A 57,671-nucleotide genomic window follows, 5' to 3' on the forward strand; every position below is an offset into this window, starting at 1 on the left:
CAGCCAGTAAGTTTTATTATGCATCGACTCGAATTCACTCTTTGAAAAGTTCGATATTTCATACTGAGGATAGCCGAGTGCATCAAGACCTCCGATGACTTTATCGTACTTCTCACCTTCTTCAAGACTTCCTGAAATACTCATCTTTCCCTGATTAATCTTGTTGTAGAAAACAGTATGGGGCTCGATAATCAGCGAGTACCATGAAATATGTTTCGGCTTCAGCTCGCTGATATATTTCAGACTCATATCTATATCATCAAACGTTTCCCCCGGGAGATTATACATCAGATCGAGCGAGTAATTTGTCAGACCGATTTTCTCCAAGTGATTAATACTGTTAAAGATATCATCGAAATTATGAGTCCTGCCGAGAACTTTTAAGAGATCGTTATTAAATGTCTGCACGCCTAAGCTTACCCGGTTCACGCCGTAGTTATACAGGACATCGAGTTTTTCTGATGTCAGTTCGTCGGGATTCGCCTCAAAAGTAAATTCATCCGTTACAGTAAAATGTTCAGTCATAAATTTTAAGAGACGGTCAAGCTGTCTGACAGTCAGCGCAGTCGGTGTCCCGCCGCCGACGTATATCGTTTTAAGCGTCTGTTCCTTGTAAGAACCGAGCTCACTGATGAGTGCCGTAATATATTCATCTACCGGCTGGTTTTTAATCAGCACCTTATTGAAGTCGCAATAAGTGCAGATTCGGTTGCAGAATGGGATATGGACATACATGCTATCCATTAAATTCCTCCTAAAATTAGAGGAGAAATCAAATGATTTCTCCTCTTGGTGTTGTTAATCTTCATCCATTTTTAAGACGGCGAGGAAAGCTTCCTGCGGTATTTCAACGTTCCCTACCGCTTTCATCTTCTTCTTACCTTCTTTTTGTTTCTCTAATAATTTCTTCTTACGCGATATATCTCCGCCGTAACATTTAGAAAGTACGTTTTTACCCATCGATTTAATGTTTGTTCTCGACACAATTTTTTGTCCGATTGCTGCCTGAATAGGTACTTCGAACTGCTGTCTCGGGATGATGTTTTTCAGTTTTTCAACGATTGCTTTGCCGCGCTCATAAGCAAAATCCCTGTGCACGATAAAACTCAGTGCATCCACTTTTTCTGCGTTCAAGAGAATATCCATCTTCACCAGTTTCGATTCCTTGTAGCCGATTAAGTCGTAATCTAAGGATGCGTAACCTTTTGTGTGAGATTTAAGCTGATCGAAGAAATCGAAGACAATTTCCGATAAAGGAATTTCATAGATGATATTCACACGCACATCATCGAGGTAATCCATCGTTAAAAAGTTGCCGCGTTTTTTCTGGCACAATTCCATAACAGCACCGACGTAATCGTTCGGCACCATAATCTGCGCTTTAACGTAAGGTTCCTGGATGCGTTCAGTCTTTTGCGGATCCGGCATCTGCGCCGGGTTGTCAACACTGACCGTTGTGCCGTCGGTTAACTCGACGCTGTATATAACAGAAGGTGCTGTCGCAATTAGATCAATACCGAATTCTCTTTCGATACGCTCCTGGACAATTTCCATATGAAGCAGTCCGAGGAAACCTGTACGGAAACCGAAGCCTAATGCCTGGGATGTCTCCGGTTCATACTGCAGCGAAGAGTCATTCAGTTCAAGCTTTTCAAGTGCTTCGCGCAAATCGTTATATTTTGAAGAGTCGATCGGATACATTCCGCAGAAAACCATCGGATTCATTTTCTTATAACCTTGCAGCGGTTCTGACGCCGGATTTTCCGCTCCGGTAATCGTATCTCCGACCATAGAATCGCCGACTTTCTTAATCGATGCTGATATATAACCTACATCTCCTACTGTCAGTTCATCTACAGCGAGCTGTTTCGGCGTGTTGATGCCGACTTCATTCACTTCAAAATCCTTGCCGGAAGACATCATGCGGATTTTATCGCCAGCCTTAACAGTTCCATCTACAATTCTAATCGACGAAATAACACCGCGGTACGGATCAAAGACAGAGTCAAAAATCAGAGCTTTCAGGGGTGCTTCCGGATTGCCGTCAGGTGCAGGAACATCTTTTACTATACGTTCAAGAATTTCTTCGATACCGATATTTGCTTTTGCAGAAGCATAAATCGAATCTTCCGCGGGAAGTCCTATTACATCTTCTATCTCTGCTGCGACTCTGTCAGGATCTGCAGCAGGCAAATCGATTTTATTAACGACCGGAATCAATTCCAAATCATTGTCTAGGGCAAGGTAAACGTTTGCCAGCGTCTGAGCTTCAATACCCTGGGCTGCATCGACAACTAGAATTGCCCCTTCACAGGCTGCAAGCGAGCGCGATACTTCATAAGTGAAGTCGACGTGCCCCGGTGTGTCAATCAGGTGGAAGGTATACTCTTCCCCGTCTTCAGCTGTGTACTTTAAACGGACAGCATTCAGCTTTATCGTAATACCGCGTTCTCTTTCAAGATCCATCGAATCTAAAAGCTGCGCTTTCATATCGCGGCCTTCTACCGAGCGCGTATTTTCCAGTAACCTATCAGCCAAAGATGACTTGCCGTGATCTATATGAGCAATGATAGAGAAGTTCCTTATATTTTCCTGCCTTTTCAAACGTTCCATATTGTTCATTTAAAATCCAACTCTCTTCATGTTTACAATGTTATAATTATATCAATGCAGAGAACTAACTTCAATTCATTTCGGATTGATTATTGCATAATAAGCTTATATTTGATAAAATATCTGTTGTTGCAATAAAAGTTGTACAACTTTATGTCGGAGGTGACATTATGCCTAATATTAAATCATCGATTAAACGTGTTAGAACTAACGAATCTGCTCAGAATCTTAATATTGCTCAGAAAAACGCTATGCGTACAGCAGTTAAACAAGCTGAAGCTGCTAAGAGTGAAAATGCTGAGAATCAAGCTGAGTTAGTTTCTAAAGCTGTCAAACTTGTTGACAAAGCTTCTAAACGCAATCAAATTCATGCTAACAAAGCAAGCCGTCTTAAATCAAAATTAATGGCTAACTAATAAAAAAACCTTCTTTATGAAGGTTTTTTTATTTTTGTCTTTTTAGCTTTATATTTCCAGTATAAATAATTCAAACAGTGCATTCCGGTCTAAATAACTGGATTTAAACTTATAGTCTATATCGCGGCAGACAATCATTTTTTTTAAGAGTGAATCTAGCGGATATTTTCTAGTATGTCTGAGTGCAAGTTTAACACGGTACGGATGGACTTTCAGCGCTCTTGCTATATTATCTTCCTGATACCCTTCCCCGTTTAAAATTTTCACCTGATACAGCAGCCTGAACTGTCCGATGACAAGATGGAGCAGTTTCATAGGTTCTTCTTTTTGCAGAATCAATTCTCTTGCGAGTCTGACAGCTTTTTGTTTTTCATTTTTTAAAATAAAATCCGTGAGCAGAAAAACGTTCTGTTCCAGTGAAACACTGACAACTTCTTCAATATCCTCAGTCGTAATATTCCCTTCTGCATACAGCACCAGTTTCGTCACTTCATTATGTACAGCTTCATATTTATAACTTGTTTTTTCAAGCAGCATATTCAAGGCTTCCGTGGGTATCTCGAGACCGTTCTGGTCGAAAACCGAGCGGACATAGTTCGTAAGCTCACTCTCATTCATTTCGTTAATTTCAATCAGTGTGCCACGCTCAGTGATTAATTTCGTTACCTTTTTTCTTTTATCCAGCTTTTCTGAAAGCACTGTAAATATGATGAGCGTGTCATCACTTTTATTTTTAAGGTAATCAATCAAAAGATCGATATTGTGGGTTACTGAGGTGCCTGATTTCTGAGCGGTAAAAAGAATCGCCTCTTCGACGACAATCACTTTTCTGTCAGCGAGAAAAGGAAGAGTCTGGGCCTCCTCTATAATTTGTTCAACTGGTGTTTCTTTAAAATTAAGTGTTGTATAGTTAAAATCGTCGAGAGCTCCGACATACTCTTTAGCAATACTTTTGATTTTATCTTCTATGCGGATAATATTAGTGCCATACAGAAGTTGCAGCAATTCCATAAATAATGCTCCTTAAAGTTTATAAATCTATTATAGCTTTTTAATTAAATTTAGCCTATACTGTAAGTAAGTGTTTAGGGGGTAATTACATGAATAAGTTTGAGAAAAATGTTCAGTCAAAAAATAATGACGTTATCGATGCTGGTCTTGCTTTTATAGTTGGATTTGTGGCATTTACTGTAATTTATGTTATTCCACAAGTATTCGCTATCGTTGCAGGATAAGCAGTCAGTTTACTCGGGCCGGGTTTCCGGCTCTTTTTTTGTGTCTTTTTTCAGGCATTGTTCACTGTCCCCAAATTTTGAACGGATACATATTGTATCATGATTTATACTAAACTCCACCATTCCCTTATCTTTCGTACTGATAATTCTGCTCCCGGCTAAATTTTCTATGACACTCACATGCGGATGTCCGTAACGGTTATTTACTCCCGCTGAAATCAAAGCAATTTCCGGTTCTACAGCATTGATAAATTCCTCTCCGCTCGATGTATCACTGCCGTGGTGACCCACTTTTAAAATATCACTTTCCAGATTATAGAGAGCTGTAAGTTCTGCTTCAGTTACAAGACCGATGTCACCTGTAAACATAATGCTGAAGCTGTTCAAGTGCGCTTTTAAGACGACGGACTGTTCATTGGAGTCAGGGGCGGCACCTGGCACAATCAGATGGTCAAAATGAATATTTCCGACAGAAAAATCCTCCATATCCCCGCTGTTTCTAATTAGCCCCCTGTGTTCGTAACTTACTGTTTTCAGCCAGTCATCGAATTTAACATCTCCTGTATTCATTATTATATTCCCCACATTCTTTTTACTGAGTATATTCAGAACTTCTCCGCTGTGGTCGAGATCCAGATGGCTGATGATAATTACATCGATAAAATCGACACCCTGTTCTTTTAAATAAGGCAGGAGTGTTTTATCGCTTAAATTAATCCGGTTCTCATCATGCTGGTATGTTCCGCCCGTATCGAGCAGCACTGTTTTCTTATTTTTGTGGTCCTGAATCACAAAGGCATCTCCCTGGCCGACATCGACCATTGTCAGCGTAAAATCCTTGTTTAAATGCTGCTGGCTCAAAAAGAGAACGAGCAGAAATACCAAAATACAGCTGATAATTTTTTTGATTTTGAATGCAAGAACATGTACAGACAGACGATATGTCAGAAACATCATTATAATAATACTCACATCCGGCAGATTTTTTACCGGAAACCGGTGTTTAAACGCCCCGGCAAGATAATATATACTGTCTTTCATCAAGGTGTAAAGAAAGTGGTACAGCATATCGATTGCAGGAGGTACATGGAAAAACAAAAGAATATTATAAACTATCACACTCGGAAAAATTATAAATGAAAACAAGGGTACGAAAAATATGTTCAATATAAGGCCGCTGATGCTGATTTCATTAAAATTTATAAGAACGATAACTAAAGTCGACAGCTCGCTGATTACTGTAATAAGAATAAGCTGAACCAGATTGGCACAGTTCATAAATAAGGGGCGGGCCAGCAGAATAAAATAAGTAGTGACATACGACAGCTGAAAACCGGCATGGTAAATGACATAGGGATTAATTATAAGCTGAATCAGAGCACTTAATGAAATGATGGCAAGATAAGGTTTTTGTTTGAAAAATGAACAGATAAGAAGCAACACTCCCATAAATACAGCACGGAGTACGCTCGGCGAGAAGAAATTCAAAAATAGAAAGAAGATAAGAGATATTATAATAATGACTTTAATCATATTTACAGGCAGCCGGAAAAACTTTAGAACCCCGAATATTACAGCACTTAAAAAAGCGACATGGGTTCCGGAAATGACATACAGATGGTAAATCCCGAGCTTCTGCAGTGCATCAAAAAATTCCGGGCTGATATAGTTTTTATTGCCGACTGAAAGTGTCAGTATGTCGAATTTATAATCATGTAAAGAAGAATCCAGCACTTTTGACATATACTTGTAGCGGATTAAAGAAAATTTTTGCGAGAAAGTCAGACTGCCGGATTCGCATTTTAAAGTAGCTGCATCATTCAAATATATCCTGCCGGACAGTTCATTAATTCTCAATGTCTGCTGTCCGTCATTTTTAATAAAGTTACGCTGTTCCTGAGGAAGTGATACGGGCAGACTGCCTGTGCAGATGTCCCCTATTCGAAGCGCAGCACTTCCCGCTTCGTCATACATCTCATAAGTCCTGTCATCACTCGTTACGATGTAATGCAGACTGTCAGTGTAATATTTATAATCTTCTATCACAATTTGAGACAGCGTACTCGGAGAGAAGCCCGGAGCTTCTCCTGAATAAATAAACGCAGCAGCTGCCGCGCTAAGAGATAAACTGATTTTAAACCACAGACTCCGTCCTTTTAAATAACTACTGTACAGTAAAATCGCATAAAAAAATAAGCCCGTCAAGGGGCTTATAATTATCGTGCATCCAGTAATAATCGATATCAAAAAATAAAATAAAGTCATTATATTGACTCGAAATACATATTCACTTTTTTACTGTCGAGTTCGACCAGTTCATAGTGTACATTATTTTTATCCAACAATTCAAGCGCATACGGATGATTTTTATAATCGGCCCGATAATATATATTTTTAATACCTGCCTGAATTAGTGATTTTGTACAATGCACACACGGAAAGTGAGTGACATAGACCGAAGCGCCTTCTGTCGACACACCGAACTTCGAGCATTGGAGCAGTCCGTTAATCTCTGCGTGGATAGTTCTGATGCAGTGACCGTCCTCTACGTAGCATCCTTCATCCACACAATGCACCTCGCCGGATACAGAGCCGTTGTAGCCTCCTGCGATGATCCGGTTATCTTTAACGATGGTTGCGCCGACGCTGAGACGTTCACATGTCGACCGGAGCGACAGCAGCATTGCTTGCGCCATAAAATATTCATGCCAGTTGATTCGCATAGTGCCACCTCAGTTTATAGTAATATACGGTTTTAGATTTTCGAACGTTTTGTCGCCGATACCGGGTATATTTTTTAAGTCCTCAAGAGTACTGAACAGCCCCTGTTCTTCCCGGTAAGTAATAATCGCCTGGGCTTTTTTCTCGCCAATGCCGTTCAAGGTTGTCAGTTCTGCAATGCCCGCAGTATTAATATTAACGAGTTCACGTTCACTCCCGGCATCTGATACTCCGCTTCCTGAAAATAAATCTGCCGTCGTCTCTTCTGTTTCCCCTTCAAAGGGAACGTAGATTACCATTTCATCGGCAAGTTTGGCAGACTGATTTACCGTCGCAAGATCTGCCTTATCAGTAAGACCGGTAATATCAAGAACATTTTTAACCCTCGCATCGATAGGCAGTTCGTACACGCCTGGAAGTTTAACTGCACCTTTTACTTCAACAAACAGCGTCGAAGAAAGTACTGCTGTTTCTTCTTTAGACTCTTCTGCCGGCAGTTCTTCGTCAGCTGAAGGCTCAAAACTAAAAGTTTCTTCTGGTGCTGCAAAGCTCGTGACTGCAAAGTAAACAATTATTGCGAGTCCTATCAGAATACCCGCTGCGTAAAACTTGTACTGTTCAAAAAAGGATTTGATATCCATCATTTTCCCCTCCATATAAATAACCTCTCATACTATATATAGGGAAAAACGGCGATTTATTTTTTTTTCGTACAAGTTAATTTATAAACCTGTAAAACTTTAAAAGTTATTTCTTCAGTATATAAAAGTTTCTTTCAGCCACTTCAGTAATAACATTAGTAATATCAAAGTCGCTGAATGATTTATCGATTATAAAACCTGCTTCATTAATCATTTTTAAAATTTCACTGTGTTTATAAGTCTGCTGATAATGAGTTTCTTCATATTTTTTATATAAGTCTCCGGAATTTCGAATGAAAAATGTCAATTCATGCCAAACACTGAGCTCCTCTTCACCGGGTACTGTCAGCCACGTGTAAAAAATATCCTCCGTACTGTCGGAATATAATTCATAATTAAAATCATTCTGCATTTTATGTTCAGTATGGACATCAAAAATAAAGACGCCGCCTGCTGATAAATGATTATATACATTTTTTAAAACTGCAGCAAAAGCTTCTTTGGAAGATGCATAATTCAGCACATCGGCTGTAGCTGTAATGAGCTCAAATGTTTCATCCAGCTCCATCGTAACCATATCCTGCACCATGTATTCGCTCACCGGATCGTTTTCTCTCGCAATTTTAATCATTTCCTCCGAGTTATCAATGCCGAGCTTTCTTTTGGCCCGCAGCATTTTTAAAATCTCTCCGGTGCCTGAGCCGATATCGAGTATGGAGCCGGCATCACCTTTAACTTCATTAATTATATCAAGCCACAAATTATACGGCATATCATAATTCAGGATACCGTATACTTCGGCGAATGTTTTATATTCGCTAGCCTCCAATAGTATCACCGGAATCTTTAAATAAGCGCTCTAAATTATAATACTCGCGTTCTGTTTTTAAGAATATATGAACGATAACATCACCGATGTCACAGAGAATCCATTTGCCGGTTTTCTGTCCTTCAATACTTATATCGAGGCCGTTTTTATGAGCGACTTCCCGCACTTCGTCGCTGATTGCCTGCGCCTGGCGTTCTGAATTCCCGTGACATATAACAAAGTAGTCTGTCACCGGGCTCGTTTCTTTTACATCATATACTTTTATATCTGCAGCACGTTTATCGTCACATGCCTGCACCATTAATTCCAATACTTCTTTACTTTGCATCCTGTCACTCCCTGGCCATATTATAATAATTAAGACATTCTAATGTCTTATGGTAAATCGTAGAATCTTTATTCAGCAGATGTCTGATATTCGCTTTTGTAATCGAATATACTGCGAGATCCAGATTATTCTCCCCGAAGACAATATCGCGTATATCATCGACGCCCGGCTGGCTGCGCTTAGGTTCGATGTAGTCCGCGACAAAAATAATCTTTTCAATGATCCCCATCTGCTTTCTTCCCGACGTATGATGCGCAATCGCATTTAATATCTCTTCGTCAGTAATATCAAACTTATTTTTCATCTTAACTGCTGCGATTGGTCCGTGCAGCACTTCAGTTTTATACTGAAGCAGTTCCGGATCAAGTTTTTCAGTCGTCACTGTCTGGTACATTTTACTTAATTCATCGTACTTCGCGTAATCGTGCAGTATACCGGCTAGAAAACATTTTTCCTTATCTGCGTTAAATATTTCCGCCATTTTTACTGCTGTTTCCGCCACCCGTTCGGAGTGTTTAAATCTTTTCTTCGGCAGTTTCTCCGCTGCAACTTTCAATGCTTTTTTACGTTTCATATAATCGCTGCTCCTTAATATATCCGTACACCTCTTCAGGCATTAAATGTCTGACTTCAGTATTTGTTTTTACTCTCTCTCTGATGAGAGTCGATGAAACTTCAACGATGTTCGTATTTAATTTTATAAACGGAGGTTTAACATTATACAGCTCGTCATTTCGATCGAGCACAGTAAATTTCGCAAGTTCGTGCAACTTGTCAGCATTCTTCCATTTATCAAATGAAATAAAGTGATCTGTACCGATTATAAAATACAAGTCATCGTCAGGATATTTTTCCCTCAAATACTTCAATGTGTCAAAAGTATACGTTACTTCTTGCTGATCAATTTCAAAAGTATCTATTTCTGCAAAATCATAATTTTCAACTGCAAGTTTCAGCATATTTAAACGATGACTGTCACTGGAACCTGCTTGTTTTTTTAAGGGAGAGGTAAAGGTCGGCACGATAATCACCTGATCCAATTCCAAGCCGATATAAGTTTCAGCGAAAGCATTAATGTGTCCGTTATGCACCGGATCAAATGTCCCGCCGAATACACCTATTTTCATGGCAGTTTAATTTCTTTGTTTTCCTTTGATTCTCTGTACAGTACAATCGTATTGCCCATTACCTGTACCAGTTCTGCACCTGTGCCATGGACAAGTGATTCAACGATGCTGTCTTTATCTTCCATACAATTTTGCAGTACTGATACCTTAACCAGTTCTCTTTTTTCCAGAACATCTTCGAACTGCTCAACAAAACTTTCTGTAACACCATTTTTACCTACTTGAAACAGCGGCTTCTCATGGTGTGCCAGTGAACGCAAATAGCGTTTTTGTTTACCTGTTAATGTCATTTTCTTTCCTCCATATATTGTTGCAGTGCAGTCTGCACCGCTTTATTGCTTCCGTGTTTCCCAGTCCATATCTCAAAGGCATCGAGCGCCTGGTTAACCAGCATTCCGAGACCATTCGCATTATTATTAAAGTAATTCATAAAAGGTGTCACCGCCGGATTGTAAATTAAATCCATTCCTGCAGTATCATCTGTAATAAATGAACTGTCCAGCTGGAAGGCTTCAAATACGTCTTCACCCTTCAGGCCGAGAGGGGTTGCGTTGATTACCGCATCATAAGATCCTCCTGTGAATTCGGTATTCAGCACACCGTTAAAGTCCGCAGTTTTAAACGATTCAAAACTTTCTCTTCTTCGCGCAATCACTGTCACTTCATCACCGTTATCGGCATGTGCACGGTAGACAGCCTTCGCCGCACCGCCTGCACCGAGAATAAGCACACGGCGGCACCCCGTTCCAAAGGCATCGTTAAATGCCTTCATATAACCTGTAATATCGGTGTTATAACCGCAGTATCGCCCATCTTTTATATGGACTGTATTTACTGCGCCAATTTTTTCTGCTGCAGGGGCAATCCAGTCTAAATGCTTCATAATTTTCTCTTTATGAGGCACCGTAACGTTGAAGCCGGACAAGTTATATTCATTAACGAGCGCTTTAATGTCCCCCAGTCCTTCAGGTGTGACTTCCAGCGCCATATAATCTGCCTCAACATTCAGCGCTTTAAAGTTTGCATCGTGGATAACAGGTGACAAAGTATGTTTAATAGGATAGCCGACTACAGCATAATTCATCTTTACTGCACTCCTTTAAAAATAGTCGAACGTACAGACACATTAACGCCTTTCGGTACAGTCACTGTGACGAACGCTGATTTTGCCACCGATACAAAAGTCAGTCCGCTGATTAAAATGTCGCTCGTCTGATCAAGTTCCAGCTCATGAATGTCGAAGTTTGTGCTTAAGTAAGCTTCTTCAAGTTCAGGAGGTGCCAGAAGACCATTGTAATGCTTATCGTAAAACTCTCCTGCATTGACAGTTTTCGTACGGTGCACATTTAAGTGATGATTGCAGTAGACAGAAAAGCTGTTGGCATCTCCTGATGTGTAGTCCACTCTCGCAAGGTTGCCGATAAAGAGTGTCTGGCCGCTGTTTAACTGAAAAGTTTTCGCTTTGATTTCTTTAACCGGTGAAACGTATTTTAAATCGTTTACTTTCACATAATGTGAAATCTGTGAATCGACGACAATTCCCGGAGTATCGTAGAGGGTCTGAGTATCACCGAGTGGAATATCGATCATCCCGAGTGTCGTACCCGGAATGTTGCTCGTCGTAATAACATTTTTTAAGCCGGTATTGTCTTCAAGCAGTTTATTAATTAATGTCGACTTGCCGACATTTGTCGTGCCGACAATGTATACATCTTTTCCATCTGCCATATCACTGATTTTTTTCATCAGTGCGTCCAGGTTCTGGCCTTTTAAGGCACTGATTGCAACTGTATCATTTGCAGTTATACCTGCGTCTTTCAGCATTTTCTTAGCCCGCTCAACAAGGCGGCTTGTATTTGTGGATTTAGGGAACAAATCTATTTTATTCACTACAGCAAGTACTTTTTTGTCTCCGACAATACGGTTGAATGACGGGATAATACTGCCTTCAAAATCGAACACATCAATTACTTTGACAATCAGGCTGTCCGTTTCATACAGCGAATTCAGCATTGTTAAAAAGTCTCCTGAATCCACATTTAATTCCTGTACTTCATTATAATGTCTTAAACGGTAGCAGCGCTGGCAGATCGGTTCTTCTTTATGAAGTCCGCTTGCCGGAATATACCCCTCTTTATTCTTATCTTCTGTCTGCAAAATGCTTCCGCATCCGACACATTTTATATCAGTCACATTATTCCTCCCATGTAATCATATTTTTTCTTTTAAAGTATTTCATTATAACACGTTCTATTCTGCGGTTTAAGTAGGTCGCCCAGCCATCTTTTTCTTTAACTGGCACGACGAGAATACTGTTGATATTTACCCGGTTTGCCCCAAGTATATCCGTCATCAGCTGGTCGCCGACCATTACGGTATTTGCTTTTTTAGTGCCGAGTATTTTTAATCCCCTGTGGAAATTGGCAAGCATCGGTTTTTTTGCTGCAGAAATATATTCAATACCGTGCGGTTCTGCAAATCCCGACACTCTTTTATGATTACCATTTGACAAAATGAGCAGTTTAATGTTCGACTCTTCAAGTGTTTTTATCCATTTTAAAACATTATCATCAGCATCAGCCGCGTCAAAAGCGACCAGTGTATTATCAAGGTCTGTCATTACAGCTTTAATATTATGCGCTTTTAAAAATTCCGGCGTAATATCTTCATACCGGCTGACAAAATGACTTGGCAGAAACTTATCTTCTATAATTTTCATAATATCTCCCCGGAAATTAAATTCATATTAACACAAAAAAAGCACCTTAAAATTAAGGTGCGCTTCCTTTACTCGATTATTTCAGGATCTTCTGTGTCAGTTTCAGTAAATACAACGAAACCGATAATAACCGTTATTACAATTGCAAGGATCATTAAAAATAACATAGTAACCTCCACATCACAGTTCTCTTAATAATGATTTTACAACTTCGGACGAGTGAACACAAGCTTTCGCGAGAAATTCTTCATAATTCATATCCGCTGCATCATTTGCAGAGTCGCTCATGGAGCGGATAATGACAAACGGCGTGTTAAACTGCCAGCAGGTCTGCGCAATACTTGAAGACTCCATGTCTACACACATTGCTTTTGGAAAATGCTTAAAAATATGTTCTTTTTCAGCATTACTGTCGATAAAGGAATCCCCGCTCACAACGAGACCGCTCGCGCCATTAATCTCATCATTTAAAGATAGAGCAACGAGAGCACGTCTGACAAGATTTTCATCGCTTATATAAGCTTCCGGCATGCCGGGCACCTGGCCGTAGCTGTAACCGAAATTAGTAGCATCCACGTCATGGTGGGCAACCGAAGTTGATACCACCATATCAGTCACTTTAAGATTTTCTCCCATGGCGCCTGCGACTCCGGTGTTGATTACATAATCTATATCGTATCGCTCAAGCATAAGCGCCGTAATAATACTCGCGTTAACCTTGCCGATACCGGACTGGATGAGCACTATATTTTTACCGTTTAATGTGCCTGTATAAGCTGTTGTATGTGCAAGCTGGTCTTCTCTTTCTATGAGCATCGCATTTTTTAACAGTTCAACCTCCGGCTCCATAGCACCGATAATTCCAATTGTATAATTAGTCAATTTTAACAATCTTGACTTTCATTTCATTGCCGTTTGGTAAAGCAACGTTAACTTCTTCTTTCAGTTTTGCTCCAAGAAGTGACTGCGCCATCGGAGATTCGTTGGAGATTTTACCTTCAAACGGATCAGCTTCCGCGCTTCCAACAATCTGATAAGACTCTTCATCACCGTCTGGAACTTCTTTAAATGTGACTGTTTTGCCGAGAGATACAGTATTATTATCTCCTGTATCTTCAATAATTACAGCATGTCTAATCATTTCTTCAATTTTAGTAATTTCTTTTTCGACAAACCCCTGCTCATCTTTAGCCGCATCGTACTCGGAGTTCTCTGACAAGTCTCCGAAACTGCGGGCAACTTTGATTTTCTCTACAACTTCCGGTCTTTTAACCGTTTTCAATTCTTCTAAATCTACATGAAGCTGGTCATATCCAGCCTGTGTCATTGGGTATTCTTTTTTGTTTTCCATCGTAAATCCTCCGTTATTTAAATTACTTCTAATATTTTATTCGTTTACCAGCGTGCGGATCTTAGTTGTAATAATATCTATCGCAACCATGTTCTCGCCGCCTTCCGGAATTATTATATCACTGAAGCGCTTTGTCGGCTCGATAAACTGCAGATGCATTGGGCGCACCACTGATAAATACTGTTCAATAACTGAATCCATCGAACGTCCGCGTTCTTTAATATCTCTGCTTAAGCGGCGTAAAATACGAATGTCAGAATCTGTATCGACATATAATTTTACGTCCATAAGATTTCTCAGTTCGTCATTTTCAAGGGCGAAAATACCTTCGATAATAATAACTTCTTTCGGCTCCACAGTGATTGTTTCACTGCTTCTTGTATGATTTGCATAATCGTACGTGGGAATATCTATCGTGTCACGATTTATCAATTGCTTAATATGTTCAATCAGTAAATCGTTATCAAAAGCGAATGGATGGTCGTAATTCGTCTGGAGACGTTCTTCCATCGTCTTATCACTTTGATCCTTATAATAATAATCCTGTTCGATTAAAACAATACTGTGGCCTTTCAGTGATTCCATAATCTTTCTCGTCACTGATGTCTTACCTGAACCGGAACCTCCGGCTATACCGATAATTGTCGGTTTCTCCATTCTGTTACACACCCTTAGTAAATTACGAGCAAGCCGTCGCCGACATTTAAAAATGAAGTCGTATACTCGCTGTCTTTCATTGACTGATTAAACGTTCTGACTTTGTCGCGCAGTTTACGCTTATTTTTATTTTCGACATTTTCATTGGCAATAAGTCCGCGGACAAAAATATTATCGACAATAACTAGAGCATCTTCAGTTAAATATTCTTTATATTTATTAAAAAATAACTGATTATTCCCTTTTGAAGCATCGATAAAAAGAAAATCAAACTGAGCATTGCCAAGTTCAGCTTCTTTGGCATCCGCTAAAATCGTTTTAATATTATTACTGTAGTCACTCGCCTCAATATTCTGATTGGCAATATCATGGCTCGCTTCATCTTTTTCAATCGTCGTGACATGAACACCTTCCGCCGCACTCGCAAAATGCAGAGCACTGTAACCTATAGCGGTACCGATTTCAAGAATATTTTTGACACCTTTAATTGCGATGTACTGTTTTACAACATTCAGTGCATCGCTGTCTATTATTGGTACGTGGTTATCAATAGCGTACCTGTGAATAGCAGGGAACAGTTCTTCATTCGTATTTAAATCTCTTACATAATTTATAAGTTCCATCTGATCACCATATACAAAAAATACAACTGATAACATAAGTTATCAGTTGTTAATCCATTACAAAAGATAGTACCATAATTCACTCTTTTTGAAAAGAGCTGATTACTGGTTATCTATATATTGTTCTCTGTTAGCCAGGTGCTCATCATAAGTTTCCGCAAAGTGATTATTACCTTCACTGTCAGCAAGGAAATAGAAATAATCAGTATCGGACGGATTCATGGTGCTCTGCAGAGACTCCTGGCCCGGTGACGCAATCGGCCCCGGTGTTAATCCTGTATTTATATAAGTATTATATGGATCATCGACTTCGAGATCTTCATACAAGACAACTTCCTGATGCTCTCCGAGAGCATAGAGCACTGTCGGATCAGTCTGCAGCGGCATAGCCGGATTGACAGACATACGGTTTAAAAAGACGCTCGCAATGCGTGAACGGTCAGCAAGAGACGTCGCCTCCTCTTCGATAAGAGAAGAGAATGTCAGGAATTGGTGGAAAGTCAGTTCCATAGGCTCGCCTTCGTAATCTATAGTATAATCCGGTACAGACGTAAACAGACTGTAGCTGTTCTGCTCAGTAGCATCAAGCATATTCCTCACAAGCTGTTTTAAATCAGGTTCTTCAGTTGTAATATCGTAGGTTGCAGGATATAAGTAGCCTTCAAGAGGGTATTTAATATCTTCAGCCAAAATTTCATCAGTCAGCATATCAGGGTATTCTGCTATCAGTTCCTGAATGAATTCTTCATCTTCCATCAGTGCCATAAAATCGTCGGCCGACACCGGCAGATTATTTTCCAGCTGGGTGCTGATTTCATCCAGAGTGTATCCTTCAGGCACTGTTACACGGTACAGCACTTCCTGATATACCGTGCCGGATTCAAGCGTCCTTGCTATCTGCTCAAAATCCATGGCGGGAGACATCTGATAAGTTCCTGCCTGGTAGCTCGAAATACTGTTTAAACGCAAATATAATTCAAACATCGTACCATTTTTAACGATGCCCTGTTCTTCCAGAATATCTCCGATATCACCGGCAGAATATCCTTCGTCAATTGAGAGTTCTACCGTTTCCGTGGAATTCTCATCTACTGGCTGCAGGCCTCCGCGTATGTATAAAAATGCGGATATGATACCGATAATAATAACAATAAGCAGTGCCAGCACGATGAACAGAGTCAGGTACGATGAAACATTTTTAGAAAATTTAACATCATCGTATTTACTCATGTGTATCTCCTGTCTGAAAAAATAGCTTCCAATAAATTATTGGAAGCTGAAAGCATTTTACTCGTCATAGTCGTCCATCTGAGTGTTAACTACTTCTTCGATCATATCCCATTCGTCGTCAGTTTCAACTGGCAGGAATTTACCGCCGTCACCGTCTTCGTCCGGTACATTAATCATCGGAATAAGTTCTATGTCTTCTTCTTCGTCGCTGAAATTACCTTCTTCAGCTAAGATTACGTAGTTTTTATCGAAATCAGGGTGATAAAATTCCAGCATCTTGCGGTAAAGTACTTCCGAACCGTCCTCATCATAAAGTGTAAGCAGTTCTTCTTCTTTGTTAAATTCAGTGTTTTCTTCGCTCATAATTATGCTCCTTTGTGCGGGTTATCCAAGTACCCCTGTAATATAAATACTGCCGCCATCTTATCGATAACCGCTTTTCTTTTCTTGCGTGATAAATCTGCTTCAAGCAGGGATCTTTCGGCCGCTACTGTACTCAGCCGCTCGTCCCACAGAGTTATTTTAACATCTGTGAGTTCAAGCGCAAGTAATTTGGCAAAGTGCTGCGATCTTTCACCGCTTTCACCGATTGTATTGTTCATATTTTTCGGCAGGCCGACAACGATGGTATCCACTTCGTTGGTCTTTGCAATTTCAACGACCTGGGCTATGCCGTAATCGCCGGCCGGTGTATTAATTTTAAGCGTGGTAAGTCCTTGAGCTGTCCAACCCAGGGCATCGCTTAAAGCTACACCGATTGTTTTTGTGCCTACATCAAGGCCAAGAATTCTAACCATTTATCTCTTTGGAAACATAGCTTTTAACTAAAACTTCCATTATTTCATCGCGTTCAACGTGGCGAATCTGATTACGGGCTTCATTATGGCGCGGAATATAGGCTGGATCTCCGCTTTGAAGGTAACCGACAATTTGGTTAATAGGATTATAGCCGCGTTCTTCCAATGTGTTATAAACGTTAGTGAGTACTGCTTTTACGTTTTCTTCTTTACGTTCATCAACACTGAATTTCATTGTTTTATCGAACTGGTCCACAAAAAAGCACTCCTATTCTTACTTCTGTATTTAATGATGATTATATCATCTTAGAGGTCCTAAATAAAATCTTTAATATACTCGTCAACAAACTGTAATGCTGCTGTTATACTTGCAACATCTGTCCCGCCGCCCTGAGCCATGTCCGGTCTGCCGCCGCCTTTGCCGTCGACAATACCGGCCATGCCCTTCATAATATCACCGGCGCGGACTTTCGATGTTAAATCTTTTGGAACAGTAACAACGAGTGATACTTTACCGTCCGTCACTGCAGCCAGTGCTATAATCGCATCCTGATTCTGCGATTTAATCAGGTCCATTTGAGCGCGAAGATCTTTCGCATCGGCTGCTTCAACTTCTTTTCTGATAACTGAAACGCCGTTTACTTCCAATGTTGCATCACCTAAATCATTTAATTTAGACTGCTGCAGTTCCGCTTTCAGTTTGTCATATGCATCCTGCTGCTCTTTTTTCTCTTCAAGCAGCTGTTCAAGTCTGTGTTCAACATTGCCTGTTTTTGTTTTAAGTGTACCGGCTACATTTTCGACTGTTTGCTCATATTCTTTGTAGAGCTCGACAGCGTATTTGCTGGTTACTGCTTCAATGCGTCTGATGCCTGCCCCGATTCCGCTTTCTGAGACAATTTTAAATACTCCGATATATGCAGTATTTCTGACATGAATACCGCCGCACAGTTCGACTGAGTATTCGTCAATATCCACAACACGCACTACATCGCCGTATTTCTCTCCAAACAGGGCCATAGCGCCTTTTTCTTTCGCTTCTGAAATCGGCATCTCTTCGATTGAAACATTTAAGCCGGCATAGATTTTTTCGTTGACGTTATTTTCAATTTCTGCCAGCTGTTCTTTGTTTAAGGACTCCAGGTGAGAGAAGTCGAAACGGAGACGTTCGGCCTGAACGAGTGAACCTGCCTGATTTGCATGTTCTCCGATGACATCTTTTAAAGCCTGGTGCATTAAGTGAGTTGCCGTATGGTTTTTCATAACAAAGCTGCGTTTTTCTCTGTTTACGGCAAGTTTATACGTTTCGCCTGTTGTTAGCGTACCTTCAGTGACACGGATAACATGAACATTTTGCCCGTTAGGCGCTTTGTACACGTAGTCCACTTCAGCAGTGCCGCCTTCATTTGAAATAATCCCTGTGTCAGCAATCTGTCCGCCGCTCTCCGCATAAAAAGGTGTCTCAGAGAAAATGACTTCAACCTGGTTTTCTCCGCTGTAATCATTAACGATTTTGTCTTCTGCCACTATATAAAGCAGGCTGCTTTCTGAGCTTGTAGTTTCGTAACCTGTAAACACACTCGGTTCTGTAATACTGTGGAAGGTCTCCGATTGAACCTGCATCGAGTCCCCGCTTTTACGCGCCTCTCTTGCGCGCTGTTTCTGAGCAGTCATCTCTTCGGTAAAGCCCGATTCATCAACTTCGAGACCGTCGAGTGCTGCATATTCTACTGTCAGCTCATACGGGAACCCGTAGGTGTCGTAAAGTTTAAATGCATCTTTACCTGCAATGACTTTATCTCCGGCGAGTGCACGGTCTCGGAGACCCTGATAAATCTGCATGCCGTCGTCAAGCGTCGTAAGGAAGCGTTCTTCCTCGCCTTTAACAACATCTTTAATGAATGAAGCTTTCTTTTTTACATTCGGGTAGAATTCACCCATGACATCTCCGACGACATCGACCAGATTGTACATAAATGCTTTATCGATTTTCAGGTCTTTACTGAAACGTACTGCCCGGCGGATTAATCTGCGAAGCACGTATCCGCGGCCTTCGTTTGAAGGCAGTGCACCATCGGCAATGGCAAATGTAACAGTTCTGATATGGTCTGAAATCACTTTAAATGCCGTATCCAGTTCTTCCGATTCACCGTATTTCTGTCCGCTGACTTTTTCAATTTCTTGAATAATCGGTGTAAACAGGTCTGTATCGAAGTTTGTTTTTGCATCCTGAATAACACTTGCGATACGTTCAAGACCCATCCCTGTATCAATATTCTGCTTAGGGAGCGGCGTATAGCTGCCGTCTTTATTATGGTTGAATTCACTGAAGACGAGGTTCCAGATTTCAAGGTACCGTTCATTTTCCCCGCCTGGATACATTTCTTCAGGCGGTGTTACCGTATCATAGTGCTCACCCCGGTCGTAGAAGATTTCACTGTTCGGTCCGCACGGGCCTTCGCCGATATCCCAGAAATTGCCCTCAATACGGATAATCCGCGATTCATCGAGACCGATAACATCTTTCCATATATTTAAAGCATCCGTATCTTCCGGGTGCACTGTAACGTACAAGAGGTCCGGATCAAAGCCGATCCAGTCGCCATGCGTTAAAAACTCCCAGGCACGGACAATCGCTTCTTCTTTAAAATAGTCGCCTATGGAAAAGTTTCCGAGCATTTCAAAGAATGTATGGTGACGCGCAGTGAAACCGACATTTTCAATATCGTTAGTGCGTATGGCTTTCTGCGCGTTAACGATGCGTGGATTTTCAGGCACGACACGGCCGTCAAAATACTTCTTTAAGGTTGCAACTCCTGAGTTAATCCATAAAAGAGAATCGTCATCGATCGGCACGAGCGGTGCACTCGGTTCCACCATATGATTGTGTGCTTTAAAGTAATCTAAAAACATTTGGCGTACTTCATTGCCTGTTAATTTTTTCATAGTTATCACTCCTGTAATTTTATAAAAGAATACAAAAAAACCGCCCCTAATAAAGGGACGATTGTTACCGCGGTACCACCCAAATTATGACATAGTCATCACTTTAGTTTTTCTTAAACTGACTGAAAGGCAGCACATATACGGATTATCATTGTTTTCACCAGCCACAATGTCTCTAAAAGTAATACCCGCATATTCGGAAATTCAGCTTTTATTAGTACCAATTATAATTTTATAATCATTTAGTGTCAAACAAATTCGTACGGAGTGACACTTTCCATGCCGATCATCGGATCAATCGTCATGTTTTCAATCATTTCATCTGTTAGATATTCGGGCAGCTCCCCCGGATCTTCTTTATATACTTTACAGTATTTTTGCAGGAACTGCTGCAGCATCGTATTTCTCGGAATACCTTCGCGTTTAATCGCGCTGTAAAAAGCATTGGCGTCGCCGCACAGTATTAATGATTCTTTCGCTCTCGTAATTCCCGTATAAATGATATTTTTCATCAGCATATGGTAATAACTCGAGACGATTGGCATAATGACAATCGGGTATTCACTGCCCTGCGCTTTATGGATACTTGTACAATAGGCGTGCGACAGTTCCGTCAGGTCACTGCGTTCATAGGCGATTTTCGTATTGTCATAATCCACAACGAGCGTATCTTTATCTACATCATCCGTATTTTTAAAGTAGATACCGTCGATAATACCGGAGTCGCCGTTAAAGATATTATCTTCTGTCCGGTTAATCAGCTGAATGACTTTATCTCCCGTCCGGAAAATTTTGTCGCCGAACTCGAGTTCTGTTTTGTCCTCAGACTCAGGATTTAAAATTTTCTGCAGAAGCTGATTTAAAATATTAATTCCTGCCGGCCCTCTGTAGATCGGTGCCAGCACCTGAATATCCCGCATGTCATATCCTTTTTTTACAGCTTTGGATACTACTGTATCGACTACATCGGCAATTTGATTTGTTCCTGCTGGAATAAAAAGTCGGTCTTTAAATTTATCGTTTATATCCATCGGTACGCCTTTGTCGATATCATAGGCCAGTTTGACAATTGAAGATCCTTCACCCTGGCGGTAGACAGTATCGAGTACAGTCGTTTTAATTGTCCCGGAACCGATTAAATCTTTAAAGACAGTTCCCGGACCGACCGACGGCAGCTGTGCACTGTCGCCGACAAAGACGAGCTTTGTATGAGGCATAACGTTCTGGATAAACTGATAAAACAGCCAGGTATCCACCATCGACATTTCATCCACGATAATCAATTCCGCATCAATTTCGTTGTCGATAATATCGTCGACTGCCGTATCCTGACCCCAGCCAATCAGCCTGTGAATCGTACTCGCTTCAATACCGGAAGTGTCGGCCATCCGCTTAGACGCCCGTCCCGTGGGGGCGACGAGTTTGACCGGATAGTTTTTCGGTTCATATGAATCGTAATCTTCATATTCAAAGATTTCCTGATACAAGGTAATAATCCCTTTAACTATCGTAGTTTTACCGGTCCCCGGCCCGCCGGTAATAATCGATACTTTTTCTGTCAGCGCATTTAAGATTGCATGGCGCTGCTTGTCGTTATAATCAATCGACAGCGTTTTCTCAATACCGCTGATGACATCTTTAGCATGTTCTAAATCAAGCTCATCAGGATTATGCGCGAGAATACTGCTTACTTTCTCGGCAGCTTTATGTTCTGAATAATAAATATTCGGCAGCGTGACTCTGTCTTCTGTAATAACAAGTTTTTTATTCAGTGCCAGCTGCTCTGCTGCAACGGCTACATCATCGCCCCTGAAATATATACCGGATGTATTCAGCCGCTCGAGCGTTTTTTCCTTTAGTTCTTCATGCATGATATAAGTGTGGCCAATGCTCGTAATTTCATCATTCAGTGTGTGCATCACACCCGCAACAAGACGTTCCGGATCATCCGGTTCTATACCTGCGTTAAGCGCTATCTGGTCAGCTTTTTTAAAGCCGATGCCGAATATATCACTGACGAGCTGATACGGATGGTTCTCGAGAACATTTAAGGTATCTTCCTTGTATGTATCGATAATTTTTGAACGTTTTGACGGTTCGATATTCAATTTAATCATCAGGAGATAAGCTTCATCTGCCACATTTGAACTGCGGACAGTTTCAGTAATCTGCAGTTTTTTAGCTTTTGTCAGCCCTCTGACTTCATTTAATGCATTATCATCTTTTACAATTTTGCTGAGCGCATCGAGGCCCAGTGCATCGACAATTTTTTCAGCCGTCTTCTCGCCGACACCCGGAAATTTATCGCTCGAGAAATACTGCACCAGGCCGTGGCTCGTATTCGGGATTTCTTTTTTAAATTCAGTAGCGCTGAACTGCTCGCCGAAACGGGCATGCTGCGTCACCTTGCCTGTAAATTTATAACTCTCTGTTTCCTGGATATCATGAAAATGGCCGGTAACAATTGCATCATCTTTAAATTGGGTGTTCGTCTTTGAGACATTGACACGCAGAACATGAAACCGCGTATCTGCACTCATAAAAATTACACGGTCCACATCACCGATAATATAAAGTTCATCATAGATAGATGTCTGTGCATCAGATGTCATAATGATCTACTCCAATTCTTTAAATTTTTGCAGAGCATGCTGCGCAAGATGATGGTCAGGCTGTATGTCAACAGCACGTCTAAAGTGTTTTTGCGCCGTTTTTGAATCTTCATCTTTCATATAAACGGCGAGACCGAGGTTGTACTCCGCATCTGCGTGATTCTGTACCTCTGTCACGGATGTCAGCAATTTTACAGCCGGTTCGTACTGTTCCAGCTGGCACAATGTTAAGCCGTATTCAAAATTGATATCTGTATCTTCAGGTTTTTTGTTATACGCAGCCTCAAAAAACGGGATACTCATTGCAAAATTATCTGTATTCATATAGGAACGTGCAATCATAAAATTTAAATCGCCGTCTTCATAATGTTTATCATAAACGCTTAAATACAAGGTAAGTGCTTCTTTATAGCGTTCAGCATTAAAGTACAGATTTCCAAGCGTGTAGCCCGCGCTGAAACTGTCCGGCTTCAGCACCAGCGCCTGCTGCAGGAAGCGTTCCGCTTCCTCTATTTTACCAATACCGCCGAGAACTACCGCTCCATTAATATAATGGGTTTCGTCTTGCGGGTTTTCATCAATCGTTTTAAAAATCAATTCCAGTGCTTTCTCGTGTTCTCCTGCTTCAATATATTTTTGATAATCAAACATTACGCAAGGTACTCCAGTGCTTCACCATTGCGGAATACTTTATCGATTGTCGCACCGCCAATAACTTTGTCTCCGTCGTATAAAACAACAGCCTGACCCGGAGTTACTGCACTTGCGCTCTCGTATGACACTTCAATCTGATCATCGCCCGTTACTTTAACAGTGACCGGCACATCTTTTTGACGGTATCTGAATTTCGCAGTACATTCGAAAGTATCTGCTGCAGGGTTGATAAAGTTCACATCGCTTGCCAGAAGACTTGTGGAAATCAAAGCTTCATGATTATCTCCCTGCACTACATATAATTCGTTAGTTTCAAGATTTTTTCCTGCTACGAAATACGGTCCGCCGTCCCCGCCGATACCGAGTCCCTGACGCTGACCGATTGTGTAATACATAAGGCCGTCGTGCTTGCCTTTGTCCACACCGGTATCCATGTTGATCATGCGTCCCGGGTTCGCCGGCAGGTAATTGCTTAAAAACTCCTTAAAGTCTCTTTCGCCGATAAAACAGATTCCTGTCGAATCTTTTTTATCTTTTGTTGCCAAATCGTATTTATGTGCGAGCTCACGTACTTCCGGTTTTTCCAGATGGCCGAGCGGGAACAGAACTTTCGACAGTTGTTCTGTTGTCAGCTGATTTAAAAAGTAGGTCTGATCCTTGTTGTTATCGACACCGCGGAGCATCGTTACCCCGTCATCATCGTGAATCACACGCGCATAGTGACCGGTTGCAACATAATCCGCCCCGAGCTTCATCGCATGGTCTAAAAATGCTTTAAATTTAATTTCTTTATTGCACATAACGTCCGGGTTCGGTGTGCGGCCTTTTTTGTATTCATCAAGAAAATACTGGAATACGCGGTCATGATACTCCTTCTCAAAGTTAACTGAGTAATACGGAATGCCGATTTCCTCTGCAACGAGCCTTACATCTTCGTAATCATTTGTCGCAGTACATACTCCAAACTCATCCGTATCATCCCAGTTTTTCATAAAAATTCCGACGACGTTGTAGCCTTCCTCTAGGAGCAGTTTTGCCGTTACTGAAGAATCGACGCCTCCGCTCATTCCAACAACAACTGTCGTGTCTTTATTCGTCATTAAAATACTTCCTTTCTTTACTCTAAATAATTATATAAACCCGTTCTTACCGAGTTTTGTGTATATAGTTTTAAGTTTTTCCGCGATATATTTCATGTCGTCTTCAGTCAGCTGTTCACCAAAGCTGAAACGGATAGAACTTCTCGCACGGTCTTCATTGTACATTGCTTCAATGACATGCGACGGCTGAACAGTTCCTGCATTGCATGCCGATCCGCCGGAGGCGTATATACCCGCCATATCCAGCGCAGTTAACAGATATTCGGAAGTAGTCCAGGGAAAGTACAAATTAACAATATGGTTTGTCTGTGTAGTAACGTCACCGTTCACTTCAAACGGTACTTCCTGCTGCTCTAGTTCCTTAAGCAGTGTTTCTTTTAATGATCGCAGCACTTTTGTATTTTCCTCGCGGTTTTCGTCTGCTTTTTCGACTGCTTTCATCATCGCGTAGGCGTATAAAGTATTTTCTGTTCCTGCACGGCGTTCCCGTTCCTGCGAACCGCCCGTAATCAATCTTTTCAGATGGGTGTTGCGTCTCACATACAGTACACCAATTCCTTTTGGCGCATGCAGTTTATGACCGCTCAGCGTCAGGAAGTCGCAGTTCAGTGTTTCTGTATCGACCGGCAGCTGTTTAAAGGCCTGCACTGCATCGATATGCAGCAGCGCTCCGCTGTCTTTTAGAACCTCTTTGATGTCTGCCATCGGCTGAACAGTACCCGTTTCGTTGTTGACCATAATAATCGAGACGAGTTTCGTTTCTTCAGTCAGTGCATCTTTCAGTTCATCGATATCGATCCGGCCATCTTTGTCGACGCTTAAATAAGTAACATCACACGTATCCTCGAAATCCTGATATGTTTCTTTAACAGAAGCATGTTCTACAGCTGTTGTGATGATATGCGGTCTCTCATAATAATCCGCTGTCCCGCGAATTACCATATTATTGGCTTCGGTAGCACTGCCGGTAAACACTATTTCATCCGGATGTGCATTGAGGCGTTTCGCTATATTTTTACGGGATGCTTCGTAAAACGCTTTGGCTTCCTTGCCGATACGGTGAATACTTGACGGATTGCCGAATTTATCCGCCGAATTGAGCATACTTTTTAAAATTTCTTCATCTATAGGAGTCGTGGCTGCATAATCCACATAAATTGACATGTTATCCCTACCCATCATCTACTTTTAATTCTTATAGATTTTACCATGTTCAGGCAGATATTTATACTTTTCTGCTTGATTATAAGACAATACTAGATGATAGATAAATTACCTGGAGGTTTCAAGATGACTAAAAAAATTAATATTTCAGTACTGAATTTAGTACCCGTTCGTGAAGGCTCAAATGCAACCGGTGCATTTGAAGATATGATCACCCTCGCCAAGCACGTGGACGGTTCAAGTTATCAGCGCTACTGGATATCGGAGCATCATAATATGGTATCCATCGCTTCCAGTGCAACGCGCCAGCTGATTCAGCACATACTTCAGAATACGGAACATCTGCGTGTCGGCAGCGGCGGAGTAATGCTGCCAAACCATTCACCGTATATTGTCGCTGAAGAATTCGGGACACTATATGCAATTTTCGGCGACCGTCTGGATCTCGGACTCGGACGTGCACCGGGTACTGATATGCTGACGGCAAATGCTATCCGCCGCAATAATCACGATGGTGTATTTTCATTTAAAGATGAAATTGAAGAGCTGCAGAGATATTTATCGAATTCCGGCACTTCCCTCGTTGCTTATCCGGGAAATAATACGCATATTCCAATCTATGTACTCGGCTCGTCAACGGACTCAGCATATATCGCAGCAAGTCTTGGACTGCCTTATGCCTTTGCAGCACACTTTGCGCCGGCACAGATGAAAGAAGCATTTTCAATTTATGAAAATAACTTTAAACCGAGCAAGCAGCTGTCAAAACCTTATAAAATGGTCTCAAACAATGTGATTTTAGCTGATACAAAAGCGCAGGCAGAATATTTAGCAACGACACACTATATGAATGTTCTCAGTTTATTCAGAAGTTCGCGCATGCTGCTGCAGCCGCCTGTAGATTCTATGGATGGCATCTGGTCACCGCGTGAAGAACACGCAATTAATACCCAGTTCCCGCTGCAGTTCTTCGGAACTAAAGAAGACGCATTTCAGCAGCTGAAAGACTTCCAGCAGGAATTCGATATCGATGAAATTATCGCGGCGGCTTATATTTACGATATGGATGCTTTACTGAAATCTTATGATTTGTTTGAAGAAGCGGTGAAAGAATATAACGCAGAAATAGAATAAAGATTGTATTTACCAGCAGAATTGCCTATTGAGGGTATTCTGCTTTTTGTATTTTGGGAGGTGTATGCGGAAGTATGAGAATAGTTTTAAGTACATCGCGGATTCACCGTAGTACTCGGACCTCCTCCACCCTTCCAAGGCCGCACCAAGGCCGAAAAAAAGGGGCTGATTATCAGCCCCTCATCAAATTAATCCTATTCTTTTTTTCCATCTTTTGTATACTTCACGACTTTCGAACCTTTGTTATCTGCGATTTCTTCTGCGCGCTCAACTGCTTCATTTTTATATTTGTAAGTGCCAGCCGCACGTTTCGCTTTAACAGATTTAACCGTCCATTCTTCAGTGTTGTCATCGTATTTCACGATAACATTTTCATCAAGCAGATCGGGATTCGCGCTGTCGGTCTCGTGTGAATCATTTTTCGACGGATTACCTTCTTTTTCAAATTCTTTCAGTTCTTTTTCAGATGCATTTTTATACCATTCTTTACCTTCGGATGTTGCAATCGGCACCGCGCGTTCTTCGCTGTAGCCGCTGTCTAAGAGCGCATTCGCTATATCGATAATTTTCTTTCGTTCAAGTTTATCGAAGTTCTTCAGTGAATCGGGATAATCCTGCATACTCCAAGCCATGATATCAGTCCTTTTCCATAGAAATTTAACTAATATCACTTTTCCCTGTTAAACAGTTCTTAAACTCCCGCTTTAGTATACACACTCACAATCTCGTGGTGCACATCCTGTACTTCCTGCAGCTTTGTGAGCACTGCTTCAAGCACGTCTTCCTCCGCCAGCGTCAGCACTGTCGGGCCTGCACCGCTGATAACAGTTGCAAGTGCACCCGCCTCAAGCGCTGCAGTTTTAATATCATTAAATTCTTTTATCAGCGGCTGACGGTAGGGTTCGTGGAAACTGTCTTTCATCATCAGCTCCCCCATCAATCTGTAATCTTTATTATGCAAAGCAAGAATCATTACATTGGCAAGCGCGTTCTGTGCGACCGCTTCGCTTCTTGTGTAGGCATTCGGCAGGACGTCACGCGCCTCTTCAGTATTTATTTCATACTCAGGTACACTCACAATCAAACCGATATTATCCAGATTTAAATGATAGTAAAAAAGTTCTCCCTGCTGATAAAAACCAACGAATGCTCCGCCCGTTATGCACGGTCCGACATTATCCGGGTGCCCTTCTATTTCACAGCCGAGCAGTACTTTATCATAGTCGGTTAAATTAAGTTCCAGAAAATAATCAGCAAGTTCAATTCCTGCGACAATAGCACTCGATGACGAGCCGAGTCCGTGGGACAGCGGAATTTCACTTTGCATTTCAATATGCAGGGCCGGCAGTTCTTTATTGTATTTTTCTGCAATGGAGCGCGCTGTTGTGAATACTAAATTCGTTTCATCTGACGGCAGTACATACAGTGCAAAGTCTTTAAACGACACTTTGAAGGAATCCGCAAGTGTCGCTTCTATATATAAAAACTTGTTAATTGCAACGCCGATTGAGTCAAATCCCAGGCCGAGATTGGCACTGGAAGCTGGTATTTTTAACGATAAATCAGCCATCTTACTGCTCTAAGCTTTCAATGTACTCGACTATTTTTCCTTCATCGAGCGGCAGTTTTTTCGGCTGGTCGAGTGCGACTTCCATCGCCGTGTCAGGGTCTTTCAGACCGTTTCCTGTTAAGACAGTTACGACTGTGGAACCTTTTTGTATGCTGCCGTTTTCAACCGATTTAAGCACACCTGCAAGTGATGCAGCAGACCCCGGTTCACAGAAGACACCTTCAGTTGACGCGACGCGTTTATAAGCAGACAGTATTTCTTCATCAGTTACGGAATCAATTTTACCGCCGGACTCATCCCGGGCAGCCGCTGCCTTATCCCAGCTGGCAGGATTTCCGATACGGATGGCAGTACCGACCGTTTCCGGATTTTCAATCACTTTATTTTTAACGATGGCCGCTGCGCCTTCGGCTTCGAAGCCGTACATTTTCGGCAGCGACGTCCCTTTTTTCTCGTTATATTCTTTAAAACCTTTCCAGTAGGCTGCGATATTTGCTGCATTGCCGACAGGAATACATAAGTAATCCGGCGCTTTGCCTAAGGCATCAATCACTTCAAAGGATGCTGTTTTCTGGCATTCGATGCGGTAAGGATTCAATGAATTTACGAGCTCAATGCCGTCGTTGTCTTCGGATATCTTACGTACAATTTTCAGTGCATCATCAAAGTTCCCTTCAATTGTCACTGTTTTAGCGCCGGACATCATAGCCTGTGTTACTTTGCCTACTGCCACTTTCCCTTCAGGCAGCACAACGATTGAATTTAAACCGGCGCGAGCAGCGTAGGCAGAAGCCGCAGCGGAAGTATTTCCTGTAGACGCACAAATTACCGTATGCGCTCCTTCTTCCTTCGCTTTTGCAACAGCCAGCACCATGCCGCGGTCTTTAAATGACCCTGTCGGATTTAAGCCTTCAAACTTGGCATGCAGTTCTATGCCGAGTTCTTCAGACAGTTTCTCTAACTTGATTAATGGAGTGTTACCTTCATACAAAGTCAATTCGGGTGTGTTTTCATTTACTGGTAAATATTCTTTATATTCTTTTAAGACACCTTGCCAAGTCATAATTATTCAGCTCCATTTATTTTATACACTGCAGCGGGTGCCAATGTATTTTGAATTTTTTGCAGTGCATCTGCGCTTATTTTTAAGGTTTTTAAAGCAGATTCTTTTGTACTTATAACTTCAAACTGAATATCCTGTGATGATAAATATGATTCCGCTTCAGACAGCGATCCGTTAAATCTTAAATAATAAGCACTGTCCGGCAGCTCTGTTGCCGGTTCGCCTTTTTCTTCAGGTATATTTTTCGCTTTCGCTGTAATTACCGCACTGTTAATCATATCGCTGACTACAGCTGATGCAGTCTCATAACTGCCTGCACCCGGGCCGTAAAACATCGCTTCGCCGATCATATTGCCATTGACGAATACTGCATTTTTCTCATAGTGCACATTCGCCAGCTGATGCTTTGTATCGACAAAAATCGGTTCAACCGAAAGATTGTATTTATCTTCGAGATCTTCTGCTACACCGAGCAGTTTTAATGTTAATCCTGCACTTTCAGCCAATTTTATATCTTTAATATCCACGTTCGTAATACCATTTAAATTCACCTGGTCGAGCGTGAACTTTTTATTAAAAGCGAGCCTTGCGAGCAGCAGTGTTTTACGTGCTGCATCAATTCCTTCGACGTCCGCTGTCGGATCTGCTTCGGCGTAGCCGATTGCCTGTGCGTCTTTTAAGGCATCGTTATAGTCCCAGCCGTCAAATGTCATTTTCGATAAAATATAATTTGTCGTGCCGTTTAATATACCCATAACTTTTGAAATCCTGTTGGCATTTAAACTGTGCTGCAGAGTATGAATAATCGGAATACCGCCGGCGACAGCCGCCTCGTAATATAAGGCTGCAGAGTTCTCTGATGCCGTTTCCTCCAGTTCATCGATATGCACAGCGAGCATATCCTTGTTCGCCGTCACTACCGGAATACCGCGCTTTAAAAATTTATTGATAATATCTTTCGTACTGTCAATTCCGCCCATTACTTCGACAGCAAGATCGATATCTGCATTTTCAATTTCAGTAATATCATCGGTCACCCGAATACCTGACACATCAGCCGTTCTCGTTTTCACCATGTCTGAAACCAGAATATGGGTAATTGTAAAGCGCACCCCTGACGATGAATGTATCAAATCTTCGTTTTCTCGCAATAAATTAACGACACCGCTGCCAACGGTGCCCATGCCGAGTAAAGCAATCTTCTTATCCATAGTGACCTCCAATATTAAATAGTATGAATACTCATATTAGAGTGCTTCTGAAAAAAATTCAAGGTATTATTCTGAAAACTCTACACTTTTCTAAACTTTTCATGTATTATAAGACCCTAAAACTAATATAAAAAAAGGTGTTAAATATGAAAGTAGCTAAATTTGGTGGAAGTTCCCTATCTAATGCAACACAAATCAAGAAAGTCGCATCCATTGTACAGAATGATAAAGATATTAAAACGATTGTGGTCAGTGCGCCCGGAAAACGCTGCGATGACGATGTTAAAGTTACCGATATGCTGATTGCACTCTGCACAAACAAAATTGCAGGTCTAGATACTGAAGAGGCTTTGACTGAAATTCTGATGCGCTACAAATCAATTGTCGAGGAATTATCTATCGATTCATCTCTGCTCGATAATTTCGAAAGTATTTTAAGAGATTATTTGAATACGATTGAAGACAACGATTACTTGCTCGATGCCTTAAAGTCACGCGGAGAGGATTTTAATGCCCAGCTGATCAGTGCCTATTTTAATTCGCTCGGGATCAGTGCCAAATACGTTTCTCCTGAAGAAGCCGGCATTAGAGTTACAAACACGCCTGCCAATGCCCGTCTTCTTCCTTCATCGTACAATGAAATTAACAAGTTAAAAGATTATCCTGAAGATGTCCTCGTTATTCCGGGCTTTTACGGAATTGCAGACAACGGCAATATCGTAACATTTGCACGCGGAGGTTCAGATATAACCGGAGCAATTATTGCACGCGGCATTCGAGCGGATATTTATGAAAATTACACAGATGCATCACACATCTACGCAGCCCACCCGGGTATTATCGAAGAGCCTTACAAAATCGAAGAAATTACCTACCGCGAAATGCGTGAACTGGCTTATGCCGGTTTCGGCATTTTTCATGATGAGGCGCTCGAACCGCTGTATCAGGAAAAAATCCCTGTGATGATCAGAAATACTAATGAGCCGCATATTGAAGGCACTAAAATTGTGCCGGAACGTAAACTTAATCCAGACATTCCAGTTATCGGCTTCAGCTGTGACGAAGGATTCACTTCTATTTCACTGCACAAATACTTACTGAATAAAGAGATCGGTTTTACACGCCGTATTTTGCAAATACTTGAAGACTATCAGATTTCTTATGAACATATGCCATCCGGTATCGATGATATTTCTATTATTATGCGCTCAAACCAGTTCGAAAATAATAATTCACTGGATAAAATCATCGAGGAAATCGACCTCCAGCTTGAACCTGAATGGATTGAAGTCGAAGAAGATTTAAGTCTGCTCTTTATCGTCGGACTCGGTATGGCCCGTCAAGTCGGTATCGTCAGCCGCGTCACCGCTGCTCTTGCTGAAGAAAAAGTGAATATCCGGATGATGAATCAGGGGTCTACAGAGTACAGTATGATGTTCGCAATTCAAACGAATGATCACGAACCGTCAATCAGAGCATTATTCAAAGAGTTTTTCTGAGGGATTATCCTTTAACTAAAATACGCGCACATCTATAATGGACATAGTATTTAAATTTTAGGAGTGACCGGCTTATGAGTCTTCAGACACGAGTAAATTATATTAACCGCTACCGGGAAATTGCTATGCAGTTTTCCAAAAGCGGGCTTGGCTTTCTCATAGAAGAAATCGGTCTCGACCGTGTGATCTCGCTGCCTAAGCGTATTTTGCTGCGCCAGCAGAACGATGAAGTTCTCGAAAAGACTTATGCGGAAAGAATCCGTATTTTTATCGAAGAGATGGGAACGACGTTTATTAAACTTGGCCAGATTGCCTCAACGAGAGGGGATCTGCTTCCGCCTGACCTGATCAAGGAACTCGAGAAACTCCAAAGTCACGTGGCGCCGTTCCCGGCAGCTGAAGCCCGGAAATTAATTGAAGAATCATTAGAGGCACCGATTGATGAACTCTTTATGATTTTTGATGATACGCCTGTCGGCTCTGCTTCAATCGGCCAGGTTCACCGGGCCATGCTGCATACCGGTGAAGATGTCGCCGTTAAGGTTCAGCGCGCAAATATAGAAAAGACAGTCCGTACCGATCTTGAAATCCTCCGTCATCTTGCCGTGCTCGCGGAGTCCAATCTTGAATGGGCGAGAAACTACCAGGTTACGGATATGATTGAAGAATTCTCCGATGCACTGATTAATGAGCTCGATTATACGATTGAAGCGCGCAATGTCGAACGCATCGGCAAGACTCACAAAAATGACAATAAAATAAAGATCCCTGAAATCTACTGGGAATATTCGACAAAAAATGTCATGGTAATGGACTTTATTAAAGGCATTCCCGTGAATCATTTTGACGAACTGGATAAGCTGAATATCGACAGAAGCGATCTTGCCGAGACACTCGCGAGAGCGATTTTCCAGCAGATTTTTGAAGAAGGATACTTCCATGGCGACCCTCATCCCGGTAACGTGAGCGTCCTCAGAGACGGCACGCTTGTCTTTTTGGATTTCGGTATGATCGGCCGGCTGACCAGCGACCTGAAAATTAATTTCGGTTCCCTGCTCATTTCTCTGATGCGGAAAGATTCAGACGGCGTCGTTAAAGCAATTGTTAAAATGGGTGTCGTGCCGAGCGATGTATCCATGCGGGATTTAAACCGCGAAGCTGAAATTATGCGCGATAAGTATTACGATGTACCGCTCTCAAAACTTAATTTCAGCGATGCAGTAAATGATCTGTTCGGTATTGCCAATAAGTATAAAATCAAACTGCCGCAGGACTTCACTATCCTTGCGAAAACGCTTTTGACACTAGAAAGTATCGTCAGTCAGCTGGATCCTGATTTCAGCATTATGGATGTCGCGGAACCATTCGGCAAAGCTTTGCTTCTCGAACGTTACAATCCGAAAAATCTGCTGAATTTCCAAATAGATGAAATTCAGCAGCTCGGCAGTGAATTAAGAGAAGTCACAGAAAATGTACATCAGTTCTCGAAGGGTCTGAAGAATCAGAACCTGCCGATTGAAATAGATGTTAAGGGCCGTTCACAGTTTTCGAAACATCTCGACAGAGTGATTAACCGTCTGTCGTTCAGTATCGTCCTGCTCGCCTTCAGTATTGTCATGGTCGGCTTAATCGTCGGTTCTGCGATACTTGGTGAAGGCAGTATTATATTCAGAATTCCGATTATAGAAATCGCTGCGATATTTGCGATGGGCATGTTTATCTGGCTGCTCTGGTCAATTGTTAAATCCGGGCGGTTTTAAAAACAATGCACCTGAATCAATCAGATTCAGGTGCATTGTTTATTTTTTAATTCAGTAAGGAATTAAAGTTAAATATAAAACATATAGCCGTCAAATTCATCGGTATCATTGTCAACGATATCGTGCAATGTTGTGTGGTCCAGTACATCATTTACCGCATCTCTGATACGTTTCCATAAGAAACTTTCATTTTTAGTTTCGTGGCTGTCGGCATCGACAATCATAATATTTTCTTCAACAGCGCTGAATACCTGCCCGACTGTGATTTCATCAGGAGCATAGTTCAGCTCATAGCCGCCGTAGGCACCTCTTGTACTTTTAACGAGACCATCTTTTTTTAAATTCGCAACAATCTGCTCTAAATACAAATCGCTGATATCGCGTTCTGTAGCGACAGATTTTACACTGCGCTTTTTAACGCCGTAGTCTTTCGCAAGCGTCAGCATAAAATATAAACCATATCTTCCGCGAGTGGATATTTTCATTCTTACACCTCAATAATTTTAGTTCATCTAGTTTTTATATTATAATTAAATATAACATATCTTTTAAAATAAGGTGAAATACTATGAATAAACAACCATTAAGCTACCGCATGAGACCGGCATCAATCGACGAAGTGCTCGGTCAGGAGCATCTCGTTGCTAAAGGCGGTATTATCAGGCGCATGGTCGATGCCAAAAGACTTTCTTCAATGATACTGTACGGTCCTCCGGGCATCGGCAAGACCAGTATCGTCAGTGCCATCGCAGGTTCTACTAAATACAAGTTCCGTACCTTGAATGCCGTGACGGATACGAAGAAAGATATGCAGATTGTCGCAGAAGAAGGTAAAATGAGCGGCAGTGTCATCCTCCTCCTGGATGAAATCCACCGCCTCGACAAGGCGAAGCAGGACTTCCTCCTTCCCCACCTTGAAAAAGGAACGATTATTTTAATCGGGGCAACGACATCCAATCCATATCACGCGATTAACCCCGCCATCCGCTCGAGAACCCAGATTTTTGAACTGGAACCGCTTAGTACTGAAGATATTAAAACTGGCTTGCATCGCGCTTTAGAAGATAAAGACCGCGGGCTCGGCGAATACAATATCGAAATCGCCGACGACGCTGTTGAACACTTTGTTACATCGGCACACGGCGATGTCCGAAGCGCTTTAAATGCTCTGGAACTCGCAGCCTTAAGCACTGATGCGGATGAAGACGGCGTCATTAAAATTACTCTGAAGGATGCTCTCGACTGCATGCAGAAATCCGCCTTTCTGCACGATAAGGACGGCGATATGCATTACGACGTGATGAGCGGACTGCAGAAGTCCATCCGCGGCAGCGACGTTGACGCTTCCCTTCACTACTTAGCACGTTTGATTGAAGCAGGAGATCTCGTTACAATTGCGCGCCGGCTGCTCGTCATCAGCTATGAAGATGTCTCGCTTGCGAATCCGAACATCGCTTCGCGTACACTCGATGCCATTATAAGCGCAGAACGATTAGGATTCCCGGAAGCGCGAATCCCTTTATCTCAGGCAGTCATAGAACTCGCTCTGTCGCCGAAGTCAAATACAGCAATATCGAGTATAGACAGCGCCTTATCCGACGTACGTAAAGGCCGCGGCGGTGCCGTACCGAGACATCTGCGCGACGGCCACTACAAAGGCGCGAAAGAACTCGGAAATGCTGTCGGCTACAAATACCCGCACAATTATCCAAATCACGTCGTCGCCCAGCAGTACCTGCCTGACACGCTGGTTAATCAGCGCTACTATAAAGATGACGGCATCAGCAAATACGAAGCGTCGCTCAACGAGACCTATCATAATTTGAAGAAAATGAACAAAGACACCGATTACGGCAGGAAAAAATAGCTTGAATCAGCCACCCCACTTGCAATGTGCGGGTGGCTTTTTGCTGTCTTGTGGTGCTTTTATATAAACAGTCTGTGGGAGACTCGGAAAAAAGGGGTTCTTTGACCGAGTAAATGATTTAGTCAGTCAAAGAACGGCATTCTCTCAGATTCGGTGGCGCGCAGGACTTCCCAAGTCTAAAAAAGACAAAAAATAGCCACCAAGTAAACTTGGTGACTACCGAAATACCCAACGTAAGCCGTGTGTTATAGTTGATTATTTTGGCCTGCTATTTGCAGGTGGGTGCCCTGTTTCCAACTCCAAACGTCCTACTTAGTACATAGGCTTGTTTTTTGAAGGAAAACCAATTAGGCTCCCGATAAAAAAAGTGTTAGGTCAAAATATAAGTCAACACATCACGAACTCTTCAGGAATTTCTATTAATATAATAATACCACATATTTTTGAGATGTAAACCAAAAAGCTTGAAAGCGCTTTAAAATATTTGGCAGACGTCTATATGACAATTTTCACAGTTAATCATATGCCGCAGTTTATCGATGTCGTGAATTGTAATAATTTTGTTTTCCACAGATATAATCCCCTGTTTTTTCAAGTCACCGAGAAGACGGTTAACAACTTCTCTCGATGTGCCGGACATGATACCGAGTTCCTGATTGGTTACTTTCACCGTAATCCTTATGCCGCCCGGCACAGTTTCGCCAAACGAATTCGACAGCCTGATTAAATTCGAACACAGCGCGCCGAGTTTACCGTACATCACATTATCACGAATTTTCGTTACCGCGCGCTGCCTGTCTATTTCCATCCAGCGCATCCACTCCATCTTCACATCTTCATTGTCCATAATGATTTTTTCAAACTCTTTTTGAGACAGCCGGAAAAGTGCAACATCTGTCTTTGCTCTGGCTGATGTATTATGTGCCTTCGGCCCGCAAAATAAGGTCACCGCACCAAATATTCCTTTTTCACTCAGCAGGTTTGTCGCAAGCTCCGCCCCTTCTTCCTGCATTCTGCTGATAAAAACCTGTCCTTTTTGAATCAAATAAATGTAAGCGGTCGGATCGCCCGGATGATATATGAACTCACTTTTTTTAAAGGTGATCCTGCTCCCGCTTTCTTCGATCAGACTGATGAGATGTTCCGGATAAAAAATGGCTTGATCAATCATTTTCCGCCTCCCTCATTTTATTAAATATTATCACAAAGTGTGATATTTATCACTTTTTTATAAACAAATATATTCTACAATTTATGTATATAAAAATGAGAGAAAAGAAGGTGAAATCATGTCTGAAGAAAAGGATAAAATTAAAAAAGAAGAAAAACACAATGAAGATAATCATCATAAGCTTGATTTGCGCGGCACTTTTATGATGGTAATGGCGATTGGCGGATTGATGCTTTTAAGCTGGTTCGGCGCATTTATATTATTTATGGAAAGGATGTAAGCTATTAAATGCATAAATACGAAAAAATATGGATTTCACTTGGAACAGCTTCACTTGCAGTATTTTTAATTATTTTAGGTATTTCAGCTGTTCACGGCGGACACACGCCTGCTGCGAGCGGCATCGAAACGATTAATCCCGAACATGTCCGGGAAGATGCCCGCTTCAGTGAACCGGGGCTTAAGGAGGCCACAGACGGCGATCACGATTATGATTTATATTTTCTTGCCAGCGCTTTTATGTACGAACCGGGAGAAGTTGAAATCCCTGCAGGTTCTACTGTAAAAATTCACGTGACGAGTCCAGATGTCGTTCACGGTTTCCAGGTCGTCGGAACGAACGTTAATATGATCGCTGAACCGGGGCTCATTTCTACATATGAAATGACCTTTGATGAGCCCGGTGAACATCTCATTGTCTGCAATGAGTATTGCGGTGTCGGTCATACCGATATGACATCGACACTGAAAGTTGTAAATGGAGGTATTGCTAATGAGTAACTATACCGGCTCAGAGATTTTTTCAAGTAAAACAAAAGTAGATAAAAAAGACAGTAAACTCGTGCTCGCGAACATGATTTGGGTTTCATTTGCCCTATTAATCGGAGGGACTGCCGGACTTCTGCAGACTCTCGTCCGGTCGGGGCAGTTCGAATTGCCTTTTGGCATCGGCTATTACCAGCTCCTCACGCTGCATGGTGTAATTCTTGCTCTTGTTATGACATTTTTCTTTATAATGGGTTTCCAGATTGCAGCGCTGTCAAGAACTGCCGGCTCATTCAGCACTTCAGAACTGAGACTCGGCTGGACGGGCTTCTGGGTCATGACAGCCGGGACTTTAATGTCCGCGGCAATGATTGCTTTAAATGAAGCGAGTGTGCTGTATACATTCTATGCACCGCTTCAGGCGCATGCTGTCCACTATATCGGCCTTGCCCTCGTCATCGTCGGCACATGGATTTCAGTTGCCGGCCAGCTGATGAGATACTTCAGATGGCGAAAAGAAAATAAAGGACAGAAAACACCGCTCTTAAGTTATATGACAGCAATTAACAATGTCATGTGGATTGTTTGTACTATCGGTGTCGCTGCAACGGTGCTGTTTCAGTTTATTCCGTGGTCACTCGGCTGGGTTGAAACGATTAACATTTCGCTGAGCCGTACGCTTTTCTGGTATTTTGGTCATCCGCTCGTTTACTTCTGGCTCCTGCCTGCTTATATGGTCTGGTATGCTGTGATACCGAAAGTGCTCGGAACGAAAGGTTTCTCTGATAACCTGGCACGTTTAGCTTTCGTACTGTTTTTATTCTTCAGTATTCCAGTCGGTATTCACCACCAGCTTGTGGACCCCGGCATCGATGCATTCTGGAAAGGTCTGCAGGTTGTTCTGACCTTTATGGTTATCGTGCCGTCACTAATGACAGCCTTCAGCATGTTTGCCGTCTTTGAAACCTACGGACGCAAACAGGGCGCCCGCGGCCTGCTCGACTGGTTTAAAAAGCTGCCGTGGACCGACGCACGTTTTGTACTGGTTTTTATCGGCATGCTGTTTTTCATTCCGGGCGGACTTGGCGGTATTATTAATGCTTCCGGTCAAATGAATCAGCTGGTGCATAACACAATATGGATTGTCGGACACTTCCATATTACTGTCGGCGCTCCTGTTATTCTGACTTACTTTGCTGCCATGCTGTTCCTGCTGCCTCACATAACAGGCAGAAAAATTGATAAAATCGCCAATAGACTCGGGCTGTTCCTTGCTTATACATGGGCACTCGGCATGGGTATTATGTCTCTTGCCATGCACTGGGCAGGCCTTCGCGGCGCACCGAGACGTTCTGCATTTTCAGAATACGGCGGAGCTGACATTGCTTCTGAATGGATAACTTACCAGGTGATGCAGGCCGTAGGCGGCTCCTTCCTGTTTATCGCTATCATTATTGCAATACTGCTGTTCTTAAAACTGACTACCGGGCCAAAAGTAAACGATCCGGAGGAATTTCCTGTCGCAATGTTCATGGACCAGGAGGAGCCGGTTGTTAAATGGGTGGAAAACTGGAGATTGCTTATCATTATTACAATTTTCCTGATTCTGATTGCTTATACAGTTCCTGTTACGCAAATGTTTACTGAAAACATACCGGGAGCCAAAGGTTTTAAACTCTGGTAAATATAAGAAAAAACACTGGACTACACCAGTGTTTTTTCTTTTTTATTTTTAGGTTTTTCTGTCTTATGTTTAATATAATTAATTACCAGATGAATAAGTAAGGCAACGATAACAAAACCGATTCCAATGCCGAACATATTCAAAAAAAAGTAAACAGGCTCGCTTAAGTCGTGCAGAAACGGCCGTTCTTCAGTATAAAAATAATTGCTGCCGATTGCATTATTCAACAGCTGCATGCTGGTTAAATAAACTACAAATAAAACCGTCGACTGAAGTGCACCTTTTAATAAAGGCACAAATCCCTTCGTAAAATACCTGATAAGCGGATAGACGATTATCAAGCTGTGCAGCATGAAAAATGACAGACCCAGCATATGAAGTGCCGGTGAAATACCGACGGGGTATATGAAAGAGGCATATGCAAACAAGCCAAAATAGAAAATTATCTGATCCAGCCACTTCTGTTCAGCAAAATATTGAAAAATGATTAAATAGCACACTACTCTGCAGATGTGAAGAGGCAGTGAATCTGTTACTGTAAACTCATCAGCTAAAATATAATAGCTGCCGCTGATGATTCGCTGAACAATAGCAAAAATCAGTATACCGAGCATTGCCGTTTTGGGATTTCCTTTAATCTGATAACGAAACTTAAACAGCATAAACAAAATAACAAAGATGCCGGCCAGATAAATTACATGATTAAGATCGCCGATTTGCACCAATGGTGCTTCAGGATCAAGAAATGACTGCATATGAACCTCCTTGTATATAAAAAAATAAACTGAGATTGTACAATCTCAGTTTAACCAATTCTTCTAGTCTTTTTCAACTTCTACGTCTATATGCAGTTCTTTTAACTGTTCTCTGGATACATCCGAAGGTGCATCCATCATTAAATCACTCGCATTTTGTGTTTTAGGGAACGCGATAACGTCGCGGATATTATCCGAACCCGTCAGGAGCATTACAAAACGGTCAAGACCGTATGCAATCCCGCCATGCGGCGGCGCACCGTACTGGAAGGCTTCAATCAGGAAGCCGAACTGGCTGTCGCGTTCTTCATCTGTGAAACCGAGCGCTCTGAACATTCTCTCCTGCAGCTCGGCATCGCTGATGCGGATTGAGCCGCCGCCGAGTTCATAACCATTCAAGACGATATCGTAAGCATTGGCTTTCACTTCATGAGGTGCAGTTTCAAGTTTATCAATATCTTCACGCTTCGGTGATGTGAACGGATGGTGCGCTGCAAAATAGCGGCCGAGGTCTTCATCGTATTCGAATAACGGCCAATCGGTCACCCAGATAAAGTTAAACTGATCTTTGTCGACTAAACCTAAGTCCTTGCCGAGCTTGTTGCGCAGATTGCCGAGAGCGGCATGTACAACTGAATCTTTATCTGCAACAAATAAGACGAGGTCATCAGTATTTAACGATAAAGTCTCCGTCAATTCCTGCTTCTTGCCGTCATCAAAGAACTTCGCAATCGGTCCCTGCATGCCTTCTTCATTTACTTTCATCCAGGCGAGTCCCTTAGCTCCGTAGTTTTTAACGAATGCTTCCAGCTTATCGATATCCTTACGTGAATAATCCGGCGCTGCGCCAGGCACAACGATGGCTTTCACAGAACCGCCGGCCTCAACAGCTGCTTTAAATACTTTAAAATCAGCAGTGCTGCTGAACTCGTTTAAATTCTGCAGCTCGAGATTAAAGCGCGTATCCGGCTTATCCACACCGTAGCGCGCCATTGCATCTTCATACGTAATACGCGGGAAAGGTGCTGGGATATCAAGCCCTTTTACCGTCTTCATTACATACTGAATCAGACGCTCGTTCATATCGATAATGTCTTCCTGGTCAGTAAAAGATTTTTCAATATCTATCTGTGTGAATTCCGGCTGTCTGTCAGCACGGAGGTCTTCATCGCGGAAACATTTAACAATCTGATAGTAACGCTCCATGCCGGAAAGCATTAACAGCTGCTTGTAGATTTGCGGAGACTGCGGCAGCGCGTAAAACTCTCCCGGGTGGACACGCGACGGCACTAAATAGTCGCGCGCGCCTTCCGGTGTCGATTTTGACAGCACAGGCGTTTCAATATCCATAAAGTCTTCTTCCGCTAAAAAGTCTCTGACCGCTTTATTAATTATAGACCGCGTTTTTAATATATTTTGCAGTTTCGGACGGCGCAAATCAATATAGCGGTATTTCAGACGCGTATCTTCATTGATATTATCATCGCTTACTTGGAAAGGCGGTGTTTTTGCTTTAGCCAGAATCTCAATTTCTTCTGCATAAACTTCAATTTCGCCGGATGCTATATTTTTATTTACTTGTTTTTCATCGCGATTTTTAACTGTACCTTTAATATCCACAACATACTCGGTACGGATTTTATCGGCAATCTTCAGTGCTTCCTTGGAAACGTCCGGGTTAAAGACGACCTGAATCAGACCGTTCTTATCTCTTAAGTCGATAAAAATCAGTCCGCCAAGGTCGCGGCGCTTCTGCACCCAGCCTTGCAGATGAACTGTTTCGCCTGCTGTATCAAGTGTAACTTCATTAGAATATATTCTTGTCATCTACAATTCCTCCAGTGTATTAATTATATCGTCGAACGATAATTTAATGGTTTCACCCGTCTCCATATTTTTCAAGTCGGCCTGACGGCTGTCAAGCTCATCTTCACCGAGCACAATAGTATACTGGGCGTTCTTTCTGTCAGCATCTTTCATCTGTGCTTTCAATTTACGGTTTTCATAATCCATATCCGCACTGATGTTGCGGCTGCGCAGTTTGTGGAGCAGCGTTCCTGCAGCATTCCGTGCTTTATCAGTCATAGTGCAGATATAAAGATCGATGCCTTTGGCTTTCGGAATTTCAATCCCTTCAGCTTCAAGGGCAAGCAGCAGACGTTCGATGCTGAGTGCAAAACCGATTCCGGATTTATCCGGCCCGTCCATCATCTCGAGCAGTCCGTTGTAACGTCCGCCGCCGCACAGAGTCGTAATAGCACCGAAACCTTCGGCATCGCTCATCAGCTCAAAAGCTGTGTGCGTATAGTAATCTAGACCGCGCACCAGATTATAATCCACTTCATAATTAATATTAAGTTTATCCAGTTTCGCTTTAACAGTTTCAAAGTAAGCTTTTGACTCATCGTTTAAATAATCATACATGCGCGGTGCTGTTTTAACGAGCTCGTGATCTCGGTCTACCTTACAGTCGAGAATGCGCATCGGATTCGTATTAATACGTGTCTGGCAGTCATTGCAGAATTCATCGATGCGCGGTGAAAAGTGTTCAACCAGCGCTTTATTGTATTCGTTGCGGCTCTCGATATCACCGATTGAGTTAATTACAAGCTTCAGGTTTTTAAGGCCGAAGGACTGGTAAATATTCATAAGCATACTCAAGACTTCCACATCGATCAGCGGGTCTTCAACCCCGATTGCTTCAACACCGAACTGAACGAACTGGCGGTAGCGCCCTTTCTGCTTGCGTTCATAGCGGAACATCGGTGCCAGGTAAAAAAGCTTCACCGGCTGCTCAACGTTGTGCTGCATTTTATTTTCAATATAACTGCGCACAACAGGCGCCGTTCCTTCTGGACGAAGCGTCAGACTGCGGTCGCCCTTATCTTTAAATGTATACATTTCCTTATTCACAATATCAGTAGAGCCGCCGACTGCCCGGACAAAAAGGTCTGTTGATTCAAACATCGGTGTACGGATTTCTTCATAATTATAATTCTTTGCAATCTCGTGCAGTTTTTTCTCAATATACTGCCATTTATAAGATTCTTCCGGTAATATATCCTGTGTTCCTCTCGGTACCTGTATCATTATCATCACTCCTGAATTTTTTATAAAAAATAAAATCCCTTATACCGGGAAACGGTATAAGGGACGAAATGGTCGTGGTGCCACCCTAAGTTCAGCACAAAAGTGCTCTATCAACAGATAACGGCTGTGACCGCTGTATATACAGCTTCTTTAGCAAAGTGTCGGCAAATATCATTTGGAGCATTCACTTTCAGCCTGGGTGAATTTCTCTGTGCCTCATTATAGATATTCTCTTCGCCATGAAGTAAAGGTATTAAGTTGAATTATTCTCTTTATAATAGTCAGATTTTTTATCTTTGTCAAGCTATCGCTTTAAATAACTGTCGATACCTTCCATAATAGCTGTGACCATTTCGTCCTGATAATCTTCCTGATTTAATATATAATCATCAAACTCATTACTCAGGTAACCGAGTTCAATTAAAACTCCGGGATAATCAAGCTGCCAGACGACCTGGTACTGCATGACCTGATTGCCGCGGTTAAACAGCAGCGAATGCTCGTCAAGCGCTGCATTTAAATGTTCACCGAAGGCTTCCTGGTTTGGATAAGTATAAAAGGTCGTAAAGCCTGAAATCGCAGGGTCATCAAAAGCGTCGCTGTGCAGGCTGATAAATAAATCCGCCTCGACTTTACGGTCATCGAGACTCACGGTTTCATCTGCGCCGCGGGTCATAATGACTTTTGCCCCTGCTTCTGTGAGGGATTGCTCAAGCATAGAGGCAATTGAGTAGACAATTGTGTCTTCATTTTCGCCATATTTACTCGGTGCACCGGGATCTTCGCCGCCGTGTCCGGGATCGAGGGCAACTGTCGTGCCGCTGAAATCGTAGCTCACTTCATCATCGGCTTCTGAAAAGTCCATCGTAATTAATTCTTCCGGTTCATGTATAACATTTTTATATACATAAACCGACAGCAGGACAATACCGAGCGCAATAATGATAAAAAAGAGCGGTTTAATATACAGATGCTTTTTATATTTCAGGAAATAGCCGATTGCATCAGCCGATTTTTTGAAGATTGCTTTAATTGAATCCATCAGATGATTTTACCATCCCGGGCTTCGTAAATAATAGTGATTGGTCCATCGTTAATCAGCCTTACGTCCATATGTTCCCCGAAAAACCCTTCTTTTACAACAAGGTCGTGTTCGCGCAGCGCTTCATTGAAGACCTTGTAAAGTGTTCTTGCATCTTCACCGGAAGCTGCTTCTGTGAAACTTGGACGATTGCCTTTCAGGGTGGAGGCATACAGAGTGAACTGGGACACACTTAAAATTTCGCCGCCGACTTCTTTAATCGATAAATTAATCTTGCCTTCCTGATCTTCAAAAATACGGGCATTCGCAATCTTTCTTGCAAGGACGCGTGCATCTTCCTCTGTAGATGTTTTACTGACGCCCACCAGTAAGCAGTAGCCGTCGTTAATCTCATTATACATTTCGTTGTTGGCAACCAGCGCGTGGGAAACTTTCTGTAAAATGATTTTCATCTCTTATACCTCACTTAAATACGCGTTCAACGCTGTATATATCTTTTAGTTGTTTAATTCTGTCGACTGCACGATACAATTCGTGCTTATTCGGAACCATAATAGATAAACTCACTCTCGCCTGTTTTGTTTCATCAGCTAAGCCATTCACACGTGTAATCGGGACTTTCAGGCTGGAAATTAAGTTTAAAATTTCATTTACAAGACCGTTGCGGTCGTAGCCTGTAATTTCGAGATCCACCTGATATCTCTTATCTACATTTTTATTGCCGACCCATTCGACATCGATCAGACGCTCGGTTTCATGGATAATATTCGGACAGGTAACGACGTGGACTTTGACGCCGTGTCCTTTCGTTATATAACCGATAATATCGTCCCCTGGAATCGGATTGCAGCATTTAGACAGGTTAATCAGCATATTATCCATGCCTTCGACATATACGCCGGATTCAGTTGTTATTTCTTTATAATGATGTGTGCGGTCGATTTCTTCAATCTGATTCGATTTTTGTTCAGCTTCTTTAATTTTCTCAAGCAGACGGTTTGTCACCTGGTTTGCTGTAACTCCGCCGAAACCGATCATCGCAAACAGATCATCTTCATCGTGCAGATTATAGCGTTCGAGCACACCTGACACATTATCATCCTGAATTACATCATCCGGATTATAACCGCGCGCTTTTATTTCAAGCTCAACAGCTTGCCGGCCTTTTTCAATGTTTACTTTGCGGTCCTGCTTCTTGAAGAAAGACCGGATTTTATTGCGGGCACTGGATGTTTTGACCATTTTCAGCCAGTCGATGCTCGGTCCGTATGACTGCTTGCTCGTTCTGATTTCGAGAATATCGCCGGTTTCAAGCTCATGGTCAATTGGTACGATTTTACCATTCACTTTGGCACCGACCATCTTATTCCCTACTTCGGAGTGAACCTGGTAGGCAAAATCAATCGGAATCGCTCCCTGAGGGAGTTCAATAACATCGCCATCCGGTGTAAAGACATATACCTTGTCGCTGAGAAGGTCTGTTTTCAGCGCCGCCATAAATTCTTCTGCATCGGGATTATCGGTTTCATTGCCGACGATATCTTTAAACCAGTCAAGCCTTGCATCAAGTGATGCTTTGTTCGCATCGACACCTTCTTTATAGGCCCAGTGCGCGGCTACACCATGTTCTGCAATCTCATGCATTTCATGGGTGCGGATTTGAATCTCCAGCGGATCGCCGTTTGGTCCGACTACAGTCGTGTGAAGCGATTGGTACATATTCGGCTTCGGCATGGCGATATAATCTTTAAATCTGCCAGGCATCGGGCGCCAGATTGTATGAATAATTCCGAGCGCCGCATAACAATCCCGCACATCGTTGACCAGTACGCGAATGGCAAGCAGATCAAATATCTGTTCGAACTGCTTCGACTGCTTCTGCATTTTCTTATAAATACTGTAGATATGTTTCGGGCGGCCGGATAAATTATGCTCTATCGAACTCGAGTCAAGTTCCGAATCTATTTTTTTGATTGCTTCATCAATAACATTTTCCCGTTCACTGCGTTTCTTTTTCATCAGGCTGACAATACGGAAATACTGTCCCGGTTCTATGTATCTGAGTGCTGTGTCCTCAAGTTCCCACTTAATGCTTGAAATACCGAGGCGGTGGGCCAGCGGCGCATATATTTCAAGCGTCTCCCGCGAAATACGCACCTGTTTTTCTTCAGGCATTGCTTTCAGTGTCCGCATGTTATGGAGGCGGTCGGCAAGTTTTACTAATATTACGCGGATATCTTTCGCTATAGCGATAAACAGTTTGCGGTGATTTTCAGCCTGCTGCTCCTGATGGGAGCGGTATTTTACTTTTTCAAGTTTAGTCACACCGTCTACAATAATTGCCACTTCTTCATTAAACATACTGATTAAATCATCATATGTATACTGAGTATCTTCAACGACATCATGCAGAAATCCTGCGACAATAGTCGGTGCATCGAGTTTCAGCTCTGCTAAAATTCCTGCAACCTGTACAGGGTGTGCGATATACGGCAGACCATTTTTACGGAACTGTCCCTCATGTGCTTCACGTGCCAGCTCGTATGCTTTTTTTATCATCTGCAAATCGCTGTCATCGAGATATTCACTACACATATTAAAAACATCTTGTGCTTCATACGGGTATTCCTTATTCATGGTCACGCCACCCTTCCGAAAATTTAGATATAAAATAATAATACTACAAATAAATGTCTAAAGAAACAAGACCTATAGAAAAAAGCCTGTATTTACAGGCTTTTCTTAACTTTCATAAGTGATTAATGAAATTGTATCATAACCATCGAGCAATTCCATTCCATTTAAATATTTAAGCTCGATCAGGAAAGCGATTCCGGCTACAATGCCGCCCATCTCTTCAATCAGTTTAATTGTCGCCATAATCGTACCGCCGGTAGCGAGCAGGTCATCTGTAATGAGGACACGCTGTCCCGGCTTGATAGCATCCTTATGCATCGTCAGTGCATTTGTACCATATTCGAGATCGTATTCGTATTCCAGTACCTCGCGCGGCAATTTACCTTTTTTGCGCACCGGTGCAAAACCGATACCCATACTGTAAGCAACCGGGCAGCCGATAATAAATCCGCGTGCTTCAGGTCCGACAACAATGTCAACATCCTTCGCTGCAGCGTACTCTACAATCTGATCCGTTGCATATTTATATGCGGGGCCGTTATCCATTATCGTAGTGATGTCTTTAAAACTGACACCTTCTTTCGGCCAGTTTTCAACTTCTGATACATACTGTTTTAAATCCATAATTTCCTCCAATTTACGCTGTAATTAATGTACGTAAATAATCTTTCATATTTTGGCCGGAAGACATTTTCAGTTTTGCCTCGGCTTCAATTTTAGTAGTTAAGCGTTTTAAATATTGACTGTTTTCTATATTGATCCCGCTCTGTACTTCATCCTTATATACTATACCATTTTCGAGGCGGATTCGTGACAAATCAGCTAAAATATCGGTAATAATTTTTAAATTTCTCATCGAAGTGCCTATTCTTTTTGCAAGATGTGGCGCATGGATAGATAAATCTATTGCCCCGTTCTTCGCATTCATAATAATTTCATCTGTCTGTTCAATCAGCTGTTTCGACGGCAGCCCTTCAAAAAACAGTTCATTTTTATCGTTGAAGATTACGATAATTTTAGAAGCCTGCAGCCCTTTCAGTGTTGTCTTCAGCTCCTCAAGATCATAAGGAATATCCCGCAGCACTACAGTATCCACCGCAATAGGCAGCGGGTCCCCGTACGTAAAGTAATTTTCTTTGCCGTCATTACCTTCGCTCGTGACGAACAGATCATCGCTTTTAATAAGCGAAAAATCCTGCTCGTTTTTAGCACGCATATCAATAATCTGCAAATCGTCAATACGCGCATCCATCAGGACCATCTGCAGTGTGCGCTTATGATTAAAGTCGTTAATATTCAGCCTGCCTATTAAACTGATTTTGTCGCCGCTCTGCACTTCGCTGTGAAGAAAACCGAATTTAAAGCCGATAATATCGATATCCAGCTCCTGCAGCGTAATTTTAATATGCGATAAGTCTTTGCCGACCTGACGGATACTCTTAACTGTCTGATTCGCAATCATAAATACCGGGGTATTAAAATCCTTGCCAAAAGGTTTTAATCTTCTGATGCGTTCAAAATCTTTCAGCGTTAAATTGTCACCCGTCACCTTATAATCAATATACTGAACAGGTTTTAAGTTAAGATTCAGCTCATTAAAATATCCGGTTATTGTTTTTTTAAATTCATCAAGAGAGTCTTCGTAGATCGATAAGCCGAGCGCCTGCGAATGACCGCCAAGCGTATTGAAATAATCTGGATATTTTTTCAGAACACCGAGGAGATCAATACCTTCAATTGAACGTGCCGAACCTTTATACACATCAAAATCACTGCTCATAACAATCGCAGGCTTGCCGAACCTGTCGACGAGTCTCGATGCCACAATGCCGAGTACACCCTGATGCCAGTCATCGCCCGCGACAATATTAATTTCGTTACTTTCATCGACCTGTTCGGCCGCTTCTTTATAAATCGTTTCAACCAGTGCTTTTCTCTCGGTATTCAGTTCTTCAATGCCGGAGGCAATTTCATATGCACGGTTCTCATCATCCGCCAGTAACAGTTCCACACCAATTGACGCTTCGTCCATTCTCCCTGTCGCATTTAACCTCGGTGCAATAGTAAAACCGATTGTCTCTTCGTCTATTATTCCTGTATGATTGCTCATTTTTAATAATGTTGATAAACCGAGCGGCGTCTTCTGATTCAGTTCAGCGAGTCCTCTTGTTACGAGAAATTTATTCTCATCCGTCATCGAGACGATATCTGCGACTGTGCCTATAGCGACAAGTCCGAGATATTCATCTTTAGCGAGACGAAGAGCCTGGATAACCTTGTAAGCAGCACCGACACCCGCAAGTTCCTGGAAAGGATATTTACTTTCCGGATAACCGGCATGAACGATCACTGCATCCGGAATTTCATCTGCAAAAGCGTGGTGATCTATAATCACTGTATCGATATTATTTTCACGGAGCAGTGCGATTTCCTTTGCTGCTGCGACACCGTTGTCAACCGTAATCACAAGATCTGTATTCCCGACGACTTCGAATTCAAAGAAATCGTAGTTCGGACCGTAGCCGTGTTCCATTCTGTTCGGGATAAAATAAAAAACATTTTCATTTTCAGCTCTCAGCGCGTCGTATAAAATCGCGGTGCTGGTTATCCCGTCCGCATCATAGTCGCCGTAAATTAAAATTCGGGACTCCGCGTCCAGATGTTTTTTAATCATTGCTGCCGCTTCATTAATATTTGGCATATACTGCCAGTTATACTCTGACGGCGCCAGAATATCATCCACCTGCTCCTGTGTATTATAACCCCGGTTTTCAAGCAAGGTTACTTCCAGATGATTCAATTTATATTCTTTTTTAATATCCTCGCTTAACTGTTCAGTGCGTTCCCGCACCTGCCATGTATATTTTGATGTAAACATAATTATCACCTTTTTAAAAAACGCCCAGGCGCACCCGGACGTTTTGAATTTACTATTATTATACTACCACTTTATCATCATTTTTAGCTTTCTCAGTATAGACAACAATTTCTCCGCCTGATTTTCTAAGCTGTCTGCGTTTTAAGACACCCCACAGCTGGATTGCAATGAAGAACGATGAATATACACCGCTCATCAGACCGATAAACAAGGCCAGCGAGAAGTTGAATATCGACGATGCACCGAAGAAGACTAAGAAGATAATCACGATTAAAACAGTCAGCACTGTATTGATTGAGCGTGTTGCTGTCTGTCTTAATGACCGGTTAATGACAATATTAATCTCTTCTTCGCTTCTGAACACTTTAATTTTCCGATTGTTTTCACGAATTCTGTCCATGGTCACAATCGTGTCGTTAATCGAATAACCGACAACGGTCAGTACTGCAGCGATTATAGTAATATCCACTTCGATGCGGAAGACAGAAAATACTGCAAAGATAATCAGCACGTCATGCAAGAGAGCCAGCACAGCAGGCAGCGCCATACGCCATTCGAACCGGATTGAAGCATAAATAATAATACCGACAGAAGCGATAATCAGTGCAATAATTGCATTCTGTGCAAGTTCCTGGCCGATAACCGGACTGACTGTGCTGATCATAGGTTCATTGCCGTACATTTCATTAAAGTGTGTCTGCATCTCAGTCACTTCCTGCTGCGACAGATCAGTACCGTAGCGGGCAACAATTGTATCCGGTCCCGAGACTGTCAGGTTTTCCGGAGGAATACCGAGGCTATCAAGCTCACTTTCGACTTCTTCAACTGCCGCCGTGCCGTCTGTCACAATATCTGCTCTTGTACCGCTTGTAAAGTCGATTCCAAGATTCAGCTTAAATACAAAGAGAATAATTAGTCCTGCCGCGACGAGTAAAGCACTGAAGGCAAAAAATTTATTCGCATGCTTAACGAAATTAAAACGGTCCCATGGGGTACTTAAATCTTCAATCTCTTTACCTTCAGAGATATTATGAATACTTTTCGCATTTACCCCGAACCAGCCTTTTTTGTTATAAGCATAATTCGACTGAACAATCAGGGACATAATCACCCGCGTTAAGAATACCGCCGTAACAAAGCTCATTAAAATTGAGAGCATGAGCATAGTTGCAAATCCTTTAACGCTGCTCGTACCAAAAATAAACAGGACTACAGCAGCAATTAAAGTTGTCAGGTTAGCATCAATAATGGTCCATAAAGAAGATGATGCCGCTTTTTTATATGCCTGTTTTAAACTGCGGCCGATACGCAGTTCATCTTTTATTCTTTCGTACAGAATTATATTTGCATCCACAGCCATACCGACACCTAATATCAGAGCCGCAATACCCGGCAAGGTCAGTACACCGCTGATCGCATTAAAACCGCCCAGTGTCAGGAATATATACACACTGAGTGTAATTACCGCAATAAAACCTGGTATTCTGTAGAATACCAGCATGAACAGAAATACAAGCCCAATACCAATCAGACCAGCTGTAACAGTTTCATCGAGCGCCTGCTCACCGAACTGCGCGCCGACAGAAGTAGAGTATACTTCGTCGAGTTTTACTGGCAGCGAACCTGAGTTAAGAAGCGCTGAAATATTTTGTGCACGTTCGACGCCCTCCTGGCCTTCAAAGCCGCCTGAAATCATTACATCAGTCGAATTAATCGGCTGTGACACCGTCGGTGCAGAGATAAATTTCGGATTTTCTTTTTGCACTTCCTCTAGAAATGAATCTTCACCTTCTGTGAAATCCATCCAGATTACCATCAGGTTTTCACCCGAAGGACGCTGTGAAATTTCTTCAGTCACTTCTTTAAACTTATTGCTGTCACGCAGTTCTAAAGACACCATGGCATTGTTCATCTCATCATAATCCTGAGACGCACCGCCCTGGACTAAGTCTTTGCCGGACAGCAGTACATTATCGTCGACGTCGCGAATTGTCAGTTCAGCCTGGGTGCTTAAAAGCTCCCTTGCTTCCTGCTGGTCATCGACACCGGCAAGCTGCACCCGGATTCTGTTATTATCTTCAATTTGTATATTCGGTTCCGACACACCGAGCACGTTGACTCTTGAATCAAGGGTCGAAGCTGTGCTCCGGACTGCGCTGTCATCAATCGTATCTCCTTCTTCAAGAGGTTCGACCTGATATAGAACTTCAAAACCGCCCTGGAGATCCAGGCCGAGATTGACGTTATTTAATACATCTTTAAGCGTTAAGGCGATTGTTGTAAACAGTACAACAACAATCATCAGTGCAATAATTAATTTACTGGATTTCTTTTTCACGTTGACACCTCTAGTTTTTACAGTGAGTTAATTATAACGTTAAAAATTACAAAGATAAATAAAAAAGCCGACGAATGCCGACTTAGGTTTTTGTATTTATTTTACAACTTCTTTTAGAGCGACACGGTCAAATTTAAGAACTGCCGACTCATCAGTACGTAAGTACATGTGCTTCTGGTCGAAAGACTCTACAGTACCATGCAAACCGCCGATTGTAATGACTTCATCGCCTTTTTGCAGTCCAGCCTGCATTTCCTGTACCGCTTTTTGTCTCTTTTGAGCCGGGCGGATCATTAGGAAATACATAACTAAAACTAAAACGATTATCGGTGCGAAAGTTACGAGTAATTCCATTGCGCAATTTCCTCCTGCTTAGAAATTTTTCGGATTTTCAGTATTCAATCCATAAGATTCGAAAAATGCTTCTTTAAAATCCAATAAATTATCATTTAAGATTGCAGTTCGAACATCTTCCATCAAGTTTAACAGAAAATAAAGATTATGATAAGTAGTAAGTCTCAATCCGAGTATCTCATTTGCTTTAAATAAATGTCTGAGATAGGCACGTGTGTAGTTTTTACAAGTATAGCAGTCGCAATTCGGATCCAGCGGTGTAAAATCGCGTTCGAATTTTTTATTTTTAACGACAACACGCCCTTCGGAAGTCATCGTTGTTCCGTTTCGTGCAATACGCGTCGGCAGTACACAGTCAAACATGTCGACCCCGCGGATAACACCTTCGATCAGAGCATCCGGCGAACCGATGCCCATTAAATATCTCGGTTTATCTTCCGGCAGCAGGTTCACGGTTTCTTCAAGCACTCTGTACATTACAGGTTTCGGTTCTCCAACAGATAAGCCGCCGATGGAATAGCCCGGGAAGTCCATTGCTACTAAATCCTTCGCACTCTGTTCGCGGAGGTCTTTATATTCCCCGCCCTGGACGATGCCAAAGAGCGCCTGGTGTTTATCGTGTCCTTTTTTAATATGATGGTTGAGACCGCGGTCAGCCCAGCGCGTCGTGCGTTCAACTGACTGCTTAACGTAATCGTGGGTCGAAGGAATCGCTGCACATTCGTCAAAGCTCATCATAATGTCAGAGCCGAGGTCGTGCTGAATATCCATCGCGCCTTCCGGACCTAAAAACAATTTAGAGCCGTCGAGATGGCTGCGGAAGTGGACGCCTTCTTCTGTAATTTTACGGCGGTGGCTCAGGCTGAATACCTGAAAACCGCCTGAGTCTGTCAGAATCGGCTTGTCCCAGTTCATGAACTTATGGAGGCCGCCGGCTTCTTTAACAATGTCATTTCCTGGACGCAGCCATAAGTGATACGTGTTCGATAAAATAATCTGCGAACCGATATCAGCAAGCTCTTCCGGAGACATCGTTTTGACAGTTGCGAGCGTGCCGACCGGCATGAAAATCGGTGTATCGATAACACCGTGCGGTGTATGGAGCTTGCCGAGACGCGCACCGGTCTGTTTGCACGTTTTAATATGTTCATAGCGAATTGCCAAAGTAGTCACCTCTTTAATATAAAATCATCGCATCGCCGAACGAGAAGAAACGGTATTCCGAGTCGACTGCGTGGGCGTATGCATTTAAAATATGTTCTCTCGAACTGAATGCGCTGACCAGCATGACCAGCGAAGATTTAGGCAGATGGAAGTTCGTTATCAAGACGTCCACCGCCTTGTAAATAAAGCCCGGGTAAATAAAAATATCTGTAAATCCGGAGGCTTCTTTAAATTCGCCGTGCTCATGCATAATAGTTTCGAGCGTACGGGTACTCGTCGTACCGACGCTGATAATTTTACCGCCGGCATCTTTAGCCCGGTTCAGTTTTTCTGCCGCATCAGCTGTCATCGTATAGAACTCGCTGTGCATTTTATGGTCTTCAATCGTTTCTGCTGCGACCGGACGGAAAGTTCCGAGGCCGACATGCAGAGTAATATAAACAATTTCAACACCTTTATCCTGAATCTCTTTCAGCAGTGTCTCGGTAAAGTGCAGCCCTGCTGTCGGTGCTGCAGCTGAACCCGATTCCCGTGCAAAGACAGTCTGGTAACGGTCTTTATCATCGAGTTTTTCTTTAATATACGGCGGCAGCGGCATTTCACCGAGTTCATCCAGAACCTGTTCCAGAATGCCGTCGTAAATCAGCTTCATATGATGAATACCTTCTTCGAATTTCGCTGTGCATTCCGCAACGAGCTTACCTTCTCCAAAATTAATCCTCGTACCTATACTGATTTTTTTCGCCGGACGGATGAGTACTTCGTATCCGCCGTCAAGCGGTTTTAAGAGCAGCATTTCAATTTTTGCGCCTGTTTCTTCTTTGATGCCAAACAGTCTTGCAGGCAGTACTTTCGTATCATTTAATACGAGTACATCCCCCGGATTAAAATAATCCGCGACATCGTAAAAATGTTTGTCGGTCAACTCGCCTGTCGTCTTATTAACAGCAAGCAGCCTTGAATTAGTTCGTTCTTTTAACGGTGTCTGCGCAATTAAGTTTTCAGGCAGATGAAAATCAAATTCTTCTAACTTCATGTGTTTCCTCCTAAACCAGCTTAAGTCAAATCAATATTTTTAAAATATTCAAATGATTTCGCTGTGGCTTTACGCCCTCTTGGTGTCCGTTCCAAAAATCCGCGCTGGATTAAATACGGTTCATATACATCATTCAGTGTCACGACTTCTTCGCCGATGGATACTGCAACGGTTTCGAGGCCGACGGGACCGCCTCCGTATGTACCGATAATGGTCCGCATAATTTTATGGTCAACCGGTTCGAGGCCTTCCGGATCGACCTCCAGCACTTTAAGTGCATAATTCGTAGTATCCAGTGTAATTGCTTCTTCACCTTTAACCATTGAAAAGTCTCTGACGCGCCGGAGCAGTCTGTTTGCTATTCTCGGCGTGCCGCGTGATCTTCTCGCGAGCTCGTCCAGACTGTTTTCCGGAATCGCCACTTCAAAAATATCCGCTGTCCGTTCGATAATCAGCTTCAGGCTGTCAAGGTCGTAATACTGCAGTCTGAGCTGTACCCCGAAACGGTCTCTGAGCGGTGCTGAAAGACTTCCGAAACGGGTCGTTGCGCCGACTAAAGTAAACGGCGGCAAATCGATTCTGATACTTCTCGCTTCATCGCCCTGACCGATGACCACATCGATAAAGAAATCTTCCATGGCGGAATATAAAATTTCTTCAACGAAACGCGGCAGTCTGTGAATTTCATCGATAAAGAGCACATCACCCGGTTCTAAACTGGATAAAATCGCAGCGAGGTCACCGGCTCGTTCAACCGCCGGCCCGGATGTCGTCTTAATATTAACGTTCATTTCAGCAGCGATAATATTGGCAAGCGTCGTTTTACCGAGCCCCGGCGGACCATGCAGAATTACATGATCCAGCGCTTCTTCACGCATTCTTGCCGCCTCGATAAACACGCTTAAATTATTTTTAAGCGCATCCTGTCCGATGTACTGCTGCAATTTTGCCGGCCGGAGCGATAATTCGAGCGACGCTTCATCATCGTGCTCATGCTCATCCAAAATACGTTCATCCATTACTTCACCCCGTTTAATTTAGTAATAGTTTAAGTCCAAGCTTCACTGCTTCGTCAACAGAACTGATATTTTCTTTTGCAAGTTTCTTCTCGATGCGTGTCAGCTCACGTTTCGAGTAGCCAAGAACTTCAAGCGCGAGCAGTGCCTCATCGACGTATACAGAATCTGCAGCAGCTGCTGCTGCTGTTTCAGCAGGATCCGCTGTTTCATCCGGCTTCAGCTTGCCTTTTAAGTCGAGAATAATCTGGCTGGCACTTTTTTTCCCGATGCCCGGGAATTTCTGCATAAAAGCATTATCTTCCCGTTCTATTGCATTGATTATTTCATTCGGCGTTGCTGCAGCAAGTATAGCCAAGGCACTTTTAGGACCAATCCCTGTCACTTTCAAGAGGGATTTAAACATTGATTTTTCACTCTCACTGGTAAAGCCGTACAGCGTATGTGCATCGTCTCTTACTATGAGCTCTGTAAAAATCGTTACATCCGTATTGATATAGCGTTCAAGCCGGAACGGATTTGGTACGAGCAGCAAATACCCGATACCGCCTGTCTCCACAGTCGCTCCAGCTGGTTTGACTTCCGTCAGCTTACCTTTTATATACTGGTACATTTATGATCACCTATTCTACAAATTCAAACTCTCCGCCTAAAATACGCACAATATTTCCAGCCTGTATACCGCGGTCGCGGAGTGCATCATCGATACCCATCGTGCGCATTTGTCTTGCGAATCTGCGTACTGCAGCTTCGCGGTTAAAGTCTGTCATCATGAACAGACGTTCAATTGCTGCGCCTGATACAACATAGGCGCCGTCATCATCACGTGTAATTTCAAATTTATCAGGATCTTTTTCATGACGGTATACAACGCGGCTTTCCGTCTCAATCTCTTCTTTAACAACCGGCTGTTCTTCAAGCAGATCTGCCACTTTATATAGAAGCGCATCGATATTTTCACCCGTTGCTGCTGAAATTTGTACAATTTCACTCTCCGAATCAATGCCGTCTATAAAGTTATTAATTATTTCTTCATCGTGATCGATTAACTCCACTTTATTTAAAGCGATAACTTCCGGACGCTCGAGGAGTTCTTCGTTGAACATCGCCATTTCCCGACGGATAGTTTTGTAATCTTCAACAGCATCTCTGCCGTCAGTTTCAGAAATGTCCACTACGTGCACGAGCACTTTTGTTCTTTCGATATGACGGAGGAACTGATGACCAAGCCCTGTCCCGCCTGATGCGCCTTCAATAAGTCCCGGCATATCAGCCATGACAAAGGTTCTTCCATCTTTTGTCTGTGCCACGCCGAGGTTCGGCTGCAGTGTAGTGAAGTGATAATCTCCGACTTTCGGTTTCGCCTTTGATACAGTACCAAGCAGGGTTGACTTACCGACACTTGGAAAACCGACAATACCGACATCCGCCATCATTTTAAGTTCCATTGTGACTTCGAGCTCATGACCTGGCTCCCCGTTTTCCGCAAAGTCCGGTGCCGGGTTGCGGCTTGTAGCAAAGCGGGAGTTGCCGCGCCCGCCGCGCCCGCCTTTAGCGATTACCGCCTGCTGGCCGTGTTCAATCAGATCGGCAAGCGTTTCGCCATTCTCCGAGTTTTTAACTATGGTGCCGGGCGGCACTTTTAATACTAATGGCGCACTGTTTTTACCGTGCATATTAGAATTCATTCCATTTTCTCCGTGGGATGCTTTAAAGTGACGCTGGAATCTGAAGTCCATTAAAGTTCTTAAGCCTTCATCTACTTCCATAATAATATCTGCACCGTTACCGCCGTCTCCGCCGGATGGCCCGCCCATCGGAATATATTTCTCTCTGCGGTATGCTACCAGACCGTTACCGCCGTTACCTGCTTT

Annotated in this window: 57 protein-coding genes and 1 other RNA gene (2 of these 58 running past the window's edge); 9 read left to right on the forward strand and 49 right to left on the reverse strand. The window is 42.5% G+C overall.

Going from position 1 to position 57,671, the window contains the following annotated elements; translation table 11 throughout:
- Positions 1–744, reverse strand: partial view of a radical SAM family heme chaperone HemW gene (hemW, locus tag DFR63_RS03860; RefSeq protein WP_115884416.1) — the 5' portion only. 369 nt of this gene lie to the left of the window's left edge; the window shows 744 of its 1,113 coding nt (coding positions 1–744); it begins with the start codon at positions 742–744; its stop codon lies off the left edge, out of view.
- A 54-nt stretch (positions 745–798) separates the two neighbouring features.
- On the reverse strand, positions 799–2,622 hold the full coding sequence (gene lepA, locus DFR63_RS03865; protein WP_115884417.1) for a translation elongation factor 4: 1,824 nt from the start codon (positions 2,620–2,622) through the stop codon (positions 799–801).
- 161 nt (positions 2,623–2,783) lie between these two features.
- Here lepA and rpsT point away from each other — a divergent pair, with 161 nt between their 5' ends.
- Positions 2,784–3,029 (forward strand): 30S ribosomal protein S20, encoded by a 246-nt coding sequence (gene rpsT / locus DFR63_RS03870; protein ID WP_115884418.1) that lies wholly within the window; start codon positions 2,784–2,786, stop codon positions 3,027–3,029.
- 48 nt (positions 3,030–3,077) lie between these two features.
- On the opposite strand, the gene holA is transcribed toward rpsT, so the two are convergent.
- On the reverse strand, positions 3,078–4,040 hold the full coding sequence (gene holA, locus DFR63_RS03875) for a DNA polymerase III subunit delta (protein ID WP_115884419.1): 963 nt from the start codon (positions 4,038–4,040) through the stop codon (positions 3,078–3,080).
- Between the two features lie 89 nt (positions 4,041–4,129).
- Here holA and DFR63_RS03880 point away from each other — a divergent pair, with 89 nt between their 5' ends.
- Positions 4,130–4,264 (forward strand): YqzM family protein, encoded by a 135-nt coding sequence (locus DFR63_RS03880; RefSeq protein WP_115884420.1) that lies wholly within the window; start codon positions 4,130–4,132, stop codon positions 4,262–4,264.
- 9 nt (positions 4,265–4,273) lie between these two features.
- On the opposite strand, the gene DFR63_RS03885 is transcribed toward DFR63_RS03880, so the two are convergent.
- From DFR63_RS03885 to DFR63_RS04000, 24 genes are all read right to left on the reverse strand, one after another.
- Positions 4,274–6,529: a DNA internalization-related competence protein ComEC/Rec2 gene (locus DFR63_RS03885; protein ID WP_115884421.1), complete on the reverse strand. Its 2,256-nt coding sequence runs from the start codon at positions 6,527–6,529 to the stop codon at positions 4,274–4,276.
- Complete coding sequence (locus DFR63_RS03890; RefSeq protein WP_115884422.1) at positions 6,529–6,987, reverse strand: ComE operon protein 2; 459 nt, start codon at positions 6,985–6,987, stop codon at positions 6,529–6,531. The genes DFR63_RS03885 and DFR63_RS03890 overlap by 1 nt, the downstream gene beginning before the upstream one ends.
- A gap of 9 nt (positions 6,988–6,996) precedes the next feature.
- Positions 6,997–7,629 (reverse strand): ComEA family DNA-binding protein, encoded by a 633-nt coding sequence (locus DFR63_RS03895; protein WP_245954123.1) that lies wholly within the window; start codon positions 7,627–7,629, stop codon positions 6,997–6,999.
- 103 nt (positions 7,630–7,732) lie between these two features.
- Positions 7,733–8,455, reverse strand: a complete 723-nt coding sequence (locus tag DFR63_RS03900) for a class I SAM-dependent DNA methyltransferase (protein WP_115884424.1) — start codon at positions 8,453–8,455, stop codon at positions 7,733–7,735.
- A complete protein-coding gene (gene rsfS / locus DFR63_RS03905) occupies positions 8,445–8,783 on the reverse strand; it encodes a ribosome silencing factor (RefSeq protein ID WP_115884425.1) in 339 nt (112 codons plus the stop codon). The genes DFR63_RS03900 and rsfS overlap by 11 nt, the downstream gene beginning before the upstream one ends.
- Before the next feature lie 4 nt (positions 8,784–8,787).
- Positions 8,788–9,357, reverse strand: coding sequence for a bis(5'-nucleosyl)-tetraphosphatase (symmetrical) YqeK (gene yqeK / locus DFR63_RS03910; protein ID WP_115884426.1), 570 nt, complete (start codon positions 9,355–9,357; stop codon positions 8,788–8,790).
- Complete coding sequence (nadD, locus tag DFR63_RS03915) at positions 9,347–9,910, reverse strand: nicotinate (nicotinamide) nucleotide adenylyltransferase (RefSeq protein WP_115884427.1); 564 nt, start codon at positions 9,908–9,910, stop codon at positions 9,347–9,349. The genes yqeK and nadD overlap by 11 nt, the downstream gene beginning before the upstream one ends.
- Entirely contained in the window at positions 9,907–10,200 is a 294-nt protein-coding gene (gene yhbY, locus DFR63_RS03920) for a ribosome assembly RNA-binding protein YhbY (RefSeq protein ID WP_115884428.1), read from the reverse strand. The genes nadD and yhbY overlap by 4 nt, the downstream gene beginning before the upstream one ends.
- A complete protein-coding gene (aroE, locus tag DFR63_RS03925; protein WP_115884429.1) occupies positions 10,197–10,994 on the reverse strand; it encodes a shikimate dehydrogenase in 798 nt (265 codons plus the stop codon). Before aroE ends, yhbY begins: the two co-directional genes overlap by 4 nt.
- A gap of 2 nt (positions 10,995–10,996) precedes the next feature.
- Entirely contained in the window at positions 10,997–12,103 is a 1,107-nt protein-coding gene (gene yqeH / locus DFR63_RS03930) for a ribosome biogenesis GTPase YqeH (protein WP_115884430.1), read from the reverse strand.
- Between the two features lies 1 nt (position 12,104).
- The gene (locus tag DFR63_RS03935; protein ID WP_115884431.1) at positions 12,105–12,629 is read right to left on the reverse strand and encodes a YqeG family HAD IIIA-type phosphatase; all 525 of its coding nucleotides are present in this window, start codon (positions 12,627–12,629) and stop codon (positions 12,105–12,107) included.
- A gap of 180 nt (positions 12,630–12,809) precedes the next feature.
- Positions 12,810–13,511: a 5'-methylthioadenosine/adenosylhomocysteine nucleosidase gene (locus DFR63_RS03940; protein ID WP_115884432.1), complete on the reverse strand. Its 702-nt coding sequence runs from the start codon at positions 13,509–13,511 to the stop codon at positions 12,810–12,812.
- The gene (greA, locus tag DFR63_RS03945; protein ID WP_115884433.1) at positions 13,504–13,980 is read right to left on the reverse strand and encodes a transcription elongation factor GreA; all 477 of its coding nucleotides are present in this window, start codon (positions 13,978–13,980) and stop codon (positions 13,504–13,506) included. The genes DFR63_RS03940 and greA overlap by 8 nt, the downstream gene beginning before the upstream one ends.
- A 36-nt stretch (positions 13,981–14,016) precedes the next feature.
- Positions 14,017–14,637 carry a uridine kinase gene (udk, locus tag DFR63_RS03950; RefSeq protein WP_026858210.1) on the reverse strand — a complete coding sequence of 207 codons (621 nt, stop codon included), beginning with the start codon at positions 14,635–14,637 and terminating at the stop codon, positions 14,017–14,019.
- A gap of 14 nt (positions 14,638–14,651) precedes the next feature.
- Positions 14,652–15,260, reverse strand: a complete 609-nt coding sequence (locus DFR63_RS03955; RefSeq protein ID WP_162842273.1) for an O-methyltransferase — start codon at positions 15,258–15,260, stop codon at positions 14,652–14,654.
- 102 nt (positions 15,261–15,362) lie between these two features.
- Positions 15,363–16,490 carry an endolytic transglycosylase MltG gene (gene mltG / locus DFR63_RS03960; protein ID WP_115884435.1) on the reverse strand — a complete coding sequence of 376 codons (1,128 nt, stop codon included), beginning with the start codon at positions 16,488–16,490 and terminating at the stop codon, positions 15,363–15,365.
- Positions 16,491–16,547: 57 nt separating this feature from the next.
- Complete coding sequence (locus DFR63_RS03965) at positions 16,548–16,853, reverse strand: DUF1292 domain-containing protein (protein ID WP_115884436.1); 306 nt, start codon at positions 16,851–16,853, stop codon at positions 16,548–16,550.
- Between the two features lie 2 nt (positions 16,854–16,855).
- Positions 16,856–17,287 (reverse strand): Holliday junction resolvase RuvX, encoded by a 432-nt coding sequence (ruvX, locus tag DFR63_RS03970; RefSeq protein ID WP_115884437.1) that lies wholly within the window; start codon positions 17,285–17,287, stop codon positions 16,856–16,858.
- Entirely contained in the window at positions 17,280–17,543 is a 264-nt protein-coding gene (locus DFR63_RS03975) for an IreB family regulatory phosphoprotein (protein ID WP_115884438.1), read from the reverse strand. Before DFR63_RS03975 ends, ruvX begins: the two co-directional genes overlap by 8 nt.
- Before the next feature lie 59 nt (positions 17,544–17,602).
- Positions 17,603–20,233: an alanine--tRNA ligase gene (alaS, locus tag DFR63_RS03980; RefSeq protein ID WP_115884439.1), complete on the reverse strand. Its 2,631-nt coding sequence runs from the start codon at positions 20,231–20,233 to the stop codon at positions 17,603–17,605.
- Positions 20,234–20,481: 248 nt separating this feature from the next.
- Complete coding sequence (gene recD2 / locus DFR63_RS03985) at positions 20,482–22,845, reverse strand: SF1B family DNA helicase RecD2 (RefSeq protein ID WP_115884440.1); 2,364 nt, start codon at positions 22,843–22,845, stop codon at positions 20,482–20,484.
- Between the two features lie 6 nt (positions 22,846–22,851).
- Entirely contained in the window at positions 22,852–23,496 is a 645-nt protein-coding gene (locus DFR63_RS03990) for a tetratricopeptide repeat protein (protein ID WP_115884441.1), read from the reverse strand.
- Positions 23,496–24,599 (reverse strand): tRNA 2-thiouridine(34) synthase MnmA, encoded by a 1,104-nt coding sequence (mnmA, locus tag DFR63_RS03995; protein WP_115884442.1) that lies wholly within the window; start codon positions 24,597–24,599, stop codon positions 23,496–23,498. Before mnmA ends, DFR63_RS03990 begins: the two co-directional genes overlap by 1 nt.
- Positions 24,600–24,629: 30 nt before the next feature.
- Positions 24,630–25,763 carry a cysteine desulfurase family protein gene (locus DFR63_RS04000; RefSeq protein ID WP_115884443.1) on the reverse strand — a complete coding sequence of 378 codons (1,134 nt, stop codon included), beginning with the start codon at positions 25,761–25,763 and terminating at the stop codon, positions 24,630–24,632.
- Between the two features lie 126 nt (positions 25,764–25,889).
- Here DFR63_RS04000 and DFR63_RS04005 point away from each other — a divergent pair, with 126 nt between their 5' ends.
- Positions 25,890–26,897, forward strand: coding sequence for an LLM class flavin-dependent oxidoreductase (locus tag DFR63_RS04005; protein WP_115884444.1), 1,008 nt, complete (start codon positions 25,890–25,892; stop codon positions 26,895–26,897).
- Between the two features lie 194 nt (positions 26,898–27,091).
- On the opposite strand, the gene DFR63_RS04010 is transcribed toward DFR63_RS04005, so the two are convergent.
- Genes DFR63_RS04010 through DFR63_RS04025 form a run of 4 tightly spaced genes read right to left on the reverse strand, consistent with a single transcriptional unit; the run spans position 27,092 to position 30,741 of the window.
- A complete protein-coding gene (locus DFR63_RS04010; RefSeq protein WP_115884445.1) occupies positions 27,092–27,529 on the reverse strand; it encodes a DUF2188 domain-containing protein in 438 nt (145 codons plus the stop codon).
- 59 nt (positions 27,530–27,588) lie between these two features.
- Positions 27,589–28,467, reverse strand: a complete 879-nt coding sequence (gene thrB / locus DFR63_RS04015) for a homoserine kinase (RefSeq protein ID WP_115884446.1) — start codon at positions 28,465–28,467, stop codon at positions 27,589–27,591.
- A gap of 1 nt (position 28,468) precedes the next feature.
- The gene (thrC, locus tag DFR63_RS04020) at positions 28,469–29,530 is read right to left on the reverse strand and encodes a threonine synthase (protein WP_115884447.1); all 1,062 of its coding nucleotides are present in this window, start codon (positions 29,528–29,530) and stop codon (positions 28,469–28,471) included.
- Positions 29,531–29,532: 2 nt separating this feature from the next.
- Positions 29,533–30,741 carry a homoserine dehydrogenase gene (locus tag DFR63_RS04025; RefSeq protein WP_115884448.1) on the reverse strand — a complete coding sequence of 403 codons (1,209 nt, stop codon included), beginning with the start codon at positions 30,739–30,741 and terminating at the stop codon, positions 29,533–29,535.
- 146 nt (positions 30,742–30,887) lie between these two features.
- On the opposite strand from DFR63_RS04025, the gene DFR63_RS04030 reads away from it, so the two are divergent.
- Together DFR63_RS04030 and DFR63_RS04035 are read left to right on the forward strand one after the other, a co-directional pair.
- Entirely contained in the window at positions 30,888–32,240 is a 1,353-nt protein-coding gene (locus DFR63_RS04030; RefSeq protein WP_115884449.1) for an aspartate kinase, read from the forward strand.
- A 74-nt stretch (positions 32,241–32,314) separates the two neighbouring features.
- Complete coding sequence (locus DFR63_RS04035) at positions 32,315–34,000, forward strand: ABC1 kinase family protein (protein WP_115884450.1); 1,686 nt, start codon at positions 32,315–32,317, stop codon at positions 33,998–34,000.
- Between the two features lie 68 nt (positions 34,001–34,068).
- Here the strand turns inward: DFR63_RS04035 and DFR63_RS04040 are convergent, their stop codons facing one another.
- Positions 34,069–34,485 (reverse strand): RrF2 family transcriptional regulator, encoded by a 417-nt coding sequence (locus tag DFR63_RS04040; RefSeq protein WP_115884451.1) that lies wholly within the window; start codon positions 34,483–34,485, stop codon positions 34,069–34,071.
- Between the two features lie 83 nt (positions 34,486–34,568).
- Between DFR63_RS04040 and DFR63_RS04045 the strand changes: the two genes are divergently transcribed.
- Entirely contained in the window at positions 34,569–35,867 is a 1,299-nt protein-coding gene (locus tag DFR63_RS04045; protein WP_115884452.1) for a replication-associated recombination protein A, read from the forward strand.
- 221 nt (positions 35,868–36,088) lie between these two features.
- On the opposite strand, the gene ssrS is transcribed toward DFR63_RS04045, so the two are convergent.
- Positions 36,089–36,283, reverse strand: a non-coding RNA gene (gene ssrS, locus DFR63_RS04050) — 6S RNA.
- A gap of 59 nt (positions 36,284–36,342) precedes the next feature.
- Positions 36,343–37,038: a Crp/Fnr family transcriptional regulator gene (locus DFR63_RS04055; RefSeq protein WP_115884453.1), complete on the reverse strand. Its 696-nt coding sequence runs from the start codon at positions 37,036–37,038 to the stop codon at positions 36,343–36,345.
- A gap of 118 nt (positions 37,039–37,156) precedes the next feature.
- Here DFR63_RS04055 and DFR63_RS04060 point away from each other — a divergent pair, with 118 nt between their 5' ends.
- Genes DFR63_RS04060 through DFR63_RS04070 form a run of 3 tightly spaced genes read left to right on the forward strand, consistent with a single transcriptional unit; the run spans position 37,157 to position 39,487 of the window.
- Positions 37,157–37,318 (forward strand): cytochrome c oxidase subunit 2A, encoded by a 162-nt coding sequence (locus DFR63_RS04060; protein ID WP_115884454.1) that lies wholly within the window; start codon positions 37,157–37,159, stop codon positions 37,316–37,318.
- Positions 37,319–37,326: 8 nt separating this feature from the next.
- Positions 37,327–37,818, forward strand: coding sequence for a cytochrome c oxidase subunit II (locus DFR63_RS04065; RefSeq protein WP_115884455.1), 492 nt, complete (start codon positions 37,327–37,329; stop codon positions 37,816–37,818).
- On the forward strand, positions 37,811–39,487 hold the full coding sequence (locus tag DFR63_RS04070) for a b(o/a)3-type cytochrome-c oxidase subunit 1 (RefSeq protein WP_115884456.1): 1,677 nt from the start codon (positions 37,811–37,813) through the stop codon (positions 39,485–39,487). Before DFR63_RS04065 ends, DFR63_RS04070 begins: the two co-directional genes overlap by 8 nt.
- Positions 39,488–39,507: 20 nt before the next feature.
- On the opposite strand, the gene DFR63_RS04075 is transcribed toward DFR63_RS04070, so the two are convergent.
- The 15 genes from DFR63_RS04075 to obgE form a co-directional block, all read right to left on the reverse strand.
- Positions 39,508–40,242, reverse strand: coding sequence for a YwaF family protein (locus tag DFR63_RS04075; RefSeq protein ID WP_115884457.1), 735 nt, complete (start codon positions 40,240–40,242; stop codon positions 39,508–39,510).
- A 63-nt stretch (positions 40,243–40,305) separates the two neighbouring features.
- Positions 40,306–42,069 carry an aspartate--tRNA ligase gene (gene aspS / locus DFR63_RS04080; RefSeq protein ID WP_115884458.1) on the reverse strand — a complete coding sequence of 588 codons (1,764 nt, stop codon included), beginning with the start codon at positions 42,067–42,069 and terminating at the stop codon, positions 40,306–40,308.
- On the reverse strand, positions 42,070–43,332 hold the full coding sequence (gene hisS, locus DFR63_RS04085; RefSeq protein ID WP_115884459.1) for a histidine--tRNA ligase: 1,263 nt from the start codon (positions 43,330–43,332) through the stop codon (positions 42,070–42,072).
- A gap of 304 nt (positions 43,333–43,636) precedes the next feature.
- The gene (locus DFR63_RS04090; RefSeq protein ID WP_115884460.1) at positions 43,637–44,374 is read right to left on the reverse strand and encodes an N-acetylmuramoyl-L-alanine amidase family protein; all 738 of its coding nucleotides are present in this window, start codon (positions 44,372–44,374) and stop codon (positions 43,637–43,639) included.
- On the reverse strand, positions 44,374–44,826 hold the full coding sequence (dtd, locus tag DFR63_RS04095) for a D-aminoacyl-tRNA deacylase (protein ID WP_115884461.1): 453 nt from the start codon (positions 44,824–44,826) through the stop codon (positions 44,374–44,376). The genes DFR63_RS04090 and dtd overlap by 1 nt, the downstream gene beginning before the upstream one ends.
- A 10-nt stretch (positions 44,827–44,836) precedes the next feature.
- A complete protein-coding gene (locus DFR63_RS04100; RefSeq protein ID WP_115884462.1) occupies positions 44,837–47,011 on the reverse strand; it encodes a RelA/SpoT family protein in 2,175 nt (724 codons plus the stop codon).
- A 105-nt stretch (positions 47,012–47,116) separates the two neighbouring features.
- Positions 47,117–47,635: an adenine phosphoribosyltransferase gene (locus DFR63_RS04105; RefSeq protein ID WP_115884463.1), complete on the reverse strand. Its 519-nt coding sequence runs from the start codon at positions 47,633–47,635 to the stop codon at positions 47,117–47,119.
- 13 nt (positions 47,636–47,648) lie between these two features.
- Positions 47,649–49,889, reverse strand: a complete 2,241-nt coding sequence (gene recJ / locus DFR63_RS04110) for a single-stranded-DNA-specific exonuclease RecJ (RefSeq protein WP_115884464.1) — start codon at positions 49,887–49,889, stop codon at positions 47,649–47,651.
- A gap of 58 nt (positions 49,890–49,947) precedes the next feature.
- A complete protein-coding gene (gene secDF / locus DFR63_RS04115; protein WP_115884465.1) occupies positions 49,948–52,227 on the reverse strand; it encodes a protein translocase subunit SecDF in 2,280 nt (759 codons plus the stop codon).
- Between the two features lie 96 nt (positions 52,228–52,323).
- Complete coding sequence (gene yajC, locus DFR63_RS04120; protein ID WP_115884466.1) at positions 52,324–52,581, reverse strand: preprotein translocase subunit YajC; 258 nt, start codon at positions 52,579–52,581, stop codon at positions 52,324–52,326.
- Positions 52,582–52,599: 18 nt separating this feature from the next.
- Positions 52,600–53,745: a tRNA guanosine(34) transglycosylase Tgt gene (gene tgt, locus DFR63_RS04125; protein ID WP_115884467.1), complete on the reverse strand. Its 1,146-nt coding sequence runs from the start codon at positions 53,743–53,745 to the stop codon at positions 52,600–52,602.
- 13 nt (positions 53,746–53,758) lie between these two features.
- A complete protein-coding gene (gene queA, locus DFR63_RS04130; RefSeq protein ID WP_115884468.1) occupies positions 53,759–54,781 on the reverse strand; it encodes a tRNA preQ1(34) S-adenosylmethionine ribosyltransferase-isomerase QueA in 1,023 nt (340 codons plus the stop codon).
- A gap of 20 nt (positions 54,782–54,801) precedes the next feature.
- Positions 54,802–55,800: a Holliday junction branch migration DNA helicase RuvB gene (gene ruvB, locus DFR63_RS04135; protein WP_115884469.1), complete on the reverse strand. Its 999-nt coding sequence runs from the start codon at positions 55,798–55,800 to the stop codon at positions 54,802–54,804.
- 13 nt (positions 55,801–55,813) lie between these two features.
- Positions 55,814–56,410: a Holliday junction branch migration protein RuvA gene (gene ruvA, locus DFR63_RS04140; RefSeq protein WP_115884470.1), complete on the reverse strand. Its 597-nt coding sequence runs from the start codon at positions 56,408–56,410 to the stop codon at positions 55,814–55,816.
- A gap of 10 nt (positions 56,411–56,420) precedes the next feature.
- Positions 56,421–57,671 carry the 3' portion of a GTPase ObgE gene (gene obgE / locus DFR63_RS04145; protein ID WP_115884762.1) on the reverse strand. It continues 30 nt past the right edge of the window, so the window shows 1,251 of its 1,281 coding nt (coding positions 31–1,281); the start codon falls outside the window, past its right edge — the gene reads right to left on this strand; its stop codon occupies positions 56,421–56,423.

The organism is Jeotgalicoccus halotolerans (genome assembly GCF_003387165.1).
In the GTDB taxonomy this organism is placed as follows: domain Bacteria; phylum Bacillota; class Bacilli; order Staphylococcales; family Salinicoccaceae; genus Jeotgalicoccus; species Jeotgalicoccus halotolerans.

Excerpts from the sequence above, each read along its gene's own strand:
- lepA (WP_115884417.1), bottom strand. The coding sequence starts at position 2,622 with ATGAACAATATGGAACGTTTGAAAAGGCAGGAAAATATAAGGAACTTC.
- rpsT (WP_115884418.1), top strand. The coding sequence starts at position 2,784 with ATGCCTAATATTAAATCATCGATTAAACGTGTTAGAACTAACGAATCT.
- holA (WP_115884419.1), bottom strand. The coding sequence starts at position 4,040 with ATGGAATTGCTGCAACTTCTGTATGGCACTAATATTATCCGCATAGAA.
- DFR63_RS03880 (WP_115884420.1), top strand. The coding sequence starts at position 4,130 with ATGAATAAGTTTGAGAAAAATGTTCAGTCAAAAAATAATGACGTTATC.
- DFR63_RS03885 (WP_115884421.1), bottom strand. The coding sequence starts at position 6,529 with ATGACTTTATTTTATTTTTTGATATCGATTATTACTGGATGCACGATA.
- DFR63_RS03890 (WP_115884422.1), bottom strand. The coding sequence starts at position 6,987 with ATGCGAATCAACTGGCATGAATATTTTATGGCGCAAGCAATGCTGCTG.
- DFR63_RS03895 (WP_245954123.1), bottom strand. The coding sequence starts at position 7,629 with ATGATGGATATCAAATCCTTTTTTGAACAGTACAAGTTTTACGCAGCG.
- rsfS (WP_115884425.1), bottom strand. The coding sequence starts at position 8,783 with ATGCAAAGTAAAGAAGTATTGGAATTAATGGTGCAGGCATGTGACGAT.
- yqeK (WP_115884426.1), bottom strand. The coding sequence starts at position 9,357 with ATGAAACGTAAAAAAGCATTGAAAGTTGCAGCGGAGAAACTGCCGAAG.
- nadD (WP_115884427.1), bottom strand. The coding sequence starts at position 9,910 with ATGAAAATAGGTGTATTCGGCGGGACATTTGATCCGGTGCATAACGGA.
- yhbY (WP_115884428.1), bottom strand. The coding sequence starts at position 10,200 with ATGACATTAACAGGTAAACAAAAACGCTATTTGCGTTCACTGGCACAC.
- aroE (WP_115884429.1), bottom strand. The coding sequence starts at position 10,994 with ATGAATTATGCTGTAGTCGGCTATCCTATTAAACATACTTTGTCACCT.
- DFR63_RS03935 (WP_115884431.1), bottom strand. The coding sequence starts at position 12,629 with ATGAAAATTATAGAAGATAAGTTTCTGCCAAGTCATTTTGTCAGCCGG.
- greA (WP_115884433.1), bottom strand. The coding sequence starts at position 13,980 with ATGGAAAACAAAAAAGAATACCCAATGACACAGGCTGGATATGACCAG.
- udk (WP_026858210.1), bottom strand. The coding sequence starts at position 14,637 with ATGGAGAAACCGACAATTATCGGTATAGCCGGAGGTTCCGGTTCAGGT.
- DFR63_RS03955 (WP_162842273.1), bottom strand. The coding sequence starts at position 15,260 with ATGGAACTTATAAATTATGTAAGAGATTTAAATACGAATGAAGAACTG.
- mltG (WP_115884435.1), bottom strand. The coding sequence starts at position 16,490 with ATGAGTAAATACGATGATGTTAAATTTTCTAAAAATGTTTCATCGTAC.
- DFR63_RS03965 (WP_115884436.1), bottom strand. The coding sequence starts at position 16,853 with ATGAGCGAAGAAAACACTGAATTTAACAAAGAAGAAGAACTGCTTACA.
- ruvX (WP_115884437.1), bottom strand. The coding sequence starts at position 17,287 with ATGGTTAGAATTCTTGGCCTTGATGTAGGCACAAAAACAATCGGTGTA.
- alaS (WP_115884439.1), bottom strand. The coding sequence starts at position 20,233 with ATGAAAAAATTAACAGGCAATGAAGTACGCCAAATGTTTTTAGATTAC.
- recD2 (WP_115884440.1), bottom strand. The coding sequence starts at position 22,845 with ATGACATCTGATGCACAGACATCTATCTATGATGAACTTTATATTATC.
- DFR63_RS03990 (WP_115884441.1), bottom strand. The coding sequence starts at position 23,496 with ATGTTTGATTATCAAAAATATATTGAAGCAGGAGAACACGAGAAAGCA.
- mnmA (WP_115884442.1), bottom strand. The coding sequence starts at position 24,599 with ATGACGAATAAAGACACGACAGTTGTTGTTGGAATGAGCGGAGGCGTC.
- DFR63_RS04000 (WP_115884443.1), bottom strand. The coding sequence starts at position 25,763 with ATGTCAATTTATGTGGATTATGCAGCCACGACTCCTATAGATGAAGAA.
- DFR63_RS04005 (WP_115884444.1), top strand. The coding sequence starts at position 25,890 with ATGACTAAAAAAATTAATATTTCAGTACTGAATTTAGTACCCGTTCGT.
- DFR63_RS04010 (WP_115884445.1), bottom strand. The coding sequence starts at position 27,529 with ATGGCTTGGAGTATGCAGGATTATCCCGATTCACTGAAGAACTTCGAT.
- thrB (WP_115884446.1), bottom strand. The coding sequence starts at position 28,467 with ATGGCTGATTTATCGTTAAAAATACCAGCTTCCAGTGCCAATCTCGGC.
- thrC (WP_115884447.1), bottom strand. The coding sequence starts at position 29,530 with ATGACTTGGCAAGGTGTCTTAAAAGAATATAAAGAATATTTACCAGTA.
- DFR63_RS04025 (WP_115884448.1), bottom strand. The coding sequence starts at position 30,741 with ATGGATAAGAAGATTGCTTTACTCGGCATGGGCACCGTTGGCAGCGGT.
- DFR63_RS04030 (WP_115884449.1), top strand. The coding sequence starts at position 30,888 with ATGAAAGTAGCTAAATTTGGTGGAAGTTCCCTATCTAATGCAACACAA.
- DFR63_RS04035 (WP_115884450.1), top strand. The coding sequence starts at position 32,315 with ATGAGTCTTCAGACACGAGTAAATTATATTAACCGCTACCGGGAAATT.
- DFR63_RS04040 (WP_115884451.1), bottom strand. The coding sequence starts at position 34,485 with ATGAAAATATCCACTCGCGGAAGATATGGTTTATATTTTATGCTGACG.
- DFR63_RS04045 (WP_115884452.1), top strand. The coding sequence starts at position 34,569 with ATGAATAAACAACCATTAAGCTACCGCATGAGACCGGCATCAATCGAC.
- DFR63_RS04055 (WP_115884453.1), bottom strand. The coding sequence starts at position 37,038 with ATGATTGATCAAGCCATTTTTTATCCGGAACATCTCATCAGTCTGATC.
- DFR63_RS04060 (WP_115884454.1), top strand. The coding sequence starts at position 37,157 with ATGTCTGAAGAAAAGGATAAAATTAAAAAAGAAGAAAAACACAATGAA.
- DFR63_RS04065 (WP_115884455.1), top strand. The coding sequence starts at position 37,327 with ATGCATAAATACGAAAAAATATGGATTTCACTTGGAACAGCTTCACTT.
- DFR63_RS04070 (WP_115884456.1), top strand. The coding sequence starts at position 37,811 with ATGAGTAACTATACCGGCTCAGAGATTTTTTCAAGTAAAACAAAAGTA.
- DFR63_RS04075 (WP_115884457.1), bottom strand. The coding sequence starts at position 40,242 with ATGCAGTCATTTCTTGATCCTGAAGCACCATTGGTGCAAATCGGCGAT.
- aspS (WP_115884458.1), bottom strand. The coding sequence starts at position 42,069 with ATGACAAGAATATATTCTAATGAAGTTACACTTGATACAGCAGGCGAA.
- hisS (WP_115884459.1), bottom strand. The coding sequence starts at position 43,332 with ATGATACAGGTACCGAGAGGAACACAGGATATATTACCGGAAGAATCT.
- DFR63_RS04090 (WP_115884460.1), bottom strand. The coding sequence starts at position 44,374 with ATGGATTCAATTAAAGCAATCTTCAAAAAATCGGCTGATGCAATCGGC.
- dtd (WP_115884461.1), bottom strand. The coding sequence starts at position 44,826 with ATGAAAATCATTTTACAGAAAGTTTCCCACGCGCTGGTTGCCAACAAC.
- DFR63_RS04100 (WP_115884462.1), bottom strand. The coding sequence starts at position 47,011 with ATGAATAAGGAATACCCGTATGAAGCACAAGATGTTTTTAATATGTGT.
- DFR63_RS04105 (WP_115884463.1), bottom strand. The coding sequence starts at position 47,635 with ATGGATTTAAAACAGTATGTATCAGAAGTTGAAAACTGGCCGAAAGAA.
- recJ (WP_115884464.1), bottom strand. The coding sequence starts at position 49,889 with ATGTTTACATCAAAATATACATGGCAGGTGCGGGAACGCACTGAACAG.
- yajC (WP_115884466.1), bottom strand. The coding sequence starts at position 52,581 with ATGGAATTACTCGTAACTTTCGCACCGATAATCGTTTTAGTTTTAGTT.
- queA (WP_115884468.1), bottom strand. The coding sequence starts at position 54,781 with ATGAAGTTAGAAGAATTTGATTTTCATCTGCCTGAAAACTTAATTGCG.
- ruvB (WP_115884469.1), bottom strand. The coding sequence starts at position 55,800 with ATGGATGAACGTATTTTGGATGAGCATGAGCACGATGATGAAGCGTCG.
- ruvA (WP_115884470.1), bottom strand. The coding sequence starts at position 56,410 with ATGTACCAGTATATAAAAGGTAAGCTGACGGAAGTCAAACCAGCTGGA.